Source organism: Blautia sp. St.27G3, assembly GCF_059728505.1.
In genome coordinates, this window is the sequence record NZ_BAAGFO010000001.1 from 403,700 (window position 1) to 461,370 (window position 57,671).

60 protein-coding genes, 1 tRNA gene, 1 pseudogene and 1 riboswitch (2 of these 63 running past the window's edge) are annotated in these 57,671 nt (G+C 51.0%); of the genes and pseudogenes, 38 read left to right on the top strand and 24 right to left on the bottom strand.

Annotated features, from left to right (window positions below; translation table 11 throughout):
* The 7 genes from AC6I2O_RS01735 to AC6I2O_RS01765 form a co-directional block, all read right to left on the bottom strand.
* Positions 1–157, bottom strand: partial view of a vWA domain-containing protein gene (locus tag AC6I2O_RS01735; RefSeq protein ID WP_120393558.1) — the start only. Its footprint begins 1,154 nt before the window's first position; only the first 157 of its 1,311 coding nucleotides appear in the window; the start codon lies at positions 155–157; its stop codon lies off the left edge, out of view.
* A gap of 94 nt (positions 158–251) precedes the next feature.
* Entirely contained in the window at positions 252–1,334 is a 1,083-nt protein-coding gene (locus AC6I2O_RS01740; RefSeq protein WP_497741613.1) for a leucine-rich repeat protein, read from the bottom strand.
* A 117-nt stretch (positions 1,335–1,451) separates the two neighbouring features.
* On the bottom strand, positions 1,452–2,771 hold the full coding sequence (locus AC6I2O_RS01745) for an aspartate kinase (protein WP_120393598.1): 1,320 nt from the start codon (positions 2,769–2,771) through the stop codon (positions 1,452–1,454).
* 31 nt (positions 2,772–2,802) lie between these two features.
* Complete coding sequence (gene dapB, locus AC6I2O_RS01750) at positions 2,803–3,561, bottom strand: 4-hydroxy-tetrahydrodipicolinate reductase (protein WP_120393560.1); 759 nt, start codon at positions 3,559–3,561, stop codon at positions 2,803–2,805.
* Positions 3,562–3,572: 11 nt separating this feature from the next.
* On the bottom strand, positions 3,573–4,457 hold the full coding sequence (gene dapA, locus AC6I2O_RS01755) for a 4-hydroxy-tetrahydrodipicolinate synthase (RefSeq protein ID WP_120393561.1): 885 nt from the start codon (positions 4,455–4,457) through the stop codon (positions 3,573–3,575).
* Positions 4,458–4,601: 144 nt separating this feature from the next.
* Positions 4,602–4,776, bottom strand: a riboswitch (Lysine riboswitch).
* Between the two features lie 118 nt (positions 4,777–4,894).
* Positions 4,895–5,401: a cob(I)yrinic acid a,c-diamide adenosyltransferase gene (locus tag AC6I2O_RS01760; protein ID WP_120393562.1), complete on the bottom strand. Its 507-nt coding sequence runs from the start codon at positions 5,399–5,401 to the stop codon at positions 4,895–4,897.
* Between the two features lie 130 nt (positions 5,402–5,531).
* Positions 5,532–6,158 carry a single-stranded DNA-binding protein gene (locus AC6I2O_RS01765; protein WP_120393599.1) on the bottom strand — a complete coding sequence of 209 codons (627 nt, stop codon included), beginning with the start codon at positions 6,156–6,158 and terminating at the stop codon, positions 5,532–5,534.
* 287 nt (positions 6,159–6,445) lie between these two features.
* On the opposite strand from AC6I2O_RS01765, the gene typA reads away from it, so the two are divergent.
* A complete protein-coding gene (typA, locus tag AC6I2O_RS01770) occupies positions 6,446–8,275 on the top strand; it encodes a translational GTPase TypA (RefSeq protein WP_497741614.1) in 1,830 nt (609 codons plus the stop codon).
* A 60-nt stretch (positions 8,276–8,335) separates the two neighbouring features.
* Here typA and AC6I2O_RS01775 read toward each other — a convergent pair whose 3' ends face one another.
* From AC6I2O_RS01775 to AC6I2O_RS01815, 9 genes are all read right to left on the bottom strand, one after another.
* Entirely contained in the window at positions 8,336–8,860 is a 525-nt protein-coding gene (locus AC6I2O_RS01775) for a nitroreductase family protein (protein WP_497741615.1), read from the bottom strand.
* A 50-nt stretch (positions 8,861–8,910) separates the two neighbouring features.
* Complete coding sequence (locus AC6I2O_RS01780; RefSeq protein WP_497741616.1) at positions 8,911–9,615, bottom strand: stage II sporulation protein R; 705 nt, start codon at positions 9,613–9,615, stop codon at positions 8,911–8,913.
* A 61-nt stretch (positions 9,616–9,676) separates the two neighbouring features.
* A complete protein-coding gene (locus AC6I2O_RS01785) occupies positions 9,677–10,945 on the bottom strand; it encodes a uracil-xanthine permease family protein (protein ID WP_120393565.1) in 1,269 nt (422 codons plus the stop codon).
* A 108-nt stretch (positions 10,946–11,053) separates the two neighbouring features.
* Positions 11,054–11,908, bottom strand: coding sequence for a P-loop NTPase (locus tag AC6I2O_RS01790; RefSeq protein ID WP_497741617.1), 855 nt, complete (start codon positions 11,906–11,908; stop codon positions 11,054–11,056).
* A 93-nt stretch (positions 11,909–12,001) separates the two neighbouring features.
* The gene (locus tag AC6I2O_RS01795) at positions 12,002–13,795 is read right to left on the bottom strand and encodes a vWA domain-containing protein (RefSeq protein ID WP_497741618.1); all 1,794 of its coding nucleotides are present in this window, start codon (positions 13,793–13,795) and stop codon (positions 12,002–12,004) included.
* An 89-nt stretch (positions 13,796–13,884) separates the two neighbouring features.
* Positions 13,885–14,805 carry an AAA family ATPase gene (locus AC6I2O_RS01800; RefSeq protein WP_120393567.1) on the bottom strand — a complete coding sequence of 307 codons (921 nt, stop codon included), beginning with the start codon at positions 14,803–14,805 and terminating at the stop codon, positions 13,885–13,887.
* A 17-nt stretch (positions 14,806–14,822) separates the two neighbouring features.
* Positions 14,823–15,050 carry a hypothetical protein gene (locus tag AC6I2O_RS01805; protein ID WP_120393568.1) on the bottom strand — a complete coding sequence of 76 codons (228 nt, stop codon included), beginning with the start codon at positions 15,048–15,050 and terminating at the stop codon, positions 14,823–14,825.
* 25 nt (positions 15,051–15,075) lie between these two features.
* A complete protein-coding gene (coaBC, locus tag AC6I2O_RS01810) occupies positions 15,076–16,278 on the bottom strand; it encodes a bifunctional phosphopantothenoylcysteine decarboxylase/phosphopantothenate--cysteine ligase CoaBC (RefSeq protein ID WP_120393569.1) in 1,203 nt (400 codons plus the stop codon).
* A 227-nt stretch (positions 16,279–16,505) separates the two neighbouring features.
* Positions 16,506–21,467: a SpaA isopeptide-forming pilin-related protein gene (locus tag AC6I2O_RS01815; protein ID WP_497741619.1), complete on the bottom strand. Its 4,962-nt coding sequence runs from the start codon at positions 21,465–21,467 to the stop codon at positions 16,506–16,508.
* Between the two features lie 647 nt (positions 21,468–22,114).
* Here AC6I2O_RS01815 and AC6I2O_RS01820 point away from each other — a divergent pair.
* Entirely contained in the window at positions 22,115–22,747 is a 633-nt protein-coding gene (locus tag AC6I2O_RS01820) for an ECF transporter S component (protein WP_497741620.1), read from the top strand.
* A gap of 33 nt (positions 22,748–22,780) precedes the next feature.
* On the top strand, positions 22,781–23,551 hold the full coding sequence (locus AC6I2O_RS01825; protein ID WP_120393571.1) for a type III pantothenate kinase: 771 nt from the start codon (positions 22,781–22,783) through the stop codon (positions 23,549–23,551).
* A 108-nt stretch (positions 23,552–23,659) separates the two neighbouring features.
* Here the strand turns inward: AC6I2O_RS01825 and AC6I2O_RS01830 are convergent, their stop codons facing one another.
* From AC6I2O_RS01830 to AC6I2O_RS01855, 6 genes are all read right to left on the bottom strand, one after another.
* On the bottom strand, positions 23,660–25,459 hold the full coding sequence (locus AC6I2O_RS01830; RefSeq protein WP_497741621.1) for an aminopeptidase P family protein: 1,800 nt from the start codon (positions 25,457–25,459) through the stop codon (positions 23,660–23,662).
* Positions 25,460–25,694: 235 nt separating this feature from the next.
* Positions 25,695–27,311: a peptide ABC transporter substrate-binding protein gene (locus AC6I2O_RS01835; protein ID WP_497741622.1), complete on the bottom strand. Its 1,617-nt coding sequence runs from the start codon at positions 27,309–27,311 to the stop codon at positions 25,695–25,697.
* A gap of 95 nt (positions 27,312–27,406) precedes the next feature.
* Complete coding sequence (locus tag AC6I2O_RS01840; RefSeq protein ID WP_120393574.1) at positions 27,407–28,459, bottom strand: ABC transporter ATP-binding protein; 1,053 nt, start codon at positions 28,457–28,459, stop codon at positions 27,407–27,409.
* Positions 28,456–29,454, bottom strand: a complete 999-nt coding sequence (locus AC6I2O_RS01845; protein ID WP_120393575.1) for an ABC transporter ATP-binding protein — start codon at positions 29,452–29,454, stop codon at positions 28,456–28,458. Before AC6I2O_RS01845 ends, AC6I2O_RS01840 begins: the two co-directional genes overlap by 4 nt.
* 14 nt (positions 29,455–29,468) lie before the next feature.
* Positions 29,469–30,521, bottom strand: coding sequence for an ABC transporter permease (locus tag AC6I2O_RS01850; RefSeq protein WP_120393576.1), 1,053 nt, complete (start codon positions 30,519–30,521; stop codon positions 29,469–29,471).
* A gap of 12 nt (positions 30,522–30,533) precedes the next feature.
* Positions 30,534–31,451, bottom strand: a complete 918-nt coding sequence (locus AC6I2O_RS01855) for an ABC transporter permease (RefSeq protein ID WP_120393577.1) — start codon at positions 31,449–31,451, stop codon at positions 30,534–30,536.
* Between the two features lie 365 nt (positions 31,452–31,816).
* Here AC6I2O_RS01855 and AC6I2O_RS01860 point away from each other — a divergent pair, with 365 nt between their 5' ends.
* The gene (locus AC6I2O_RS01860; protein WP_120393578.1) at positions 31,817–32,158 is read left to right on the top strand and encodes a hypothetical protein; all 342 of its coding nucleotides are present in this window, start codon (positions 31,817–31,819) and stop codon (positions 32,156–32,158) included.
* 187 nt (positions 32,159–32,345) lie between these two features.
* Here AC6I2O_RS01860 and AC6I2O_RS01865 read toward each other — a convergent pair.
* Positions 32,346–32,416: transfer RNA gene (locus AC6I2O_RS01865), tRNA-Trp, on the bottom strand.
* Positions 32,417–32,860: 444 nt separating this feature from the next.
* On the opposite strand from AC6I2O_RS01865, the gene AC6I2O_RS01870 reads away from it, so the two are divergent.
* The 34 genes and pseudogenes from AC6I2O_RS01870 to AC6I2O_RS02035 all read left to right on the top strand — a co-directional run bounded on the left by AC6I2O_RS01870 (position 32,861) and on the right by AC6I2O_RS02035 (position 56,790).
* Positions 32,861–33,142, top strand: coding sequence for a helix-turn-helix domain-containing protein (locus AC6I2O_RS01870; RefSeq protein ID WP_497741623.1), 282 nt, complete (start codon positions 32,861–32,863; stop codon positions 33,140–33,142).
* Positions 33,143–33,166: 24 nt separating this feature from the next.
* Positions 33,167–33,442: a hypothetical protein gene (locus AC6I2O_RS01875; protein WP_497741624.1), complete on the top strand. Its 276-nt coding sequence runs from the start codon at positions 33,167–33,169 to the stop codon at positions 33,440–33,442.
* Positions 33,430–34,254 (top strand): hypothetical protein, encoded by an 825-nt coding sequence (locus tag AC6I2O_RS01880; RefSeq protein ID WP_497741625.1) that lies wholly within the window; start codon positions 33,430–33,432, stop codon positions 34,252–34,254. The genes AC6I2O_RS01875 and AC6I2O_RS01880 overlap by 13 nt, the downstream gene beginning before the upstream one ends.
* 11 nt (positions 34,255–34,265) lie before the next feature.
* Positions 34,266–34,436 carry a hypothetical protein gene (locus tag AC6I2O_RS01885; protein ID WP_497741626.1) on the top strand — a complete coding sequence of 57 codons (171 nt, stop codon included), beginning with the start codon at positions 34,266–34,268 and terminating at the stop codon, positions 34,434–34,436.
* Positions 34,437–34,585: 149 nt separating this feature from the next.
* Entirely contained in the window at positions 34,586–35,884 is a 1,299-nt protein-coding gene (locus AC6I2O_RS01890; RefSeq protein WP_497741628.1) for an SUMF1/EgtB/PvdO family nonheme iron enzyme, read from the top strand.
* Positions 35,877–36,611: a 3'-5' exonuclease gene (locus AC6I2O_RS01895; RefSeq protein WP_497741629.1), complete on the top strand. Its 735-nt coding sequence runs from the start codon at positions 35,877–35,879 to the stop codon at positions 36,609–36,611. Before AC6I2O_RS01890 ends, AC6I2O_RS01895 begins: the two co-directional genes overlap by 8 nt.
* An 85-nt stretch (positions 36,612–36,696) precedes the next feature.
* Positions 36,697–37,503, top strand: a complete 807-nt coding sequence (locus AC6I2O_RS01900) for a sigma factor-like helix-turn-helix DNA-binding protein (protein WP_497741630.1) — start codon at positions 36,697–36,699, stop codon at positions 37,501–37,503.
* Positions 37,500–38,231, top strand: a complete 732-nt coding sequence (locus tag AC6I2O_RS01905; RefSeq protein WP_497741631.1) for a spore cortex-lytic protein — start codon at positions 37,500–37,502, stop codon at positions 38,229–38,231. The genes AC6I2O_RS01900 and AC6I2O_RS01905 overlap by 4 nt, the downstream gene beginning before the upstream one ends.
* Entirely contained in the window at positions 38,231–38,491 is a 261-nt protein-coding gene (locus AC6I2O_RS01910; protein WP_497741633.1) for a hypothetical protein, read from the top strand. The genes AC6I2O_RS01905 and AC6I2O_RS01910 overlap by 1 nt, the downstream gene beginning before the upstream one ends.
* Entirely contained in the window at positions 38,484–39,170 is a 687-nt protein-coding gene (locus AC6I2O_RS01915) for a host-nuclease inhibitor Gam family protein (protein WP_497741634.1), read from the top strand. Before AC6I2O_RS01910 ends, AC6I2O_RS01915 begins: the two co-directional genes overlap by 8 nt.
* A 12-nt stretch (positions 39,171–39,182) precedes the next feature.
* Entirely contained in the window at positions 39,183–40,019 is an 837-nt protein-coding gene (locus tag AC6I2O_RS01920) for an ERF family protein (protein ID WP_497741635.1), read from the top strand.
* A complete protein-coding gene (locus AC6I2O_RS01925) occupies positions 40,012–40,365 on the top strand; it encodes a single-stranded DNA-binding protein (RefSeq protein ID WP_497741636.1) in 354 nt (117 codons plus the stop codon). The genes AC6I2O_RS01920 and AC6I2O_RS01925 overlap by 8 nt, the downstream gene beginning before the upstream one ends.
* An 18-nt stretch (positions 40,366–40,383) precedes the next feature.
* Positions 40,384–41,190 (top strand): DUF6291 domain-containing protein, encoded by an 807-nt coding sequence (locus AC6I2O_RS01930; protein ID WP_497741637.1) that lies wholly within the window; start codon positions 40,384–40,386, stop codon positions 41,188–41,190.
* Positions 41,096–42,094 (top strand): ATP-binding protein, encoded by a 999-nt coding sequence (locus AC6I2O_RS01935; RefSeq protein WP_497741638.1) that lies wholly within the window; start codon positions 41,096–41,098, stop codon positions 42,092–42,094. The genes AC6I2O_RS01930 and AC6I2O_RS01935 overlap by 95 nt, the downstream gene beginning before the upstream one ends.
* Positions 42,091–42,882 carry a phosphoadenosine phosphosulfate reductase gene (locus AC6I2O_RS01940; protein ID WP_497741639.1) on the top strand — a complete coding sequence of 264 codons (792 nt, stop codon included), beginning with the start codon at positions 42,091–42,093 and terminating at the stop codon, positions 42,880–42,882. The genes AC6I2O_RS01935 and AC6I2O_RS01940 overlap by 4 nt, the downstream gene beginning before the upstream one ends.
* Entirely contained in the window at positions 42,879–44,495 is a 1,617-nt protein-coding gene (locus tag AC6I2O_RS01945; protein WP_497741640.1) for a DNA cytosine methyltransferase, read from the top strand. The genes AC6I2O_RS01940 and AC6I2O_RS01945 overlap by 4 nt, the downstream gene beginning before the upstream one ends.
* A 13-nt stretch (positions 44,496–44,508) precedes the next feature.
* A complete protein-coding gene (locus AC6I2O_RS01950; RefSeq protein ID WP_497741641.1) occupies positions 44,509–44,976 on the top strand; it encodes an XF1762 family protein in 468 nt (155 codons plus the stop codon).
* On the top strand, positions 44,973–45,494 hold the full coding sequence (locus AC6I2O_RS01955) for a DUF7768 domain-containing protein (protein WP_497741642.1): 522 nt from the start codon (positions 44,973–44,975) through the stop codon (positions 45,492–45,494). Before AC6I2O_RS01950 ends, AC6I2O_RS01955 begins: the two co-directional genes overlap by 4 nt.
* Positions 45,491–46,096 (top strand): Holliday junction resolvase RecU, encoded by a 606-nt coding sequence (locus tag AC6I2O_RS01960; protein WP_497741643.1) that lies wholly within the window; start codon positions 45,491–45,493, stop codon positions 46,094–46,096. The genes AC6I2O_RS01955 and AC6I2O_RS01960 overlap by 4 nt, the downstream gene beginning before the upstream one ends.
* A complete protein-coding gene (locus AC6I2O_RS01965; RefSeq protein WP_497741644.1) occupies positions 46,093–46,302 on the top strand; it encodes a hypothetical protein in 210 nt (69 codons plus the stop codon). Before AC6I2O_RS01960 ends, AC6I2O_RS01965 begins: the two co-directional genes overlap by 4 nt.
* A pseudogene (locus AC6I2O_RS01970) lies at positions 46,299–46,651 on the top strand (DNA N-6-adenine-methyltransferase); the annotation flags it as partial. The gene AC6I2O_RS01965 and the pseudogene AC6I2O_RS01970, both read left to right, overlap by 4 nt.
* Before the next feature lie 132 nt (positions 46,652–46,783).
* Positions 46,784–46,993 (top strand): hypothetical protein, encoded by a 210-nt coding sequence (locus tag AC6I2O_RS01975; RefSeq protein WP_497742506.1) that lies wholly within the window; start codon positions 46,784–46,786, stop codon positions 46,991–46,993.
* Complete coding sequence (locus AC6I2O_RS01980; protein ID WP_497741645.1) at positions 46,994–47,359, top strand: hypothetical protein; 366 nt, start codon at positions 46,994–46,996, stop codon at positions 47,357–47,359.
* Positions 47,359–48,015: an ASCH domain-containing protein gene (locus AC6I2O_RS01985; protein ID WP_497741646.1), complete on the top strand. Its 657-nt coding sequence runs from the start codon at positions 47,359–47,361 to the stop codon at positions 48,013–48,015. The genes AC6I2O_RS01980 and AC6I2O_RS01985 overlap by 1 nt, the downstream gene beginning before the upstream one ends.
* A 12-nt stretch (positions 48,016–48,027) precedes the next feature.
* Complete coding sequence (locus AC6I2O_RS01990; protein WP_497741647.1) at positions 48,028–48,282, top strand: hypothetical protein; 255 nt, start codon at positions 48,028–48,030, stop codon at positions 48,280–48,282.
* A 61-nt stretch (positions 48,283–48,343) separates the two neighbouring features.
* Positions 48,344–49,000, top strand: a complete 657-nt coding sequence (locus AC6I2O_RS01995) for a hypothetical protein (protein WP_497741648.1) — start codon at positions 48,344–48,346, stop codon at positions 48,998–49,000.
* A complete protein-coding gene (locus tag AC6I2O_RS02000; RefSeq protein ID WP_497741649.1) occupies positions 48,984–49,400 on the top strand; it encodes a hypothetical protein in 417 nt (138 codons plus the stop codon). Before AC6I2O_RS01995 ends, AC6I2O_RS02000 begins: the two co-directional genes overlap by 17 nt.
* Entirely contained in the window at positions 49,390–50,727 is a 1,338-nt protein-coding gene (locus tag AC6I2O_RS02005; protein ID WP_497741650.1) for a site-specific DNA-methyltransferase, read from the top strand. The genes AC6I2O_RS02000 and AC6I2O_RS02005 overlap by 11 nt, the downstream gene beginning before the upstream one ends.
* A 22-nt stretch (positions 50,728–50,749) precedes the next feature.
* A complete protein-coding gene (locus AC6I2O_RS02010; RefSeq protein WP_497741651.1) occupies positions 50,750–51,247 on the top strand; it encodes a DUF1492 domain-containing protein in 498 nt (165 codons plus the stop codon).
* 198 nt (positions 51,248–51,445) lie between these two features.
* Positions 51,446–52,138 (top strand): hypothetical protein, encoded by a 693-nt coding sequence (locus AC6I2O_RS02015; RefSeq protein WP_497741652.1) that lies wholly within the window; start codon positions 51,446–51,448, stop codon positions 52,136–52,138.
* A 291-nt stretch (positions 52,139–52,429) separates the two neighbouring features.
* Positions 52,430–53,023, top strand: coding sequence for a protoporphyrinogen oxidase (locus AC6I2O_RS02020; RefSeq protein ID WP_497741653.1), 594 nt, complete (start codon positions 52,430–52,432; stop codon positions 53,021–53,023).
* Positions 53,007–54,944 (top strand): phage terminase large subunit family protein, encoded by a 1,938-nt coding sequence (locus tag AC6I2O_RS02025; RefSeq protein WP_497741654.1) that lies wholly within the window; start codon positions 53,007–53,009, stop codon positions 54,942–54,944. Before AC6I2O_RS02020 ends, AC6I2O_RS02025 begins: the two co-directional genes overlap by 17 nt.
* Before the next feature lie 12 nt (positions 54,945–54,956).
* Positions 54,957–55,226 (top strand): DUF6148 family protein, encoded by a 270-nt coding sequence (locus AC6I2O_RS02030; RefSeq protein ID WP_497741655.1) that lies wholly within the window; start codon positions 54,957–54,959, stop codon positions 55,224–55,226.
* A 130-nt stretch (positions 55,227–55,356) separates the two neighbouring features.
* Positions 55,357–56,790 (top strand): phage portal protein, encoded by a 1,434-nt coding sequence (locus AC6I2O_RS02035; RefSeq protein ID WP_497741657.1) that lies wholly within the window; start codon positions 55,357–55,359, stop codon positions 56,788–56,790.
* 77 nt (positions 56,791–56,867) lie between these two features.
* Here AC6I2O_RS02035 and AC6I2O_RS02040 read toward each other — a convergent pair whose 3' ends face one another.
* Positions 56,868–57,671 carry the 3' portion of an IS4 family transposase gene (locus AC6I2O_RS02040; RefSeq protein WP_172510146.1) on the bottom strand. The gene runs 330 nt beyond the window's last position, so the window shows 804 of its 1,134 coding nt (coding positions 331–1,134); its start codon lies beyond the right edge, outside the window — the gene reads right to left on this strand; the stop codon is at positions 56,868–56,870.

A 57,671-nucleotide genomic window follows, 5' to 3' on the forward strand; every position in this document is an offset into this window, starting at 1 on the left:
CACGTATCTGTCCATCTGGAATCAACGCAAGCGAAGATAACGCAACATCCAGAAAACGCATATTCAAATACAGCTCATTTCTCGCACCAACCAGAATGTCCTTCCCAATCTCAATAAAGTCCAGATTCTTTGTTCGTTCCTCATAGACAGGATTCATGTTCAGGTCGGGCCTCTCTTTCTTCTATAATATAAATCTATATAAATAGTTCCTGCTAACTCTGTAAAATATTACAATTCTATCACAAAGCTTCTCACAACTCCATCCGGCGGCGACCCGCGCGGCCATGGCTGAGCCGCCTGTTCATCAGGTAACTGACTGCTTCCGTATCACACAGCTGTGACGCAACTGTAATGAGTTGATTGGTCAGTCGATCTGCCTCTTTTACATAGTTCAAAAGCCATCGAAGTCCATCCAAATCTTTCTGTTGCAGAAACCATCTGCCAAGGTCTTCCTCATGCTCCGCCACATAGGCCTCATACATTTCCTTTGCTTTCTCTGCCAGTCCGACCGGATACCGTAGCCTGCCAATCACCATACGCGTGACGACATCGCTGCTCTCAAGTGCTCTGGCATGCGGAAACAAGGCGTCATACTGAGTAAAGTCAAAACACCTGCCCTGAAAACAGTTTCGGTAGGAAATTCCGCTTCCGTGTACGTGCGTCTCTAAAATTCTGGCCGGTGTATTCTCAACGCCTTCCTCGTAAAACTCCGGGAAAATAAGTCTTGCCTCCGTATACCCATCCGGCTCCTGCGTTCCTGTTTTCCCCTCTGCCTGCTCCGCTATATCCTGTACCCGCACGTTCCCTCCCGGACTGATATATTTTACCTCCAGGATTTCAGGAAGCTCGTCCAATACATCCTTCAAATAAGACTTCCCCTGCATGTCCGTATGGACACAAAGCGCTCTGATTCGGTGGCATCTGGTAAAAACACCGCTGCCCCAATCTGTCAGCGCTCCATGAAATTCCAGCTTTTCCAGATTCCCGCAGTCATAGAAACAATACCTGCCAATGCGCCGCATCGTCCAAGGCAGATGAATCTCCTCCAGATTGTTTCCGCAAAGCGCCGGGATATCCAACCATGGTGTGCCGGCAGCTGCCTCTGGCACATACAGCAAGACCTTTCCTGACTCTATCATTCTTCCCAGTTCCTGCTCATCCATATGCGCAGAAAATGCGTAAGGCAGAAGCTCTGTCACCGGAAATCCGTTTATTTTCTCCGGAATTTCTGCCTGCGTATCACGAGAAAAACAGCGCCAGATCACTGCGCTGTCTTTCCTGATCTCGTATGCAAACGACTGTGCCGATATGGCGCCTGCATTATTTCTCTCCATTTTCTTCTGCCTCTGACAACAGACCAAAGATTTGACACAGCCGTTTGCCTGCGCGGTCTGCTCTACAATTCCTTCTTCGTTGCACGTTCTATTGTATACACTGATGCGTATCAGTTATCAGACATGTGTCAGTACAAAAATATCATAAATTGCTTTTACCGCACGCTCAAAATCATCATTGCGTACTCCGATAATAATATTCAGCTCACTGGAACCCTGATCGATCATCTTGACGTTGACATTTGCATGAGACAATGCTGCGAAAATCCGTCCGGCAGTTCCACGGTTTGCACGCATCCCGCGTCCCACCACGGCAATCAGCGCCAGGTCTGATTCCAAATCCAACATATCCGGATTTACTGCACGGTGCAGCCCGGAGATTACCTGCTGTTCTTTTTCCATAAATTCTGACTGATGTACGAGTACGGTCAGTGTGTCGATTCCGGACGGCACATGTTCAAATGAAATTCCGTTTTCCTCAAATACCTGAAGTACTCTGCGGCCGAAACCGATCTCGGAATTCATCATATCCTTTTCAATACTGATCGCACAGAATCCCTTCTTTCCGGCAATACCTGTTATGGTAAATTTCGGCTGACGGCATGTATTTTCCACAATCAGCGTACCCGGGTCCTGCGGCCGGTTTGTATTTTTGATATTAATCGGAATCCCTTCCTGGCGAAGCGGGAAAATTGCATCTGCATGAAGCACCGTTGCGCCCATGTAAGAAAGCTCCCGCAGCTCACGGTATGTGATCGTCTCAATCGTCTCAGGATTCTCCACAATATGCGGGTCAGTCACCAGGAAACCGGAAACATCCGTCCAGTTCTCATACAGTTCTGCATGTACCGCACGCGCTACGATAGAACCCGTGATATCAGAGCCGCCTCTCGAAAACGTCTTGATCGTACCATCCTCCAGGGCGCCGTAAAAGCCCGGAACCACAGCATTCGCAAGACCCTCCAGTCTTTTTTGCATGAGCTCGTTTGTCAGCTCTGCATCAAACACGCCGTCCTCATCAAAACGGATTACCTCTGCCGCATCGACAAATTCATATCCCAGATAGGAGGCCATAATAATTCCATTCAGATACTCTCCCCTGGAAGCCGCATAATCGCTGCCAGAATGCGATGCAAATGCCTGTTTGATTTTCTCAAACTCTTCCGCAAGGGACAAATCCAGCGCCAGTCCGTCAATAATTTCCTGATAACGTTCTGCAATCGCTGCAATCTTTTTATCCAACTGCTTTGCGTTTCCTGCTGACTGATAGCAGTCGTAGAGCATATCTGTTACTTTTGTATCCTCTGAAAAACGCTTTCCCGGGGCAGACGGAACCACAAATCTTCTGCCCTGGTCGGAATGGATGATCTCTCCTACCTTTCGGAACTGCTCCGCGCTTGCCAGAGAGCTTCCTCCAAATTTGACAACTTTTTTCATTTTTTCTCCTCCAAAAATACAAACAATCTTTTTATCCGCAGACGACATCTCCCATGTCATAAAATCCTGCTTCTTTTCCGGCCATATATTTGGCTGCCTGCACCGCGCCTTTTGCAAATACACTCTTGGAATAGGCCGTATGCTTAAACTCAATCACCTCATCCAGACCAGCAAAAATAACCTCATGTTCGCCGACAATATTGCCGCCGCGCACAGCGCTGATTCCGATTTCGTATTTATCACGGCGTTTCCGTTCCTTTGAACGGTCATACGTATATTCATACTGCTCATCCAGCGCAGCATTCAGGCTGTCCGCAAGGGCAAGCGCTGTCCCGCTCGGTGCATCCACCTTCAGGTTATGATGCTTTTCTACAATCTCCATATCAAAACCAGCCGGTGCAAGCAGCTTCGCCGCCTCCTGCACAAGCTTCAGCAACATATTAATTCCCAGTGACATATTCGCTGATTTCATGACAGCAGTCAAAGAGGCTGCGTCACGAATCTGAGCAAGCTGCTCTTCGGAATAGCCGGTCGTACAAAAAACTGCCGCCACCTTTTTCCCGGTACAGTAGGAAAGCAAACCGTCAAGCGCTTTGGGCGATGAAAAATCAATCAGCACATCAGCTTCCACTGTACACTCCTCAATATTTGTAAACACCGGGTACGGCTTATCGCCATGATCCGCCAGATCAATCCCGGCAACGATTTCCGCATCCGCATCGGACGCTACGATTTCTGTAATACTGCGCCCCATGAATCCGTTGCAGCCACTTAAAATTATTCTGACCATTTTATCCTCCATCAAAGAATTCCGTAAGCTTCCATTGCAGCCTTCAGCCGTTCTACGTTTGCCTCATCCATCTCACACAGCGGCCCGCGCAGCGGCCCAGCCTCTTTGCCCATCAGATTCAACGCTGTCTTGACCGGAATCGGATTCACCTCGCAGAACAGCGCGTCAATCAGCTCAATCGCTTCAAGCTGAAGCTGACAGCTCCGTTTTACATCTCCGTCCAGATAGGATGCAACAATCTCATGCGTCTGAGTCGGCGCAACATTGGAAAGAACTGAAATGACTCCGATACCGCCCAGAGACAAAATCGGTACGATCTGATCGTCGTTTCCGGAATACAGGTCAATTTCTCCTCCAGTCAGGCTCATAATCTTTGCTACCTGTGAAATATTTCCCGATGCTTCCTTGACACCTACGATATTCTCCACGTTTTTCACAAGCCATGCAACTGTTTCCGGCTGCAGGTTGCAACCTGTACGGCTCGGCACATTGTAGAGAATAATCGGCAGAGACACTGACTCTGCAATCTTGGAATAATGAATCCTCAGGCCCTTCTGCGTCGCCTTGTTGTAATACGGCGTCACAAGCAGCAATCCGTCTGCCCCTGCCTTTTCCGCCTCCTGAGAAAGATAAACAGCTGTCTCTGTACAATTCGAGCCCGTACCTGCAACAACCGGAACTCTTCCTGCCACTTTCTTTATCGCATAGCGAATCACATCCAGATGCTCTTCATGCGTTAACGTCGATGATTCCCCCGTAGTCCCGCAGATGATCACCGCATCCGTTCCTTTCGCAATCTGTTCTTCCAAAAGCTCACCGAGTTTCTCGTAATTTACTTCCCCATTATCATACATTGGCGTGACAATTGCAACACCCGCACCCTTAAAAATTGCCATAATGCTCCTCCTTTTATGAAATATAATATTTAACTGACTACAAAACTCTTTTTAGAACCTTTTCCAAAATACTATGTCAAAATATCGTCCTCACTATAAAAAGGACTGTCGACAGACAGCCCCCAAAGAATTCTTGCTCTAATTTCTTCAGATAGCCCTCCATCGCGATGCGATGACAGTCATGTGATTCTTCACCACATGCCCAAGAAAACAGCCACCGGAACTGCTCCTTTCGGCGTTCTCCCCTTTCGACAGCATTCGCCTGTGCCCGGACACATCCTGCTGTTTACTGTTGAATCACGCAACCTCTATCACTCTCAAAATTTATTTTACTATAGCATTGTTCTGTCTTCTTGTCAATGAATTCTTTGTTTTCACGCTTTCACCTAAAACACCCGACAGAACGAAACATTCTGCCGGGTGCATCTGAAACTTATTTACACTTCCATCTCTTCCTTATAACATGTCTTCAGCTCTGTTACCTCATCCACGCTGGACCACAGCTCCTCACATCTGCTCGTTCCGGTCAGATAGAGCTCTGTCTCTTCTCCCACTGCGTCAATCAGGCCGCGCAGCTCTTCCATCGTGACAATGCCTTTATCCGTAAGACCTAATATTTCATCAAGAATCAATACGTCACATTCTTCTGTCACAAGTACCTTTTTGGCAAAATTCAGACCGTTTTTAATATTCTGAATTTCATCTTCTTTTTCCCGTTCTGTCAGATTCTCGTAATTCTCCGGAAACTTTTCAAAACGGAACAGCCTCATCTCCGGTTCCAGACGTTTGAAAAAATCTATGCTTTCTCCCGACTGACGCTCTTTCAAAAACTGTATCAGAACCACACTTTTTCCGACACTCGCTTTACGGATACCCTTTCCGAGAGCTGCTGCGGTTTTTCCTACGCCAGTACCACAAAAGATGTGTATATATCGTTTGCTCATCCTGCACCTCATCTATGCTTACTTCTTTGTATGTTTCTGTCATTTTACTACAACTTCTTACAGAATGCAATCTTTACTGCCTGATTTGCCATTTTCGCTACAGACATGCCTTATAAAAATAGCCAAATTGTCATTCCAGATATTCTAGCTTGCTGACAGATACTTCATACGCCACTCTTTTTTCTGTAGACTCGTCATCCAGCTTTTTTACATACTCTCTGCTCTGAATTCGTCCCCATACCTGCACATGACCGCCCACCTCAAATCCGGAAGTAAAACGGGCATTTCTCCCCCAGCAGATACACGGAATATAATCAGATTTCCCGTAAGGTCGGTTCACAGCCAGCAGCATATCTGCGATTTCCCTGCCAAGCGGTGTCCGGCGATAAACCGGCATCTTACAGATATATCCATCCAAAAAGATCTGATTGCTCTTAACTTTGTCACATTCTTCCTCAACAAAACAAACTTCACGCGCAAACACGGAAAGTACAAGCCTGTTCTTTTTTTCTTCATGTCTGTTGTATGAGCGGAACTGTCCAAAAATCTGTATGTACTCTCCCTCATAATCCTGTGTAACATCAATCAACCGCTCTGAAATCATCACTGGAATAACATCCGACGATTCGCTCAGCCTCTGAACGGAAATATCCACCATATAAAACCCTTCTCCGAATACCTCATGGCTAAACGTAAACCCGGAAATAATTTTCCCCATGATGGACACCTGATTGTTTTCAATAATCTTATCTGTCATAAATCTCTGTTCTCCCTTCATACGAAGTATCTCTTCTTGTATTCTATACTATTCATACTTATTCACTGATTGCTCCGTTTAGAACCATTCTTTTCTTTTTTTGGTATATTTTTCTTTGTCATACCTGAAAAAATACTTTCATCTACTTGTAATCTGAAAAAATTGTGATAAACTAAATCGGGTGAATACAGTAAAAGGTTCCTTTAGAAAAGCCGTACTCCTGCATAACAGAAACATGCCAAGCAGCAGGAAAACACGGTATTTATAATAAGAAGAGAGAGATTTGTATGGTAAGAGAAGATGTAAGAAACATTGCCATCATCGCACACGTCGATCATGGTAAAACAACACTTGTGGATGAATTACTCAAACAAAGCGGTGTATTTCGTGAAAATCAGGAGGTTGCCGAACGCGTCATGGATTCCAATGATCTGGAACGCGAGCGCGGTATTACGATTCTTTCCAAAAACACTGCTGTTTTTTACAAAAACACAAAAATCAATATCATTGATACCCCTGGCCATGCGGATTTTGGCGGCGAGGTAGAACGAGTTCTCAAAATGGTAAACGGCGTAATACTCGTCGTTGACGCATTCGAAGGCGCTATGCCGCAGACGAAATTCGTTCTGCAAAAGGCATTGGAGCTGAATCTCCCAGTCATTGTCTGCATCAATAAAATTGACCGTCCGGAAGCACGTCCTGCCGAAGTGGTTGACGAGGTTCTGGAGCTGTTTCTTGATCTCGACGCTTCTGACGAACAGCTTGACTGTCCTTTCGTTTATGCTTCTGCAAAAGGTGGATATGCCATGCTTGACCCGGAAGATACGTCAACAAACATGAGCCCGCTGTTTGAAACAATTCTCAACTATATTCCGGCTCCCGAAGGCGATGAGAATGGTCCCACTCAGATGCTGGTCAGCACGATCGACTACAATGAATATGTCGGCCGTATCGGAGTAGGTAAAGTAGACCGCGGTACTATTTCCGTCAATCAGGAAGTTATTCTTGTCAACCATCACGATCCGGATAAAAAACAGAAAGTAAAAATCAGTAAACTTTATGAATTTGATGGCCTCAATAAAGTAGAGGTTCGCTCCGCTACGATCGGTTCTATTGTTGCCCTTTCCGGCATTGCTGATCTCCATATCGGCGATACCATTTGTGCGGCAGATTCTCCGGAAGCCATCCCCTTCCAGAAAATATCCGAACCGACCATTTCCATGAATTTTGTTGTGAACGACAGTCCCCTTGCCGGACAGGAAGGAAAATATGTCACATCCCGCCACATTCGCGACCGACTGCTGCGTGAACTCAACACAGATGTCAGCCTGCGCGTAGAAGATACTGCAGATACTGATACGTTCAAAGTTTCCGGCCGCGGCGAACTGCACCTTTCCATCCTGATTGAAACAATGCGCCGGGAAGGATACGAATTTGCAGTCAGCAAAGCAGAAGTGATTTACAAAACAGATGACCGGGGCAAAAAAATGGAGCCGATGGAGCTTGCCTATATTGATGTTCCTGAAGAATTTTCAGGAAGCGTAATCCAGAAGCTCAGCCTGCGCAAAGGTGAACTGCAGGGCATGAGCATCGGTCAGGGTGGAAGCTCGCGTCTTGAGTTCTCCATTCCTTCCCGTGGTTTGATCGGCTACCGCGGAGAGTTTCTGACCGATACAAAAGGAAACGGTGTTATCAACACAATCTTTGACGGCTACGGTCCTTACAAAGGAGATTTGACTTACCGCAGCCAGGGTTCCCTGATTGCGTTTGAAAGCGGCGAATCCGTTGCTTACGGCCTCTTCAATGCGCAGGAACGCGGAACGCTCTTTATCGGCGCCGGCGAAAAAGTTTATTCCGGCATGATCATTGGACAGAGTGCAAAACCGGAAGACATTGAACTCAATGTCTGCAAGACAAAGCACCTGACCAACACCCGTGCTTCCGGTTCGGATGAAGCACTGAAACTGACCCCGCCCAAAATTCTGAGTCTGGAACAGGCGCTTGAGTTTATTGATACGGATGAGCTTCTTGAGGTCACTCCAAAAAGTCTTCGTATCCGCAAAAAAATTCTTGACCCGACTCTGCGGAAAAGAGCAAGTTTCAAAAATAAACAATAAAACACAAAAAAGAGGTTGTCTCTGAATTTGTTTTCAGGACAGCCTCTTTTGACTTTCCAGTTAAAATACCTCTCTGTGGATTTTTTCCATTGGTAGCTCTTCCAGCGTGCGCATCTTCGGATGCTGCCGTGGCATACCAAGCGATAAAATTGCCTCCAGCCTGAAATTTTCCGGAAAATCTAACAGTTCTCTCAGATATTCTTCTGTACGCTTCCCATCCGACGCCTCTCGATTTCTTCCCTGAATCCAGCAGCTTCCCACACCGAGATAATCTGCCATCAGATGCATATTTGCCATTGCAATGCTACAATCTTCTGTCCAGACATCCGTTTTCTCTTCATCTCCAAGAACAACAATCGCACAGTCTGCTGTCTCAAGCATTTGAGCACCTGCCGCTCTACTTCCTGCCATATTTTTTAATGTTTCCTTTTTTCTGACAACAATAAATTCCCAAGGCCGAACTCCTTTTCCCGATGCTGACAGCAAGCCTGCCTGCAATATCTGATTCAGTTTTTCTTCTGGTACCTCTTCTTTTGTATACAGCCTGACGCTGCGCCGCCTCTGCATTACTTCTAACAACTCCATACGTGTTTCTCCTTTGTTTTTATTATTTATTTTTTTGCACTGATCCAGATTCAAAACCACCGAAACGATATTTTCCATTTTTCCGGCTTATGAAGCAGACTCTCATATTCCTCTGCTGTCAGTACTTCTTTTAGCTCCTCCTTATCTCCCTCCTCTACCACTGCATGAAGGCAGTCTGAAAAGCAAAGATTCGGATAAAGCACACACCACCAGTTATGCCCCTTCGCCTCACCAAGCTGAATGCGTAAGGCCTCATACCAGCCAGCTGGAAACGTACAGTCGCCATACGTCCGATCTGGAAAATAGCATTCCTCAAGAGAAGCTGTTGCCGTATAAAATACGCCCTGCTCCTGTAACACCTGGTTTGCAACCTCCGTCAATTCACCCAGATGCGATACCAGAAAACGTTCTGTTTTCTCCTTTTCTGTAAGCTGCTGTAACGAATCGCTCTGTTTTCCTGAAGCCACTTCTCCTTGTCCGTTTTCCTGAGACTGCTGCATCCACTGAAGGATTGCATCACGAACCATATATTTAATCCTCTGATCTTCCTCACTGTCACTGTTTGCAAGCACATGAAAGCGGATCACTTCTTCTGCAATTCCATGCTGCAAGGCTCCCCGGTATGCAAACGCTGTTCCGGTATTCAGAATAACCGCAAATATGGCAACCATAACCAGCGTCCTTCCCCAGTTTATGCAAAATTCCCTGCACTCCATCCTTACCCTTTTTACTGACTTTTTTACTTTTTCAAACATAATAGGCAACCCTCCCATCCTGTTGAGAGTGTTGCCTGTTTTTCGTTTGATATTCAGTAAATTAATCTTTCAGCACTGAATCTTCTCCCTCTGGAAGCAAGAACGCAAGAACAATTCCCACAACAGCAGCCAGAGCCAGACCGGAAATTGTCACGGTTCCTGTCACCGGAATGCTGTCGCATCCAATACCAAGAACAAGCACAATCGCAGCAATCATAAGATTACGGCTGTTTCCGAAATTTAATCTTTCATTTACCAGGATTCTGACGCCTACAGAAGAAATCATACCATACAGTACAATACTGATGCCACCGATAACCGGACCTGGAATGCTCGTAATCACAGCGCCAACCTTGCCGAAAATCCCAAGTAAAATAGCAAAGAATGCAGCAATACGGATAATCGAAGGATCGTAATTCTTCGTTACAGCAAGTACGCCTGTGTTTTCACCGTATGTCGTATTGGCCGGTCCTCCAAGCAATCCTGCAAGTGCTGTCGCAAGACCATCTCCGAGAAGTGTCCTGTGCACACCCGGATCAACCATAAAGTTCTGTCCTGTAACCGCACTGTTTGTCGTGATATCTCCAACATGCTCTACCATCGTGACAAGTGCAATCGGAGCAATGGCCAGAACTGCATCCGCGCGAAATACCGGCATACAGGTCAGCTGTTCCATAATACTTTGATCCATAAAGGAAAAGAAAGAAGCACTTCCTACCGATGAAAAATCACAAAAGCCCATAAAATAGCTGATCACATAGCCTACAATAATTGCAAACAGAATCGGCATCAGATTGAAGATTCCTTTTGCAAAAATAGAAATCAATACCACCGTCAGAAGCACGCACACTGTAACGAATACTGCTTTCATATCAAACGTGCCGTCTACATAAAATGCATTGTTGATTGCCGACCCACTCAGACGCAGTCCGATGACAATAATTACCGGACCTGTAACAATCGGTGGAAGAACCTTATTGACTTTCTCATATCCCACCAGCTTAATGATAAGAGCAAAAATTACATAGACAAGGCCTGCAACAATCAGACCGCCCTTCACTGCAGCCAGCTTCTCAATATAGTCCGGATCTCCCGCGCGCGAAGTGCCAAGCACTGCCATAATTCCGCCCATAAAAGCAAAACTTGATCCAAGGAATACCGGTACCTTACGCTTTGTGACCAGATGAAACAACAATGTTCCGATTCCTGCGCAAAACAGCGTAATTGATGTGTTCAATCCAGTCAGTGCAGGTACAAGAACCGTTGCGCCAAACATGGCAAGCACATGCTGGATACCAAGGATCAACTTTCTTCCAGTTACCTTTTCCATACTTCTCTCTCCCTTTTCTCTTGCATTTTTATTTCTATTTTCTTTTGCATTTTTATTTCTGTTTTTTTGCGTTGTTTCTTCTTACAGAATCTGATTTTATTTATCCGCTCAGTCTTTTGCTTTCACATTCAGAAGCTGCAACGCTGCAAAAGCGCCGTCCAGATACGGATTGACTGCCTGTGCGAACTCGCCCGCATCTGATAACTCTGTAAGCCTCGGATCAATCGGCATTTTTCCAAGCACTGCCACCTGCAATTCCTTCGACACTTCTTCAATGCGGCTCTTTCCAAATACAGAAATTTCTTTACCACAATCCGGGCATTTCAGGTAACTGTAATTTTCAATCATGCCGAGTACCGGAATGTTCATTGTCGCAGCCATATTAAAAGCTTTTTTGACGATCATCTTAACAAGATCCTGCGGTGATGTAACAATAACAATTCCGTCCACAGGAAGTGACTGGAATACAGTAAGCGGTACATCGCCTGTTCCGGGAGGCATGTCCACAAGTAAATAGTCAAGCTCTCCCCAGATCACATCCTTCCAAAACTGCTTTACCATATTAGCCAGCACCGGACCACGCCAGATAACAGGCGTTTCAGGGTCAGGCATCAGCAGATTAATGGACATTACTTTAATATCATTGTCAGTCAGAACGGGATAAATCCCTTCTTCTCCCGCCTCAGCCGGACCGGTCAAACCGTACATTCTCGGAATCGACGGCCCCGTAATATCAGCATCCATAATTCCCACACGATACCCCTTGGAAGCCAGTAAATTAGCCAGCGAGGCCGTTGCCATGGATTTTCCTACGCCACCCTTCCCGCTGACGATTCCTATTACATGCTTTACTTCTGAATAGCTGTTTAATTCCTCTAAAAAGCTCTGCGGCTGCTTCGCACTCGGACAGCCTTCACAGCTTTCTTTACTGCAACTTGAGTTGCTGCAAGATTTTTCTGCCATATCGGCACCTCCTTATAACTACATACTGTACACATTTCATCCATTCTATACCAAATATACACATCATGCAAGAGGTTTCTTTCCGGACGGTTGTCAGAAATTTGCGCTGTCTTCTTCCAGCACTTTTCTCAGATATTGCCCCACAACCCTGGAAAAATTCTGTATGTTCCGAATATAGGCAAAATCCCTGCCGAAAATCTTTTTTTCAGCCAGCAGATCTTTTTCCTTTCCTGTAAAGACGCCAAGCACACAGACTCCATTGCTGCGCAGCCTGCGTATTTCAAACGCAGTATCTTTCAACGCATACTCTCCAAAGTACGGCTTTGGATTCCTGCAATTCGGCCGTCCCACAATGACATCGTTTGGCTTTCCATCGCTCAAAACAATCAGAATTTTTCCCTCCTCGCTTCGTTGTAACAGGCTGTCTCCGACTGCACGGATCGCAAGACCGTCACGGTTGTTTGAAGAAGTCACGTAATCCATAATCCGCAGGTTTTCCTCACGCGGCGCATCGTATTCCCGAAACCGCTGCAAAATTGTATAATCCCAGAAACTGCAAAAGCTCATAATCCGATGTGGAATCTGATTGTTACTCAGCGATTCGCTGATGATAAAAGCCTGAAGCGCAACCTGAGATTGCCTTTCCCTTTGAGACCCGCTCGCATCCATCAAGATATCCACTACAAATTCTGTACGGTTCCGGCATTCTGTTTTGCGAAACAGCTTTCCTGAATCTTCTTTTCTTCCCACTTTCCACAAAAGCCGCGGAACAATCTCACCCGACCATGCCATACGATCTTCCGGCTCACTCCTGCGAACCAGCGAACGTTTCAACTCATCTGTAAGACGTTCTATATTTCGTGCAAGCATATTCTGGTTGTTGCGAAATGCAACTTTGTTTTTCTCTGCATGGCGTCTGGCATTCACATACTGCGCATTAGAAAGAACCGGATTTTGCAGGATACCATCCGTAAAATATAAACTGCAATCTGCGTGAGCCCCACGGCACAGCCTTTCATTCTGTCTTTTTTGTTCTTCCTTCGCCAAATAAGACCGGCCGTAATTCAGCTCAATATAGGAATACATCTTTGCAGCCGCTTCTTCTGTGATTCTTGTAACCTTCAGCCCTGTTTTCGAGTTTTGCTTCTCTTTCTCGTCACGCTCCTCCTCAAGCGAAACCACCTGCCTGTCCATTCTGCTCAGATATTGTTCCAGCAAATCCTCTGTCAGTTCTTCTTCCAGAAAATCGCCCCAGTCAAACTCCCGCAATTCCTCCAGAGTCACATCCAACACATGCTGTAAATCACCATGTTTGCGCACAAAGCTTCTATCAATCAGAGTATTATACAGCTCATCGACAGCCTGAATAATCTCCATCGTGTTGTCCGCCTGCTCCAGCCCTTTGATCCTTTGCACTGCCATTTTTAACGTCTGTTCGCAGCTCCAATCTCCAGTCACACTGCCGCGCAATAAAACGATCTTTAACCTTCCGGGCAAAGAAGCGCTCATTCTCTGAAACGAATCATCCAGAAGATCGGAAAAAGCCTTTTGCCGAATTTCTGGAACACCCGGCCGTTCTGCCACTACCTTCTGATACGAAGCTGCGTCTACACAAAGCTGCGCAAGATCCGTAAGGGATTGCTCATCCGCTCCATAATATACCTTTTTCACCAGATACATAGAAAGCTCCCCACGGTCAAAAAAACGTGCAAAAGCCCCCTGCTTTACTGCGTCGTACATAGAGATATATTTTGATCGTGAAAAAGACGCCAGATCCAGCTTCACATCAAGCGCATAATCCCCGCTGACCGTCCACATCAAATTTCGTATTCTATTCTCTGCTTCTGCCAGCAATACACCGGCTTCCCGGTCATACAAAAAATCCAAGGTTCTGCTACCGCCTTTCTCTTTTGATAACTACCCTGTATTCGCATACATGTTTTATAACAAATCGAAATCTCGTAGAGATCGTCTTATTATTCAAAAATATCTGCCGGTGTCCACTGCTCAGGAATCCGGGTCATAACAATATCTTCTACCAGTTCCCGCTCAAACAGATCAAAACTTTTATTTACAATTCCCATACGTATAGCAAGTCGCGGCGACAGCCCTGCCTGCACGGTCCGCAGTGCGCCAATCAGTCCCCGCAAATCAAGTGGCTTTGTGGAAATCTCATTGTTATTCGCCTTTGTCTGCAAGTCAAGAAAAAGCCCGCAGACCTGTTTCAATCCTTCCTTCTTTAAAGTCGGAAACAAACTGTTCAGAATCCGAACCAGCGTATCTTCCGTCAAAGCTGGCATCTCGATCACAAGAAAGCGAGACACCAAAGCTTCATTCAGCTCTCTTGTTCCCGCATAGCCATAATTCATGGTACCGATAAAACGTGTTGCTTCATGAAGCTCTATTTTTTCATACCCCGGCACATCAAGAATCCTGCGATAATCCAGAGTAGCATGAAGCACGGATACCGCGTCATTTTTTGCCATATTGATTTCATCAAAAATACCAAAGCCGCCCCCAACTGCACAATCATACACAGGTCCGGTACGAAGCCGCACTTCGTTTTGCTGAAACGTGTCTGTTCCGATCAGGGCGCTGCTGTCCATATTGACATGGAACGAAATGTTCCAGGACGGACGGCCAAACACATAAGCCAGATTTTCAGCAAGCATATTTTTCCCGGTGGCTTTTGTGCCGGTCAGCAGAATATTTTCGCCCTGCAATAATGCTGCTGCCGCCATTTCAAACGTTTCCCGCCCAAAAAATGGTAGCAACGGCACATTAACACGCTCTTTGAGCCTTTCCTCTACCGGGTACCTCTGACGAAACTCCCGGATTGCATTTAAAAGTCCCGGATTTATCTGCTGTTCTTCGAGCGCCTTTACAATCAAATCCATGTGTCTGCTTTCTCCTCTCAGATTTCAGTAAAAGAATACCGTTCTTTAATGCCAGATGCCAGAATGTCGTACACAATCGTACCGTCCGGCTGCACAGTTTTATCAAATGTAACCTCTTTCCCCTTAAATTTTTCCCGTAAGAAAGCGTCAATATCCTCAATTTCCAGTTCTTCAATAAACACGTCCCGCATCTGGTTATTGGCACACTTATTAAAAATCTCCCACACAGTTTCGTAACATTTCATATCTGTTTTCTCCTCTTACACATTCTCATGATTTCTTTTTATATATTTTCAAAAGCTCATCGGTCAGCCGAACCGCAACATCTTCCTTGCTCATTAGCTCCAGCTCACATATGTCCTGCTCTGTAATCAGAGTCACAACATTTGTATCTGTTCCAAAACCGGCACCTGCCACTTTGACATTATTGGCAGCAATCAGATCAAGTCTCTTTTTCAACAGCTTTTCTTTTGCATGCGCAACCATTTGTTCCGTCTCCATCGCAAATCCGCATAACACCTGCTGCTCACTTTTATGCTCGCCCAGCCATGCAAGAATGTCCCTGGTTCTTGTGAGAGCAATGCTTAACTCTCCATCTTTCTTTTTCAATTTCTGATCAGCAATTACTTCCGGACGGTAATCCGCCACAGCCGCCGCCTTGATAATCATATCCTGCTGCCCTGCCCGCGCTGTCACCTCATCAAACATGTCCTGTGCAGAACATACAGAAACAAATGTAACGCCTGCCGGTGCTTTCAGATTTGTCCTTCCACTGACAAGCGTAACCTCCGCTCCCCTTTGACAGCAGATTCTAGCAATGGCATACCCCATCTTTCCGGTCGAGTGATTGGAAATAAAACGCACCGGGTCGATCGCTTCCATCGTCGGCCCCGCAGTAACCAGGACCCGCAGTCCCTCCATATCCTTCTCAAATCGAATCTGATTCAAAATGTGTTCCAGGATCAGATGCTCATCCGGAAACTTCCCGCGCCCCGTATCGCCGCATGCCAGATGCCCTACTTCCGGCTCGACCACCTGCCAGCCATACTGTTCCAGGACCTTTTGATTGTCCTGTGTCACTGGATTTTCATACATACGCGTATTCATAGCCGGTACAATCATCTTCGGACATTTACATGCGAGCAGCGTTGTCGTCAGCATATCATCTGCCAGCCCATGTGCAAGCTTTGCCATTACATTTGCTGTCGCCGGAGCCACAACCGCAAAATCTGCCCGTTTCGCCAACTCCACATGCTCTACCTGAAACTGAAAATTCCGGTCAAATGTATCTACAAGACATTTATTTCCGGTCAGTGATTCGAATGTAATCGGACTGATAAACTGCGTCGCATTTTTTGTCATGATCACATGCACATCTGCATGCTGCTTTTTTATCATACTTGCCAGATTCGCAGCCTTATAAGCTGCGATACTGCCCGTCACACCCAGAATTATGGTTTTCCCTCTCAGCATTCTATCATTCCTTTCTGCTGCTGTTCACTTTTGCATTCTTTCTACTCTGCTTTATATTGGTATACAACCCTGTTGTTCCCGAAGCATATCAAAATACGATTTTACAAACACGCTCCAGTATAGCGGATTTTTCTTTAAAATACAATCATACCGGGAAAGAAAACCTCTTTTCCTTAAAATACCAGCTACGCTTCACTACATTCACAATAGCAAATACCGTATCGTCCTTATACACGCCGGCCTTTTCGTTTTCTTCCCAGCCAGATTGCTGAAATACAAGCGCACGATCCCATCAGAAGCAGTGCCCAAAATAATATATTTGTGGTATCTCCGGTCTTTGGTGCCTCCTCATGATTTCCTTTATCCGAAGTTTCAGATTCTCTTTTCACAGTTTCCCTTTTGTTTGTCAATTCCAATTGTAATTCAACAACTGCGGTCGTATCATTCTGATAGGGAAACACTACTTTATGTCTGGTCTTGTCCAACTCATAGCCATCTGCTGTTTTTGTTTCCACCAGCTCATATATTCTATCTTTCTCATATATACCGTTTTGAAAGGCTGCAATCTCATAAAGAACACTTTCGGCATAGCCGTCTTTGTCTGTTATCAACGTTTCCAGAATATTGCCTTCCTCATCCGATAGCTCAAATTCTACTCCTTTTAAAGGCTTTTTCGTATCCTGATCGAGTTTATGAATGATCACTTTTCCTCTCACCGTCTCATTTTTCATGGAAACTGTCTGTATTTCTTCTGTGTTAAGCACATGAAAAGAGAGTTCCGAACCGATCGCATAGCCTTTTGGAGCCTGTTCCTCTCGAAGGATATACGTTCCGACGGGAAGCTGCTCCACATCGTGCGGGTTCTCTTCAGAAATCCAGCTCTCCACCACCTGATTCTGTTCATCAAAAATCGTCAGCTTTGCTCCCGGAACTTCAAGCTCTCCGGTAAGGTCTGTTTTTCTGACTCTCACCTTTGTGGCATGATTAGTCTTTCTTGCTTTTAATTCAACGCTCTCCGTTTCCTGTCCCTGATAAGTAGCGTCAAACTCAAGTATCTCTTCCGAAGAAACAAAGCCTTCCGGCGCTTTCAGCTCCTTTACATAATATCGTCCCAATGGCAGATCAAGCGTACAAACTGCAAGTCCTTTTTCATCGGATGTGATCTCCTGAAGCAGTGTATCTGCTTTCACAAGGATTCTTTCCCCTGCTTTGATATCCTCCTTGTTATAAATGCCAAACACTGCGCCTGCAATAGCAGCTCCACTTTCTACACTTTGTTTTTCTACCGTCAACTTCACTTTCTGCCTGTCGTTTTTAATCGCTATCTCCTTCTTAACAACAGGCGTATACGGACCATCATACAATAAATCAACCATAACAGGGGCTTTCTGCAACACAAATCCCTCCGGCGCCTTTGTCTCTACAACTTGATATCTTCCAAGCGGCAGATCGGAAACCATTGCTTTGCCGTATGCATTCGTCGAAACAGTCGCTACCAACGTCCCCTCTGCATAAAGCAAAAGCCGATTGCCGTCTTCTCCTTTCTGGAAATCCGGGGTATAGATATTTTCACCCGCATAAATATCAAATTCAGTACCTTCCAAATCTATATCCTCGTAAACAAAATCCCCATTATAATCAGTAAGCACACTGCCTCTTTTACCAAGAACTAGTTCACCTCTTACAGAGTCATTTTCATACTCTGCTTCTATCACCACATCGCCGCTGACGTGATCAATCTGATAGGCAGTATCCGAGTCCACCTCAATCTCCACAAATGCATCACTGAGCGTATACCCTTCCGGAGCCGTCACTTCTTCTATCCGATAGCGACCGATTTTTAACGGTTCCGGCAAAATCAGACATCCCTCGCTGTCTGTAACATAAGATCTGTGTGTCACGAGATTCGGATATGTAGTGCTCTGCTCCACATATTTTTGATGTACTGTATCATATATTTTAAACTCTGTGCCAGCTGCCAGTATTGGCTTCTTTGTCCCACTGTCTTTCTTCACAATTTTCAGCTTCGCTTCAAATTCATCGTCCAGCAAGACTCTCCATGCCTGTGGCTCATCCGGATGATGTTCCCGGATTGATACAACAAAGTCTTTTACTGGCTTATAATTATGCGGAGTCGTCGTTTCCCTTACAACATACGTTCCATAAGGCAGCGCGACAGAACAGGCATACCCGTTTTTATCAGTAAACATCTCGGTCTTCCCGTCCTCAGTCAGTACAACCGGTTTGGCAGATGTAAAATCATAGCTTCCATCCGTTTTTACCGTAAGGCTGCGTTTTAAATATGCGCGGAAACCAACCCCCTCCAACAAATCTGCATCCGTTTTTCCGTTATTGGCAGCTTTAATCACCTGGAATGGTTGCTTGATTACCTGCTCTGGTACTTCTATGGTCCGCTCCACTGTATTGATCTGATCCCCTTCATAATCACAATACACATCATATTCCTGGCTGTCCAGAAGGTACCCTGCCGGAGCGCTGATTTCTTTAACGTAATATTTTCCCAGATACAAACTCCGGATTTCCGCGCTTTGGTTTTCATCAATGGTAAGGGCTGCAATCTGTTCGCCTGCACGGTAAAGAACGCCGCTCCTGCCGTCCGGATGCACGATATCCTCCCGCGCATAAAGTCCGTAGACAGCCCCCGTTAATATGGCTTCTCCCTGTGATTCTGCTCCGGTCTCCCGATCCTTTTTTACCAGTTTAATTGCGGCTTCTGTACGTTTATTTTTAAATGTATGCACAAATTCTACGATTTCCTGATTATCATTGCTATACCGGAAGTCAAAAACATAGTTACGATCGCCATCGCGCAGATACAGATTAGGCGCCTGTATTTCTCTTACATAATAACTGTAATTGATGGGAAGATCTGCCTGAAAAACGGCCCTCCCTTCTGCGTCTGTAACTGCCTTTTCGAGTAGCGTATCCCTTCCGACGATCACCTCACCTTCTGCATTCCGGATATCCTCCGCCGCATAGAGACCGTAACTGCCACCCGAAAGGGGATTTTTTGTTGTTTCATCTTGTTTTACAGCAATAACAACTGCTTTTTGTCTCTCATTCTGAACGGTAAGCGTATGCAGTTCATGTTCTGTCTGCTCCTCTTCGCGGCCGATAATAATTGTCTCAGACACTCTGTTGCAAACCAGATTGTCCGGCGCTTTTGTCTCTGTCACCACATAAGTGCCCGGATAAAGATCACTCAGAATAACACTTCCGTCCTCCCCCGTAACCAAACCTTCCTTTACCAGACTCCCTTTTGAATATTGAACGGTACCATCCCCGCTTTTTATATCTTCTCCTGCATATACGTTATATACGGCGCCTTTTTGCCTCGCGTTTTCATAAAGAAACGTCACCCCTTCTTCCGCTCCTTCAGCTCCCGTTAGATTTTCGCCTTCTTTATAAATTGCCAGACTGTATTTTGGTTCCGGCCATTCGACCAACAGTTCAATATCTGAAGAATCCGTATAATATCCAAAACTAATATCCTGAGATTTTTGCAGTTTTAAAAGCATCGCATGAAAATCCAACGGATAATTAGAAGTAATCGTATATTTCCCATTTAAAGCTCCGATCTCATCTGTGACAGCCACCAAATGAAAACGTTCCCCACCTTTTACGGTCACTTTACCGGAAGCAGTCTCCCCTGTCGTTTCATTGACCAGATTGACGCCCTTTTCCAGGTCCAGTGTAATTGTAAAGGCTTCATCCGCCTTCCAGATAAATGTTTCCGTATCTCTTCCGGATGCTGCCACAGAAAGTCCGGGCAATAGCTGCATTTCCGTTGGATCTGGCATTTTTGCAAGCGCAGCTTTTATCTCCCTAAGCATATGTTTAGCCTTGTCCGAAAGAGCCCCGCCAAAACCTGCTTCTCCATCATACAAATAATCCACGAGATAATGCTGCATCACTTGCATCTCAGAGGTACAGCCTGCTTCTTCCATGATCGTTTTAATATTATTTCCCTTGAATGTATGGCCCCATCCCGGTCCCCCATACCCGTAAAAAAGAGCTTTTCGGAGATATTTGTCATCACCGCCTTCCTTCAGCTCAACCATACTCTTATATGTCGTCCCGCTTGGTGGCGACTGCATTGAATGCTGCATACAGTATGCATTTACCGTATAGGTTTTTCCTGAAACTTTATAACGTACATATTTGTAGGAATCATTCCCTCCTTCTCCCATAACAGAATGAAACGGATGCAACCTGCCATCTGAATAATAATAGTATGTATCTGCTTCAATATCTGTCATTTCATCCCACGGGTCCCCTGCCAAAAGCGGCATCATACCGTTCTCCGCCGCATCAACCGCAACGCCTAACTGTACGTCATCAGCCGGCATCTGAAAGCGAAACTTACTGTTATCCGGGCAATACGTTACTTCTGAATACAGAAGATCAGCCGTATCACCCTTCTGATTGGCTTCTACCATGGTCGTGTTTACCGCTGCCAGTCCAGGTACATTTGCCGTAAATTCTACGATTTCACCGGCATCATATCGGCCATCGCTATGATTTAAACGGATATGAAATTCCTCTCCTTCCACAATCTTTACCTGATAATCGCCATGTTCCACGTTCTCTGTCTCAGCTTCCTGCTCCGTTTTGGGCTCAACCTCTGATTCATTTTCCATTCTATCTCCAAATTCTGTATTTATTTCTGATTCTCCTTCATTTAAAAACAGATCGCCTTGCGTCTCCTTTTGTGTTTCTATCTCTTTTTTTGTTTCCGTCTCTTCCTCCGTTTCATTTGCTTCCAAATCCTCTGTTTCCATCGGTGCCTTCGGTTCTTGTCCTCCCGGCCCTTCCGATATTCCTGGTATCACCGGTACGTTTACTTCTTCTGACGTTTCTGACTCTTTTGGTGTCTCTACTCGTTCAAATGTTTCCGGCTCCTCTGATTCCTCTACTTTTTCAAACGTTTCCGGCTCTTCTAATTCCTCCATGCTTTCTGACATTCCTGCGCTCTCTAAACCTTCACCCCTTTGTGACGTTTCCGCTTTCTCCGAACCTTCCACTCTTTCTAATGGTTCCGCCTCGTCTGCCTCATTCTTTGTTTGCTCTATAGAACTGGCTGCCACTGGCGGCAACACACTTGATATCAGCGCCATTCCTGCAAGAAATGCTGCTATAAATTTTCTGAATCTGTTTTTTTCTCTCAAATTATGACCTCTCTTTCACAAAATAAAAATACAGGTAATTGTAAAACATTCTAAAAGGGAACTTTCAAGCAACACAGGCAAACAGCTACAAAATCGTCCTCTTCTCTTTTGCTTATTTCTTTTTATTTTTCTTTCTCGGTACTCTGGAATTTGTCCATTAAATATGACTGAACGGACAGATTTATCCTCTTAGATTTTTAGAATTATAGAATCGATTCTTTTTCTTATTATATCACTTATTATTTTTATATTCAACCTCTTTTTAATTTTAATAATATCTTTTTATATATAATATTTACAATTTAAAAATAGGAATTGTTTTTCTTACCGTGCACGCCTCTTTTTATTCTTTCCGTATTGTTTTCAAAAAAAAGACATGGTATACTGCCACTGTAATTGTATTGTATCCCAACTGAAGAATGGATTGCTCAGTGTAGTACAGGAATTATTGAAATGTCTGCGCAGGAAAACACGCGGTGAACCGAAGTCAGTGTCTGCTTAGCACACATCCCTGGCGAACGTGCACTGTTTGGGGACTGTACCAAATGGACGGGAACCTGTTGTATTTTCTGCTTTGGCCTTTTGTATTTCTCTGTCTGCATATACCGTCATTCTTCCTGAGGGAATAATAACAAGGAGGAAAATCTATGAAAACAAACACAAAATTCAACACATCGCAACTCGTCATTCTTGGCCTTATGACCGCAATTCTCTTGCTTATGGCCTACACCCCACTTGGTTATCTGAACATTGGGCCTCTGGCTATCACTTTCAATGTCATACCTATCGCAATCGCTGCGATCACACTCGGGCCCGTCGGAGGTGCAATTACCGGAGGTGTATTCGGCCTTACCAGCTTCCTGCAATGCATCGGCGTCGGTGGAACCAGCGCCATGGGTGTGATTTTGTTTGAAATCAATCCTGTTCTCGCCTTTATCCAGCGCTTTGTTCCGCGGTTTCTTGACGGGCTTCTGCTTGGATACATATTCCGGGGAATGAGAAAAATCACTAATATATCGATTGCCAGTTTCGTTACAGGTTTCTGTTCTGCATTTTTAAATACTGCCTTATTTATGAGCGCCCTGGTACTTCTGTTTGGCAATACAGAATATCTTCAGGGTCTGATCGGCGGAAAAAATATCATTCTGTTTATCTGCGGATTTGTCGGAATCAACGCAGTGTGCGAAATGATATCTTCCACGCTTATTACCGGTGCCGTTGCCATGGCCCTGTACAAAGCGCATTTTGTTCCGTCAGTTTCACAGAAAATGCATGTCTGATCGGAAACCGCAGTTATATCAAAGGAGGAACCCATGATTCTCGCAGTTGACATCGGAAATTCAAATATTGTGCTCGGATGTTTTGAAGATGAAAAAATTCTTTTTATAGAACGATTGTCCACAAATCAAAACCAGACCACGCTGGAATACACGATCTTAATCAAAAACATTCTGGAACTGAACGGCCTGAGCCACCACTCGTTCGAGGGCGGCATAATTTCGTCAGTAGTTCCCTCTGTGACTCACACCGTACAGGATGCTATGTCCCGGCTGACCGGCAAACCGGTTATGGTCGTTGGCCCCGGAATCCGGACCGGACTGAAAATCCTGCTGGACAATCCCGCGCAGCTTGGCAGTGACCGCGTAGCCGACGCAGTTGCTGCAATACATGACTATCCCTGTCCACTGATCGTAGTTGATATGGGTACTGCCACCACCATTTCTGTCGTGGACAGAAACAAAAATTTTCTCGGTGGTATGATCATCCCGGGCCTCCGCGTCTCTTTGGATTCCCTGACAATGCGTACGTCGCAGCTTCCAAAAATCAGTCTGGACCCTCCCAAACGCGTAATTGGCTCCAACACGATAGACTGCATGCGAAGCGGAATTATTTACAGCACAGCTTCCAGTATTGACGGCACGATTGAAAGAATTGAAGAAGAACTCGGCGAAACGTGCACCATTATTTCGACGGGTGGACTCGCCAAAACCATCATTCCATACTGTAAGCGAAAAATACTCATTGATGACCGTCTTCTTCTCAAAGGACTTATGATCATCTACAATAAAAATGCTTCAAAATAAAATTCCCATGCAGCAAGCATTCTGCAATATAAAAACAGAGGGCGTACACACAAAAATTATGTGTGTACGCCCTCTGTTTTTATAACACTTGAGTCTGCTGAGCAAACTTTATATCTCTCTTGTGGCTTCTTTCAGCCACGCGCGTTCTTCTTCGTTCAGATATGGAGATAGCTTCTCATATACCTGTGCATGATACGCATTTAAAAGTCCCCGCTCCCGGAAGCTCATTTGTTCCGGAATTACTGCTTCCAGATCAAACGGAACCATCGTCAGATGTTCAAAGCACATAAATTGCCCGAACCTGTTCTGCTCCGCTTTTTTGCAGACAATCATATTCTCATGGCGGATACCGTATTCCCCTTCCACATAGTAGCCCGGCTCATCCGAGGTAATCATCCCCTCTTCTAGCACTGCATTTTCGCTCCGATCGGATAATACCCTCCACCGAAAACCATTCGGTCCTTCATGCACATTCAGATAATAACCAACACCATGGCCAGTTCCATGATTAAAATCCTCTGCCATATCCCAGAGCGGTCCACGTGCCAGAATATCCAGGTTCAGCCCAGTACAGCCATAACGGAACTTTGCCGCCGCCAGATTCAAGGTCCCGCGCAGAACTGCTGTAAACATTTTCTTCTGTTCCTGCGTCACTTCCCCCATCACGATCGTCCTTGTGATATCTGTCGTGCCCTCAAGATACTGCCCGCCTGTATCTGCCAGCAGAAATCCCTGTTTCTCAATCGGCACATCTGTCTCCGGTGTTGCCGAATAGTGGTTCATCGCTGCATGCGGCCCAAATGATACAATTGGTTCAAAGCTGTTTCCCATAAAATGCTCCTGCTGTGCACGCAATTTGTTCAGATAGTCTGCCGCTGACAGCTCCGTAATTGGAATCTTTCCAACGTTCTGTTTTAACCAGTAAATAAATTTTGTAACTGCAACGCCATCTTTGATATGGGCAATTTTCTCATTTTCTACTTCAACCGGAGTTTTCATTGATTTCGGCAACAGCGTCAGATTTTCCTCATCGAGAATCTCCGCTCCATCTGGGATACTACCGGTCAACCGACTGTTTACTTTTTCGCTGCACAGCAGAACACGTTTCCCTTTTTCAATACATGAGGCATAAGCATAAACTTCCTCATAAGGATGCAACGTCACTCCGTCCTTTAAAAGAGCCGCTTTTACTTCTGCTGAAAATGCTTTTTCATTTGCAAACAGAAAAATTTCATCCTGCGTTATAGCGACAAACGAAAGTACTACCGGATTACACAGAATATCTCCGCCACGGATATTCAATAGCCACGCAATGTCATCCAGGGAGGCCAGCAAAAAAACATCTGCATGCTTCTCCTGCATCTTCTGCCGGATCTCGTGACATTTCTCCGCCCTTGTCTTTCCGGTCCATCTGATATCAAGCTCGTGTACCGGTTCACAGGACAGCGCCGGCCGTTCCTTCCAAATCTCGCCTACCAGGTCTTTGTCATCCTGAATCCGGATATTCTTTTCTGCAAGTCCATTGGAAAGTTCAGCTGCCTCCCGGGCACTCACAGTCCGCCCGTCAAAGCCCAGACACTGTCCATTTTTCAGATTTCCCTTTAGAAATTCATGAATACTTGGCACCCCCGGCTCCCGCATTCGGAAAAGTGTCACACCGCTTCCAATAAGCTGCTGTTCTGCCTGAATAAAATAGCGTCCGTCTGTCCACAGCCCAGCCATATCGTGCGTAACCAGAAGTGTTCCGGCTGACCCTGTAAATCCTGTCATATATGCTCTGCATTTAAAATGTTCTCCCACATATTCCGATGCATGAAAATCATCCGTCAGAACCAGATAAGCATCCACGCCATGTTCCTTCATCAAAGCACGAAGTGCTGTCAGACGATCTGGTATTTTATTGCTCATTCTTTTTGCCTCCTATCTGTGCGGCAAAGTGTTTTTTATAAATTCTTCCGCACATTTTAAACTATATACAATCCATTCTTTTATAGCATACTATTCTTTTTCAAATCTGTCTATCTGAGAAAAATAAAAGAGCCTGTTTCATGACCCGTATGTTTCTCATGACACGAAAGAGGCGATACGGAAAAATCCGTATCGCCTCTTGTAGCTCGCCTGTTTTTGTCTGCTGATAGAAAAATTATTCTACAATATCAGCGTACATGAAATGCCAGTATCCGTATGCAGAGTGCCACATTCCTGTGATCTTGCTGCTCTGCAGCCAGAAGTCATTGTAGTATGCCAGCGGACAGCATGCTGCGTCTGCAATCAGAATGTCCTCTGCCTCATGAAGTGCTGCGGAACGCTCTGCCGGATCAATTGTTGTACGGGAAACGTCCATAGCTGCATCAAAGTCTGCGCTTGTATATTTTCCATCGTTGTTTCCATTGCTGGAGTAAAGCAGATCCAGTATGTTGGACGGATCGTCATAGTCTCCTACCCAGCCGTTACGTGCGATCTCAAATTCGCCGTTACGACGCATCGGTGTGAAGCTTGACCACTCAACGATTTCAACCTCAAGTGTAACGCCGATCTCTTTCCATGCCTGCTGCAGGTACTCTGCAACCGGTTTGTGATAGCTGGTATCATTTGTAGTGTAATGAAGAACCGGAAGTCCTTCTCCATTTGGATAACCTGCTTCTGCAAGAGCTGCAAGAGCGCCATCAATATCAGCTGTTGCAGTCATATACGGAGCGCCTCCATTCGCATTTGCTGAGAAGTCGCTGCCGTCTGTATCTTTCCAGCCGCCGCCAACGAAGTTCGTTGCCGGTGAATACGTTCCCTGCATCAGAGTATTGGCAACATACTCTCTGTCGATTGCCAGGTTCAGAGCTTTACGTACAAGTGCATTGTCAAACGGCTCTACCTGTGTATTGTAAGAAATATAATAAGTACCGATGATCGGCTCTACATGGAATTCTTCATTGCCCTCAAGGCTCGGGATTTCCTCAGTCGGAACATCTTTGATCATAAGAACTTCGCCGCTCTGGTATGCGCTATAGGAAGCATTTGCATCCTCAATCAGATTCCATTTGATGCTTCCAAGCTTCACTGCATCTGCGTTCCAGTAGTTCGGGTTTTTGCTCATGATAATATGAGAACCCGGCACCCATTCTGTAATCATGAACGGTCCGTTGCCAATGTAGGTTTCCGGCTCAATTGCCCATGCATCGCCATTTGCCTCTACGGTTGCTTCCTGAACCGGGCTGAGTGTAGCGAATGCTGCCAGGCTGTCAAAGAAGGTACACGGAGCTGTCAGCTTTACCTCAAGTGTCTTATCATCAATGGCTGTCACGCCAAGCGCTTCCAGATCGCCGTCCATTGCCTCTGCATAGCCTACTACCATGCCGAGAACTGTCTCTGCGTACGGAGCTGCAACTTCCGGATCGCATACACGTCTCCAGCTGTAAACAAAATCATTTGCTGTCAGATCGCTGCCATCAGACCATTTCAGTCCGTCACGAAGATGGAAGGTCCAGGTAAGACCATCCTCAGAAGTCTCCCATGTCTCTGCCTGTCCTGGTGCAATCTGTCCGTCCTGATCAATCGTCAGAAGACACTCAAATGCATGCAGGATCATATTTCCACCATCTACAGCACTGTTCAGAGCCGGATCAATCGTTTCCGGGTCAGGACCAATCTGAACGGAAAGCTGTTTTCCTTCTCCTTCTTCTGCCCCTGCTGTCATTACAGTTCCACTTACCATGGATACGGTCATCACTGCTGCAAGCAACATACTGATTACTTTCTTCTTCATCATATCCTCCTTATAAGGTTGAAATTTTTATGTGAACAGCACTTTTGCTGTGACACATCGTAAAATAAAAATAATAAAATCTGTCTGCATATACCTTAATTAACCTTCTCAAGGTTGTGACATGCCGCAAAATGTCCTTTACTGACCTCACGCCACTTTGGTACCTCTGCCGCACACTGCTCCGTCGCATAAGGACATCTTGTACGGAAGCGGCAGCCTGACGGCGGATTCAGAGGACTGGGCACATCTCCCTTCAGAACAATACGTTTATTTGCTCTTGCAATCTTAGGATCTGCAATCGGAATCGCAGAAATCAGGCTCTTCGTATACGGATGCAGGCTGTTGAAAATCAATTCATAGCTGTCCGCCAGTTCTACCAGCTTTCCAAGATACATAACGCCAATGCGATTCGAAATATGCTTCACAACAGAAAGATCATGTGCAATGAAAAGATACGTAAGACCCATCTCTGCCTGCAAATCCTCAAACATATTGACCACCTGCGCCTGAATGGAAACATCCAGAGCTGAGATTGGTTCATCGCAGACAATAAATTTCGGATCAACTGCCAACGCCCGCGCAATGCCGACACGCTGCCTCTGTCCTCCGGAAAACTCATGCGGATACCGGTTTGCATGCTCCGAATTCAGTCCCACGCACTCCAAAAGTCTCTGGATTTTCTCGTATCGCTCCTGTTTTGAGGAAGCCAGATGGTGAATATCAATCGCCTCACCGACGATATCTCCAACCGTCATACGCGGATCAAGACTCGCATACGGATCCTGAAAAACAATCTGCATTTCCCGACGGTATGGTTTCATATCCACTGCTGTCTTTTTACCAAGCTTCGGCTCGCCATTCTCCAAAATGTCATGGCTGTCCTCATCCATCATCGGAACATCACCGCTGTCAAACAGCACTTTGCCGTCATAAACAATACGTCCCTTTGTTGGTTCATACAGTCGGAGCAATGACCGCCCCGTTGTCGTCTTTCCACAGCCAGACTCTCCCACAAGTCCCAGCGTCTCTCCTTTATTTACATAAAAGGAAACATCATCCACTGCCTGTACGTATTTTTTATTTTTGCCAAAGCCTCCTGCCGGAAAATACTGGTAAAGATGTTCTACTTTGAGTAACTTCTCGCTCATTTCTTACTTCCTCCTTCCAGCTCGGCCTTCTGATTCATCCAGCATGAGGTATAATGCACATCGCCAAAAAATGTAACCGGCGCCTTCTCACGCAGGCAGATCTGCATACAGCTGTCACAGCGCGAAGCAAACGGGCACCCCTTCGGCGGATTCAGAAGATCGACCGGCGTTCCCTCAATCGGAATAAGACGCTCATGCTCTCTGCTGTCCATACGCGGAATACTGCGGATCAGTCCCTTCGTATACTCATGCTTCGGAGCATAGAAAATGTCGTCAGTCGTGCCATATTCTACAATATTGCCCGCATACATTACAGCAATGTGGTCACACATACTCGCAACGACTCCCAGATCATGTGTAATCATCAGGATCGCCATGCCAAGCTTATCCTTCAGCTCCATCATCAGCTCCAGGATCTGTGCCTGAATCGTCACATCAAGCGCTGTCGTAGGCTCATCAGCAATCAACAGCTTCGGCTCACACGCCAGCGCAATTGCTATCATGACTCTCTGACGCATACCACCGGAAAGCTCATGTGGATACTGTTTCAGACGTTTTTCCGGCTCATTGATACCGACCAGCTCCAAAAGCTCAACCGCCCTTGCCTGAATCTCACTTTTTGTTTTATCTGTATGAAGCTTCAGAACCTCGCGAATCTGATTACCGATTGTGTACACCGGATTGAGACTCGTCATCGGATCTTGGAAAATAATAGCCACCTCATTGCCGCGCAACTTCTGCATTTCTTTTTCGGACATGTCATTGATTCTGTGTCCGTTAAAATCAAGCGTACCGCCCAAAAGCTTTCCTGGATGTGCGGTCAGCCCCATCAGAGAGTATGCTGTCACCGATTTTCCGGAACCACTCTCCCCTACGATGCCGAGAACCTCACCCTCGGAAACATGCAGCGATACATCATTCAGCGCTTTTACCTCTCCTGCCGGCGTAAAGAAGGAGAGACGCTCATGTTCAATGTTTACCAAATATTCACTCATTGCTCTCTTCTCCCTTAATTTTTCATCTTCGGGTCAAACGCATCGCGCAGACCGTCCCCCAGCAGATTAAAGCTCAGAATAATCAAACTGATCAAAATTGCCGGGATAAACAACAAATATGGAAATGTATTAAATCCGTTAATCGCATCACTGGCAAGGCTGCCAAGTGACGGCATCGGCACTGCAACGCCAATACCCAAAAAGCTCAGAAAACTCTCTGTAAAAATAGAGGACGGAATCTGCAGTGTCGTGGTAACGATCAGCGTACCAATACAGTTTGTCAACAGATGCTTTTTAATGATACGCGCATTCGATGCACCGAGCGCTCTGGCTGCTGTGACATATTCACTTTCTTTCAATGTCAGAATCTGGCTTCGCACCATACGCGCCATACCGCCCCAGTAAAGCAGGGCAAATACGATAAAGATACTGATCAGATTGCGTCCAAGTACCTGAATCCAGCCAAAGCCCGGCATCTGTGACAATTGCTCCAGAGGCGCCTTTAAGGCAAACGATAACAGCACAATCAGCAAAATATCAGGAATCGTATAAATAATATCAACAATACGCATCATAATGATATCGACCCACCCGCCAAAAAAGGCTGCAATCGAACCAAATATAGAACCGACAATCAAAATGATCGCTGCCGCCACAAGTCCGACAATCAGGGAGACACGGCTTCCCATCATTACACGGATTGCATAGTCGCGTCCATGCTTATCCGTACCGAGAATATGCGGGAACACATGCTCGCCATTGTCTATGCGCGTCTGCTCCTCCTCAGAATACTCCATCGGCGCCAGATGCTCACTGCCACGGATCTGCTGCTCATAGCTGTACGGATAAAAAGCCGGTACCACAAAGGAAAACAGCATGATAATAACAACAATGACCAGACTGACCATAGCAATCTTATTTTTGCAGAAACGGCGCACACCATCTTTCCAGAAGCTAACGCTCTCACGCAGAATCACAAGACTCTGTTTTTCCTCATTGGATGCGGGAAGAAAATCGTCCGGATTGATTCTTGCCTGAAAGCTTAATGGATTTGGATTCTCTTTCATTCTTCTTCCCTCCTACTTCAGTTTGATACGCGGGTCAACCAACTTATAAACAATATCGACAACCACGTTCATGAATACCATTAAAGTCGCCAGGAAAATCGTTGTTCCCATAATTACCGTATAATCACGGTTTGTAATGGAACCGATGAATTCGCTTCCCAGACCCGGAATTGTAAAAATTTTCTCTACGATAAAACTGCCCGTTACCGTATAGGCAAGCAACGGTCCCATATAAGTAACAATCGGAAGGATCGCATTTCGAAGCGCATGCTTAAACAGGCTGACAAACTGATTCAGTCCTTTTGCTTTCGCCGTACGCATATAATCCTGTCCAAGTACATCCAGCATAGAAGAACGCATCAGGCGGGTTATGTATGCAGTCGGATAAAAAGCAAGCGCAATCACCGGCATAATATAATGCTTCCAGGTCGACAATCCAAGCGTCGGAAGCCAGCCGAGCCGCACACCGAATACATACATCAGCATTGTACAGATTACAAAACTGGGCACTGCTATTCCGCAGGTCGCTATAACAATGATAATGTTATCCCCGATTTTCCCTCGGTTCAGAGCCGAAATACATCCCAGTGGCACTCCGATACAGAATGCAACCAGAACAGCCATACCGCCAAGCCGTGCAGATACCGGAAATTTTGTGGATATAATCTTGGATACCGTACGTCCACGTTGTTTCAGACTGTCCCCAAAATCACCATGTACTGCATCTCCTATATAAGTGAGATACTGTTCAAACAATGGCTTGTCCAGCCCATACTTTGCTTCCAGGGCCTTCATAGCCTTGGGACTGACAGCTTTTTCTGATAAAAACGGGCCACCCGGCACCAAATTCATCAGGAAAAACGTTAACGTGGCAACCAGCCAGACCGTGACAAACGCCATGCCAAGCCGCTTTAAGATATACTTTACCATACTGTATGTCTCCTTTTCTTATGACACTTGACAGCGGTCACCCCTGCTGTCCGTACCACCTGATTTGTGTACATTAGGAAAAATATACGGTCGTGTAAACTTCATTCCCTTTATTTCCCGTAATAATGCACAACAAAGCAACACTTTTATTCTATTGAATATCCACATATATGTCAAGCAAATCATCCCCGAAAAACACACAAAATTCTTCCTCAAATTCCTCAATAAAACAACACAGGTTATTAGATGGAAAATTTTTTATGAAAAACACCGGTATCCCGTTCTTCTTTTCACAGTTATAAAATAGACTTTATCTTTAAAATGTGGTAGACTATAGAAAAATATTACGAGGAGGAGGTAGATAAATGAACAGTGATGAAAAACTTGATCTCATGTTAACCGAAATGCAAAAAATGAATGAACACCTGCAAAATGTAGACAATTATTTACAGGCCGTCGATGAACGATTACAAAATGTGGATAATCATTTACACACTGTTGATGAACGGTTAGCAACATTGGAGACTGATGTTGCAGATATCAAAGATACTGTTCATAATAATTATGATAAAACGTTAGAGTTTTATGGTACATATAGAGAAGATCGCTATTTACTTGATGAACGTTTGGATGAAATGGCCGCCCATACAGATATGCTTCAGGCCCAAACACTAAATAATACGGCTGAGATACGGCGTTATAAATAAATTCAGTACACTTGTAGGATAAAATCCATTTTGACCACTGTGCATGTATTGCATAGGGGTCTTTTTATGTTCTGGCTCATTTATCTTAATATTGATCATCAGGTTTGGACCAGCCGTTATTTTCCTTGTATCTTCGCACAAAAAAACCTGAAATTCCTTTTTTTGAGAAATTTCAGGTTCTGTTAAACAGGGGTTGAGAGAATCGAACTCCCACTAAGAGTTTTGGAGACTCCTGTCATACCACTTGACCAAACCCCTATATGATAACTCACCAGATATTTATACCACAAAGATCAAAAATTGTCAATTTATTTTTTTAAATTTTGCCAGTATTGCAAATTGTATTATTAAATGCGAAAGGAAGCGAAAGCCTCCCGACGCATTATTTTTTTACCCAGAAACACAGAAAAGCCCAGACGCGGCCATTTTATAAAGTCTGTATTTTGCGGTGTAGGCTAACAAGTTTTTGCCCGGTTTTTAAGGGGAAAACCGGGAGGCGGTGGAGAGCAACAACGCCATAAAAGGCTCCATGTCGTTCAACAAGTTTGCGGCTTTTAAGGTGAAAGCCGATACGGTCAAGGCGGCCCAGACAAAAGACGCCAGCCGGAGCGCGTGAAAGCCGGTGGACAAGAACACGCCCGAAAATACAGATTTTACAAAATGGCCGAGTACGGCAAGCGACCACGAGAAGGAGGTGAGATCGTGAGTGGATACAGATACATGACACTGGCCGATCGGCAAAAGCTGGAGGCTCTCTATCTGAAAGGCGAGCGAGTTCAGGACATAGCCGACCAGATCGGCGTCCATGTGGCGACCGTTTACAAGGAACTAAAGCGAGGCGAAACCGGCGAACTTGACCGCAACATGCGGCGGGAATACAGCGCCATGCTGGCCCAGCGACGCCTCGCCGAGAACTTCAAAAAGCGCGGGCGAAAACCGGAGGACGCCGACCAGCCAGAACCGGCCGGAGTAATAGGCATATAGCAGCCGAAGAAAGGAGGCACCAGCATGGCAGACGCTAACAACTTCAAATATGACGCCACGCTCTTGTGCCGGGCGTCTTTCCCGGCCGTACTGGAAGCGGGCGATCGTCCCTGCATTGTAGAGGTGAGCGTGTATCGGCTCAATGCCGTGGCCGTCACCAGTTACATGCTCGACGGCTTCGAGCCTCTGCTCCAGTTCCTCGGCATGGACGGGACAGACACCTACATAACCCGGCACGAAGTTGAGGATATTTTCACCGTTGTGCATATCGACAAGGAGGTGGAACCATGGCAGCGCTGAACGCAATCGCAAGAGAATGGGCCGACGAGCTGCGCGAGGGGATCGCGTGGGTGATCGTCTGGAAAATCGGCCGGAGCTGGAACGCTCAGGCAGTGTGGCTCAACTGCGACGACGACACCTTCGAGCCGGAGGATCTGGAACTGGCCCGCAAGGTGCTGGAGCAGGATCCGAACGCCGTAATGCTCAACGGTTACTACTGCGGCCACTTCGGTGAGGACATGACAGCGGCAGAACTGGCCGCCGGGATCCGCTGGCACTATGACAACGGCTACAACCAACTGGACGGATCGACCGCTTTTCCGGCAGAACCGGAGCCGCGCCCGGAGGGCGTACCGGCCGACATGCCATGGTACGGAAAGCCGACCACCGAGGGGCCGGATCCCTACGTCTACGACGGCTGCATGAGCCCGAAGGACTACGAGCACATGCACGAGCTCATGGCCGCGGATCGACAGCATGAGGACGCACAGCAGGCAGAACACCCGCCCACCATGGATCTGACGATCACCCTCACGCCGGACACGGCCGCCGCTCTGCTGGACGCAATCACGCCGCAGATCGTGAAGTTCTGGGAGTCCGTGAGAAGCTGGGTGAACGAGGCAGCGAAGGCCCTCGGCAAACTTATGGCAGCCATAGGCAAGGCCGCCGCTGAGGCCGTGAACAACCTCGTGGACGCCATGCTCTACAACGCAAACGACCGCCCGAAGTGGTGGCATTTATACAAGCACGCAAAGAAGCGGCGAACGCGCAAGAAATACCGGCGGCTGCTTATGAAGCAGCTCACCCGGAAACTGGCCGCCGCGTCTGGATAGGAGGTGATCCCGTGAGCAAACCGTACAGAGTATGCCCGCATTGTGGCAGCCATCTGGATCCCGGTGAACGCTGCGACTGTCAAGACAAGCGCGAGCCCGAAACCGCAGTAGCGGCAGGAAAAGCAGTAGCGGCTCCGGCTGTAAAAAACCGGCACGAGCCCGTACTCATGCCCGGCGCATGACCGGCGCACGGTATGAGACATGCCGCGAGTGCGGGCTGGAATGGAATGTAAGCAAACAAGCGGTGATCCCGTGGCATGGCTACCTCTGCCCGCGGTGCAGGGCGAAGTACAAACGGCCACGGAGCTGAAAATCTGAAAGGAGCAAACACATGAGAAACGAGGTTATTTTTGACGACCGGGGGATCCCGGACATTTTGGTGGTATATACACCCGACGAGCTGGGCCTCCCGGCCACGCTGAAAGGCAAGGCCGTGAAGGAGTACGCGATCGGCAAATACCCCAACACCATGATCGGCGGCAGGCCATACTCCCTGCCCTACCAGCAGCCCGCCGTAAACATCAACCACGACGAGGCGATCCGGTTCTGCGAAAGCAAGGGGCCCGGCTGGCACTTAATCACTAATGACGAGTGGGCGGCGCTTGCACACCAGAGCCGCAAAAATGGCACCCTCCCCCGCGGAAACACGGATCGCGGGAAAAGCCACAGCCACCCGGAGGAAACCGGCGTCACGTTCAAAGACGCGAGCGGCAGCTGCAAAACGCTGACCGGCTCCGGCCCGGTAACGTGGAACCACGACGGCACCGCCGAGGGCGTGGCCGACATGTGCGGCAACATCTGGGAGCACGTCGGCGGGATCCGCTTCGTAGACGGGCAGGTGCAGGTGATACCCGACAACGAAGCGGCAGCAGGCGCGGATCAGTCCAAGGACTCGAAAGAGTGGACGCCTCTCTATACACCAGACGGCGACACCATTTACTACAACGTAGAGAACGGAAAGATCAAGCTCCAGCCGATAGCACCGGACGATCAGGACTATGACGGCGTGCGCTTCACAGAACTGGAGGCTTCGGCACTGGACGTGCCGGAGAAGCTGATCGAGCTCGGCCTCTACCCTGCGCCCGGATATGACGGCACGGACTACTTTTGGCTGGACACTAACGGCGAGAGGATCGTGTTCCGCGGGGGCCACTGGACCTACGGTGCGCACGCTGGTGTGTTCTACTTCGACGGCGCCATTCCCCGCTCCTACGTCGCCGCGCGCCTCGGCTTCCGCTCCGCTTTTGTCCGGTACTCTGGCGACTCTGGCGATCTGGATAATCTGGACGACGAGGACAGCAAGCAGACCGACAAACCGAAGGAGAACGCGGCCGCGCCGTCGTCTGATACGCTGCCCGGATCCGTAAAGTTACCCACTCTTGTGCGGCTTGTGCTGGCCCGCCAACTGACCGCCCTTTATGAAACGGCAGGCGGCAAGGATCCCGAAGGCTTCAAGCGCATAGCAGCGCACGCAGCCACCGACAAAGAGCTCCAGCAGGCCGCAGCTCTCGCACTGCCGCTGTCTCAGGTGAACGCGGCCGTGGAACTGTACCGGAATATCAGCCAGCAGCTCAAAATAGCCAACACCCTGACGGTGACGATCGGGAAGGAGGCGGCCGACCATGAGTAACCTCGCGGACGTTTTCACGAAGTACAAAGCCGTGGTATTTTTCGACACCGAGACGAGCGGCCTCGACGCCAACACCTGCCAGATCATTGAGCTGGCAGCGATCAGGATCGAGCAAACCACCCGCGGCACCCTCCGCATGGCAGACACCGCCGACATGTTCGTGAAGCTGCCGGAGGGCGAGAAGCTCCCGGAGCAGATCACCAACCTGACCGGGATCACCGACGAGCTGCTGGAGGCCGAAGGCGTGACCGAGGGAGAAGCTGCAGCACGCTTCACCGACATGCTCCGGGGCGGCCCGGTGCTGCTGGTGGCCCACAATGCACAGTTTGACCTCCTTTTCTGCCGGGCTATGATCTGGCGGCACGTCGCTGACGGTGAGGAACTGTTCGAGGGCGCGGACTATCTGGACAGCCTCACGGTTTACAAAGACCGCCGGGCATATCCTCACAAGCTGGCGAACGCGATCGTCGCCTACAAGCTGGAGGACAAAGTGCAGAACTCCCACCGGGCGATCGACGACGTGGCCGCACTGTTTGAGGTATGCAAGGCCATGGACGACGAGCGGGCCGACCTTCTGGAGTATGTGAACATATTCGGCTACAACCCGAAGTACGGCGTCAGCGGTTTTCGCCTCGACGGCGTAACCTACTGGCCGCAGCGCTTCAACAAATACATGCAGTCGCCGAGCTACACCCTACCGGCGCTGGCGAAAGGAGCGAAAGCATGAGCAACGCCGTGATCATCACCCTGATAATTTGCGCGACGCTGATCGCGCTCAGTCTGATAAACAGAAAGAAATAGGAGGCACACCCATGGAAAACAAGGAAAATCTCGCGGGGGGTAAACGCATGAACCACAACACCCCGCTGACGCCGGAGCAGCGAGAACTCGCCGCCCGGTATCATCAAACCATTTATTCATATCTCCGGGGCAAAAGGCTGGACGCCTCGGAGTGGTATGACGTGGCCGTGTTCGGCTACCTGCGGGCCGTCCGGCTCTACACCACAAGGCCGGAGCTCCGACAATATTCTTTTACCACCATAGCGGGCAACACCATGGACTCGGAGATCGACAAAGAGCGCCGGAAACAAAGACGCCGGATCCAGCCCCTCAGCCTCGACGCGGAAATGACCGAGGACGGCCTGACACTGTACGACGTAATCGGGGATCCGCAGTTTTTGCCGTACCAGCGGGAGGACGAAGTGGTGGCGGCTCAATACATGCCGCTGCTGGAAGTTCTGACCGAGCAACAGCTCGCCGTCCTCACCATGAAGGCGCAGGGGTACAGCTACCGAGAGATCGCCGAAGCGCTGGGGCTCAATACGCCGAGCGCGGCCGCTTCCACAGCAGACCTGGGACGCCGGGCAATTAAACGGGCCGAGGACAAACGCAGCGACGCCCTGAAAGCCAACACCGACAAGACACTGGGCTGGTGTACCCCGATCGACCTTTTCCGGGAGTGCGAGGCATACGCCCGCAGGAAGCTGGCCCTCAATAAGCTGCACACCGGCGAAAGCTACGGCGAGGACTACCTCGCGCTGCTGACCGCCGACACGATCCGGGAGCGGGCATTTTCCCGCTACACCGTAAAACGCTATGAACTGGAGGCCGCATTATGACAGAACCACAAAAAAAGAACGGCCGCTCGACACCACCGGGCAGCCGTTCAAGGAGCAGCTATCAGCGCAGACGCCGAAAGCCTACGCCTATTTTACACCGGCTGGCGGCAAAATGCAAGCGCCTGAACTGGCGCACGCTGCTGGCCGTACTGCTGGCCCTGCTGATCGTCTTTTTCCTCACGCGCTGCACAACCGGCAGCGACAAGGATCCGGGAACTACCGGAGAGCCAAAAGCGACGGCAGAGGCTACGACAGCGCCAGAGCCCGAACCTTCACAGCCTGCCGTTTACATTTTCAGAGACGGCGAAGGCTACCCGGTAAACATGGAGGGCCTGACGAACGCATGGGCGGCAGAGGCAGGATTTGAAAAACGCTACACCATAACAGACGAGGAACGCTACGAGCTGGCGTCGGCAATCACCGCCGAGGCCGTCGGCGAGCCCTACGCGGGCAAGGTGGCCGTGGCCCAGTGCATACTCCAAGCATGTGAGGACGACGGGATCCGGCCGCTGGAAGCTCTGGAGCGGTACACATACAGCACCCGCAGGCCGGAGCCGACAGACGAAGCTCTGGCAGCCGTGGCGGCCGTGTTCGACTTCGGGCACGTCGCCACAACCGAGCCGATCAAGTATTTTTACGCGCCGGATCTGGCGTCAAGCGAGTGGCACGAGTCGCAAGTGTACGTTATGACCATAAACCATCACAAATTTTTCAAGGAGGCGCAGTAATGGACGAGAAAACCAAAACCCCGATCGAGCTCATGGCAGATCTACTGGCAACTATGACGGCCCGCGCAATCGAAGCCGAGCGCCAGCGCGACGAGGCCGAGAAGTCCTCGGACGAGTGGTATCAGAACTGGCAGGCCAAGGACGCAGCACTCAAAGAGGCTGAGGCCAAGCTGCGGGCAGAGATCGGAGAACATCAGGAAACCCGGCGACAGCTCCGGGAGGCGCTGAACAATCAGGAAGGAGATCAGAACAATGGGTAAAGCAATCAGCAAGGCGAAGGAAATCGCCGCAGAAAACGCAGAAAACACGGCGGCCGCTGCTGCCGGTATCACCACAGACGAAGCGGGCGAGGCTCTGGCTCAGCAAGAACCGGAGGCCCCGGCAGTCACCCTCGACGAGCTGGAAAGCATGGACGCCTTCGAGCTGGCGGAAACCGAGGACGCGCCGCGCCCGGCATGGAGGATCACCGACGACGGCTGCGCGGACTGGGCCTGCCGTAAAATCGCCGAGGAAAAGGCCGAGCTCACCCGGATCAGGGAACTGGCAGAGGCCCAGATCGCCCGCATTGAGGAAAAGGTGGCAGCTGCCGAGCGCCGGTTTGAAAATGGCACCCGTTTCTTGACCTCAAAGCTCGCGGAATACTTCGAGATGGTGCCGCACAAGACCACCAAGACCAAAGCAAGCTACCGGCTTCTGTCTGGTACGCTGACGCGCAAGTTCGGCGGGACCTCCATGGAAAAGGACGACGACAAGCTGGTGGAGTTCCTGAAAGCCTCCGGCAATCTGGAGTTCATCAAGACCGAGGAAAAACCCAAGTGGGGCGAATACAAAAAGCGCCTCGAAATCATGGGAGGCAGCGTCGTGGACAAGGAAACCGGCGAGATCGTGGACGGCGTGAAGGCAATCGAGAAGCCGGACACCTTCTCCGTGGACGTGTAAGGAGGGCGAACTATGGCAGCAGCTACAAAGACTGAGACAACCCAGCAAAAAGAGCCGGGAGCGCCGCCGCGTGAGGCTATGAGCCTTCAAGAGAAATTCGTCAAACTCCGGGAGGCCGTGCCCTCTATCACGCAGAAACAGCACAGCGACGGCGTAAAGTATAAATTTGCGAAAATCTTCGACGTTTACGAGCTTCTCACCCCGGCCATGAACAAGTACGGCGTCAACTTCGACATTGTGGGCGAGACGGCCACCAGACACGCCGAGAACGGGGATCTCGTGTATTATTCCAGCTTCGTGCAACACACCCGGAACGGCGATCGCGTCGTGTGGGTGTATGAGGCCGACCTGACGCTCCGCTGGACAAACGCGGACGATCCAGAGGATAAGCTGGAGGTAACGCTGCACGCGATCGGCACCAATGACGGCGGCCCGGATAAGGCCAAGGGCTCCGCGTGGACGTACTGCCTCAAATACTACCTTTTTGAAAAATTCGGCATAGATCAGGGCGACGACGATCCCGACATGCAGGATCACGCCAGCGAGGGACGCCAGCAAGCGCCACAGCCGCCCACACAGCCTCAAAGCGGTGCTCAGGGTAGAAATACCCAACCGGCACCGCACAACGCCCAGAACGGGCACACAGGCGCTTCACGGCCCCTATCTGACGCGCAGCTCTCCCGCATGTATCGCAAAGGCGAGGACGCGGGCCTGAACCAGCAGCAAGTCAACGCGCGGATCCTCCAGAAATACGGGCAGCAGGATCCGCACAACCTGACGCGGCAGCAGTATGACGAAATCTGCACCGCGCTGGACAACGCAAAGCAAGGAGGAACCGCTAATGTTTAACCATGTGGGGCTTCTGGGCCGTCTGGCTCAGGAACCGGAAATCAGATACACGCCGGGCGGCACACCGGTGGCGAGCTTCGACCTCGCCGTGCAGGTGCCAAGCAAAGACAAGAACACACCGCCGGACTATATACCGATCGTGTGCTGGCGGGAGCAGGCCGAGTTCTGCGGTCGCTACCTCACCAAAGGCCGCCAAGTAGTCGTTGAGGGCCGCATTTCCACGCGGAAATATGAAGGCAACGACGGCAAGCGGCACAAAGTCGTGGAAGTCAACGCCTCCCGGATCTACTTCGCCGACGGCAAGGAGTCGGGCGGTGGAGGTTATGGAGACAGCTATTCAGGATAACAGAAAGGAGGCAGAGCTATGGCTCAGGACGCAAAGAAAGGCTTTTTGCTTTACTACGACTACCGAAAGCACCTCGCCCTCCTGAACGACGAGGAACGCGGGAAGCTGCTCATGGCTCTGCTGGACTACGGCGAACATAACACCCAGCCAGAGCTCGAAGGTGCCGCTCTCATGGCCTTTTCCTTCATTCAGGCACAAATGGACAGAGACGCCGAGAAGTACGCCGAAACCGTCAAAAAGCGCAGCGAGGCGGGCAAAATGGGCGGCAGGCCGACAAAAGCAAAGGACGCAGACGGAAAAGCAAAAAAAGCAAATGCTTTTTCTGAAAAGCAAAGCGAAGCAAAAAAAGGAGATACAGTAACAGATACAGAGACAGTAACAGATACAGAGACAGATATAGATCAACACCCCCTACCCCCTAAAGGGGGCCAGCAGCAGCCCGTCCCCTACGCCCGGATCGTTGAGCTTTATCACACGATATGCACCAGCTACCCCACGCTGCGGGCTATTGAGGGCAACCGCGAGAAGCAAATCGCGGCCCGCTGGAAGAAATACAAGACGATCGACGCCTTCCGGGAACTTTTCGAGAGGGCCGAGGCGTCGGACTTCCTGAAAGGCGACAACGACCGCGGCTGGACGGCCGACTTCGACTGGCTGATCCGGCCCACGAACATGAGCAAGGTGCTGGAGGGGAAATACGACAACGACAAGCTGAAAGGAGGACAGAGCCATGGAAACAATAGCGGACATTCTGGCAGGCCAGCGGACGCAGACGGAGCAGGAACCGAGACGGCCCTCTCTGGCTTCACAATGGCAGACAGCTGAGCCGGATCCTGAAAAGCCGGATCCGTGGATCCTCAGCAACTCGCCGGAGGCTGCGGGCTTCAACCCTCCCGATCCGGTGCCGTGTAAATACTGCGGCAAGCCAAGGCTGACGAAGGGCTTCAAGCTCGGCGAGCGGATCATGTGGGCCCCGTATGGGCCGGAGCGCTGCGACTGCCCGGAGGCCGTGGCTGAATACGAGCGAGAAAAGGCAGAACGGGAGGCAAAGGAAAAGGCCGAGCGCGAGGCCAAGGAGGCCGAGGAAATGCGCCGCCGCGTGCGCCGGATCATAGGCGACAGCGGCATGAACGCCCGCTTCCTGCGCCGCACCTTCGACACATTCCAGCCAACACGGGACAACCAGAAAGCCTGCCGGGTATGCAAGACATACGCCGACACCTTCCGGGAGAAGCTGCCAAAGAACAACCCGGAGCCCGGCCGGAACGGCCTATTCATCACCGGCCCGAAAGGAACCGGAAAGACACACCTCGCCGCTGCCATAGCGAACCAGCTCATGCAGCAAGGCACCGCCGCGATCTGCATGACTATGATCGACCTGCTGGATCGCATTAAGCAGACCTACGAGCAAAGCAGGCAATACGGTGGGGAAACCAGCGAGGGCAACGTCCTGAGCACCTACAAGACCGTGCCGCTGCTCGTGATCGACGACATGGGGAAAGAACCCGCGACCGAGTGGGCCGTGTCCAAGGTTTACGCCATAATCAACGCGCGGTATGAGGCATATATGCCGACAATCATCACCACCAACTACTCAGACACCGAGCTCGTCCGCAGGCTGACGCCGAAGGACTTCGGGGATCCCACCACCGCCGACGCTACGATCGACCGGCTCCGGGAAATGTGCGTGGCCATAGTCACCACCGGCGAAAGCTGGAGGGCCCGGTGAGCGCCGAGCAAAAGCCGAAGAAATACGTCGCCTCGTGCTCCTTCGGCAAGGATAGCCTCGCCAGCGTTATTCTGGCGCACGAGCACGGGGAACCACTCGACGAGATCATATACTGCGAGGTTATGTTCAGCAAGGAGATCAGCGGAGAGGTGCCAGAACACCGGGATTTTATCTACAACACCGCGATCCCGAAGCTGGAAGCATGGGGCTACAAGGTGACGGTGATCCGCGGCGAGGTGACATACCTCGACAGCTTCAATCACTTGCTCATAAGAGGGAAAAGCCAAGGAATGAAACGCGGTTTCCCCTCGTTCGTCGGCTGCTCAATCAATCGAGACTGTAAAACAAGGCCGATCGAAAGATATTGGAAAGCCCAGATCGGTGACAACGTGGAGCAGTATGTTGGGATCGCAATCGACGAGCCGGAGCGCCTCAAACGACTGGAGGGCACCAACCGCGTGTCGCTGCTGGCAAAATACAACTACACCGAGGAAATGACCCGGAAACTATGCGAGGATCACGGCCTGCTCTCCCCGATCTATGGCTTCGCCCGCCGGAATGGCTGCTGGTTTTGCCCGAACGCCGGGCCGACAGAGCTCAGGCACCTATACCAAAACCACCGGGAGCTCGTGGAGTGGCTCATAAAGCTGGAACACTCCGAGAACCTGCAACCGAGGGGGGGACAATTTAACCGAGAAGGAACCCCGACACAAGCCTTCGAGCCGTTCTACTGGGAGGCCGCGCAAATGACAATATTTGATTTTTTAGAAATGGAGGCAAAACCGTGAAAAAATTATTGATAGGCGGCTCTCCCTGCACATACTGGAGCGTCGCCCAGAAGAAAAACAGAGAGGTGGAGGCTAAAGGGCTCGGCTGGGAGCTTTTCAAAAATTACCTAATCGCAAAAGAGAAGTTTAAGCCTGACTTTTTCCTCTATGAGAACAACAAAAGTGCAGCTCAGGCAATCAAAGACCAGATCAGCCGGGAGCTCGGCGTGGAGCTTATGCACATAAACAGCGCACTGGTGAGCGCTCAGAACCGCCAGCGCTTCTACGCTTTTAACTGGAGCGTAGAACAGCCGGAGGATCGCGGCATATTACTGAGGGATATTTTAGAAACCTCTGCGGTTTTCACCGAAAAAGGCTATGAGCTTGCAAAAATAAGCGATAGCCCCCTCTGCATCAATCCTCTGGCAAGCGGAAAGTCTCGGACAGTAGACGCCCACATGGGGAAACTGGAGGGAAATCTGATCGCGAGAATAAACCACCCAAACCCAGCAAAACAACAATATGACTGCATAGCTGAGCCGGTGGGCGTAGGATATAGGAACCGCCGGGAGGACGACGGAAAGCTCTACCGACGCTTTGAAACGAGCGGAGAGCCAAAAGCGAACGCAATCACAACAGTGCAAACCGACAGCATGGTGGCAGAGCCTATCAGGATCGGAACCATAGAGAACAGCGCAAAAACACCAGAGCACGACAGCCAGCAATACCGAGTATATTCGCCAGAAGGGAAATCCGTCACACTATGCGGAAATGGCGGCGGCGTAGGTGCAAAAACTGGACTTTACGCCACGCAGATTGAGAAAACAATCGAAGGGAAACCCATTTATGAGGTAATCAATGGTGAAATTGAGATCAAAGGGAAAAAGTACCCCATTAAACTGCCGGACGGACTCTATATAATCCGCAAGCTAACGCCAGTGGAGTGTGAGCGCCTCCAGACGCTCCCGGACGGCTACACCGCCGCCGTGAGCAATACGCAACGCTACAAGGGACTGGGGAACGGCTGGACAGCTGAGGTTATCATCCATATTCTGAACGGAGTACTCAAAGACGTGCCGAGGGACGAGGAAATCGTCGTTTTATCCATGTATGACGGAATAGGGACAGGGCGTTATTGCCTCGAAAAAATGGGCTTCACAAATGTGACCTACTACGCATACGAAATCGACGAGCCGGCCATGAAGGTGGCACTCTCCAACTACCCGGACATAATCGAAATGGGCGACGCCTTCGCACTCAGGGACGACAGCTGGGAGCTGGGGAAAAGGATCCAGCCGGAGCAACCGACCGAAACCGAAGCCGCAGCCGTAACGGAAAGCAACGAACCGGCAGACGAGACGACCGACCTCTCCGACGCACCAGAGGAAATCAAGCAAGAGATCGTGGAAAATGCGGAAAAGCTCGAAGCCAGAGAAACGCAAAAGCTGACAGAGCCAAAAGAAGAACCCGAAAAGGCCAGGCCGGCAACTCGCATAGACGCCACCGCTCAACTCAAAAAACTGGCAGAGGAACGCAGAGCCCTGGCAAGCATACACCCAGACACCGACCGCTTCACAAACGACATTCTCGCCATAGAGTACGCCGTGAGTATTTTGGAAGCTATGGCAATTTAGGAGGTGATCGGCTATGGAACTAACACCGATCACGCTCAGGCAGGCGCAGGCGTTCGTATCTGAGAACCACCGGCACAGCACAGCACCACAGGGCCACAAGTTCAGCATAGGACTGACTGAGGACGGCGAGCTGATCGGCGTCTGCATAGTGGGAAGGCCGACCGCCCGACACATGGACGATGGCCACACGGCCGAGGTGCTTCGGGTGTGTGTGCTGGAAGGCAAACCAAACGCCAACAGCATGTTATACGGCGCAGCCGCGAGAGCCTGCAAGGCTATGGGCTACAAATCAGTAATAACCTACACGCTACCAGAGGAAAGCGGCGCAAGCCTCCGAGCCGCTGGCTTCGTAGCAGAGGGAAAAGCAAAAAAACGAGCAAATGGCTGGGACACTCCAGCAAGGAGGCGCTCGCTACCGGAGAAATACCCGGAGGGCGAGAAAATACGCTGGAGGATCAGCTGGAAAGGAGCAAAAACATGAGAGACAGACTTGTTTATATATGCTCCCCATGCCGGGGAGAAATGGAGAAAAACATCATCAAGGCGCAGGGCTACTGCCGAGAAGCTGCGGAGCTCTGGCCGGACGTGTTGCCAATCGCGCCGCACGTCTACTGCACGCAGTTCCTCGACGACACCAACCCGCAGGATCGGGCCGTCGGCATGGACATGGGGATCTCGCTGCTGAGCATGTGCGACGAGCTCTGGGTGTACGGGATCGACAATCCGAGTGAAGGTATGAAAGCCGAGATCGCCTACGCTGAGGAACACGGGATCCCCGTCCGGGACGCTGCGGACGTTTACCGGGACAAAACCGGCGAAAACCGGGACACCGAGCTGGGCGACGCGCTGATCGTCCTCCCCTCCCACGTCGGCAACCTGAACGGCGTCGCGGCCATGGAGTCCACCACCGTGCGGATCTCCGGCGAGGCCGTCGTGGATCTGGCGATCCAGCTCAGACGCCACCGCGGGCATGACATAACGCTGGAGGCGGATCAATGAGCTGGGACACGATACCGGGGAAAAACCGCGAGGGCTACCCGGATCCGACAGCAGCGACCGCTCTCGCAAATGTGCAACGAAGCCAGCGCGGGCTCCAGAGCAAGCGGGCCGGGGAACACTTCGAGAACCTGATCGCCGCGAGCCTGAACTGGTACAAAGACAAGGGCGTGGCCTACGTCGAAAAGACACCGGAGCCTATGCGCCCTCTCCGACCGCCAAACCGGCAGGGCCAGTTCCTTGCCTGCTACATCAAAGCCGGACAGCCTGATTTTAAGGGCACCCTCACCGGAGGCCGCGCCGTAGTATTCGAGGCGAAGCACACCGACAGCGACCGGATCGAGCAGAGCCGCCTCACCGACGAGCAGGTGGCAAGCCTGACCGAACACCACCGCCTCGGCGCTGCTGCCTTCATTCTGGTGAGCGTGGGCCTGCAAGACTTTTTCCGGGTGCCATGGGAAGTATGGCGCGACATGAAGGACATATACGGCCACAAGCACATGAAGCTGGCCGAGCTGGAGCCCTACCGGGTGCAATATATCGCCGGAGTGCTCAAACTGCTGGAGGGCGTCGAAGCCGCCGAGTATCGGGAGGTGAACGAGTGAGCGACTGGGAATACACAAACAAGCAGGCGCGGCCGGAAACTGTAACCATTAACGGCGAGAACTTCCTGAAAGTGCCGCAAATATCAAGAAAACGATCAGACGGGAGCCGCGAGGTACACCCCACATTTATAAATAACGGGACGGCATGTAGCTATATTTACCAAGGTGGAGACGTGCCGTTTCAACCGAAAGGAGTAAACACATGAATGACGCATTATTAAGCAGTAAAAAGCTGGACTGGTGTACTCCGGCCGACTTTTTCAAGGAGCTGGATCAAGAGTTCCATTTTGACCTCGATCCGGCAGCAACCACAAAGAGCGCCAAGTGCGCGAGATATTTCACACCGACCGACGACGGCCTGAAAGCCGATTGGGGGGGTGCTGCGTGTTCTGCAATCCTCCATACGGGCGGCAGATCGGCGAGTGGGTACGCAAGGGCTACGAGGAAAGCCAGAAGCCCGGTACCGTCGTTGTTATGCTCATACCGGCCAGAACGGACACGGCCTATTTCCACGACTATGTATTCCATGGAAAAGCCGACGAGGTGCGCTTCCTACGCGGGCGGCTCACATTCACGGACGAGGACGGCAACCCGACCACAGACGCCAAGGGGCGGCCCTGCTCCGCTCCCTTCCCCTCTGCCCTCGTTATCTGGCGCAGCCCGGATAAGGGCCAGAGCCTCCGGGACATGGTGCTGGATCTGATAAAGAGCGAGCCCCTGACGGCAAACGAAATCGCGGCCACCCTCTCCGACCGGGGGCAGCAGGTGAGCCGCAGCGACGTGGGCCCGATCCTCACCAAAGCGCAGGCAGCAGGAAAAATCAAGAACGCCGGAAAGCGGGCGTGCAGCGTGACGGGGCGCTCCGCAATCGTCTGGACGGCAGAAAGCGAGGGGTAAATGGAATTTTTTGATTATGGCATTGTGAAGGTAATAAGTGAGGAACGCCTGAGCCGCGTCGTCCGGGTGAGAATGATCCGCGACTTCTACGACGGGAAAAAGGAAGTCACGGTGGGCTTTTTCCTCGCTGAGTGGGAGGCATACAAGAGCCGCGGAAACTACCCGGAACAAAGGGTACTCGACGAACAGGGGATCTCCTATTATGAAAACATGCCGGACTCCGAGTGGTACAAGTCGCGCCATGACGCAAAGCTGAAAGACTTCACAGACGAGGAAATCGTCGCAGAGTTCAACAGACGGCTGAACGACACCTTATTCCACAAGATCGGAGTAGAAAGCCGGGCAATCATCAAGGAGGCGAGATAATGAAAACAATCACGGTATGGCAGCCATGGGCCGGAGCTCTGGCTGCCGGTATCAAAGAAAACGAGACGCGGAGCTGGGCCACAAAATACCGGGGCCCGCTCGCGATCCACTCGGCCATGAAGGCCATACAGCACACATGGAGCGACCTCTATATGAACGACGAAGCGCGGGAAGTAATCTGCAGGCGGCTGGAGCTGCCGGAAATAATCGACGGCCCCGAAGCCTTCCCCATGGGCTATATACTCGCCACCGGCGAGCTCGTGGACTGTATCAGGATCACGCCGGAGTACGTCGCCACACTCTCCCCGGACGAGCTGGCACTCGGCGACTACACGCCGGGCCGGTATGCGTGGAAGCTGGCGAACGTCAAGAAGCTGCCGGAGCCAATACCTGCAAAGGGCAGACAAGGACTCTGGAACTGGGAGGCGCTGCTGCTGAGGCATAAAGGCCGTGACAGCTGGGATCGCCCGGTTTACGAGGACGAAACCGGGAAACTCTGGAAAGACGTTGAGCCGGGGGCCAACTGCGGGCCGAAATTGTGCAGCGCTCTGTATAATGCCTTCGACGGAGAACCGGACACTCCCATGGAATACATGAAGAAATACAAGGACGTGCCGGTGGTATTCCTGCCGGAGCGTGACACATGGACATGGTAAGGAGGAAACGCCATGAATAGAAGCACATGCAAGAGCTGCGGGGCGGCAATCGTCTGGATCCGCACCCGCTCCGGCCGTTCAATGCCGTGCGACGCCAAGCCGGTGAACTACCGCACGAAGCCCGGAGGAAGCACCAAGCTGGTGACGCCCGCCGGGGACGTGATAAGCTGCGAGCCGGTGGACGATCCGGCAGAAGCTACCGGCTGGGGCTATGTTCCCCACTGGAGCACCTGCAACGCGCCGGACAAATTCAGGAAAGCAAAGTAAACCAAAAGAAAGCAAATAAAAGCATAAAAAGCAAATGCTTTTCAAAAAAGGAGGCAAACACATGGACTACAAGCCGAAAATCATCAAAGGAACCGTAAAGGGCACGGGCTGGCCGATCGACGGCCACACGATCCACTTCTCCCTCTGGGACTACGACAACCACGAGAGCTGGCACCTTTTTGGCTGGGACGACGCCGACGACGAGGCCGTCATGCTGACGATCTGGCAGACGGAGAACGAGGCGGGCCTGAGCCTCGACGACACTCTGGAGGACTTCACGAAGCGCTGGAAGGCAAAGGAGTGGGAGCCGCAGGGCGTGTTCTGTCTGGATCTCGACAAGGTGGAAGTCGTCGAAGTCGTGCAGGAAGAAGTCAAGAACGACACCCGCGAAAAGCTCCGGGAAAAAGGCTTCGACCTGACGCCGAGGAAATACACCGACAAGGGCGGGATCCTCTGCCTGCCGCTCGACAAGAACCTGAACGGCGACGTGCAGGCCAAGCACCCGGACTGGGTGCCAATCGCCTGCCCGAACTGCGGCCGCAAGTGTTGGAAAATGCCGGAGGCCGACAAGCTCCAAGCGGCGCAGGGCGTGTCACTTCTCTGTACGGAGTGTGCCGTCAAGGCTGGATTTTTAAGCCCGTACCAGCCAAACAACGCACCGCACCCGGAGGGGAACCGGGCCCAAAGAAGGAGGGCAAAACGTGAAAGAAAGAAGTAACACAAGCCGCATATTTGACAGAGCGTGGGCCGTGATCGCAGCACTGGCGGCCCTGCTGCTGCTTTTCTGTAAAATGAGCGGGCGGCTGGCATGGAGCTGGCCGGGCGTAGCCCTCGGCTATGTGGGTATCATGTGTTCGCTCATGCTCTGCTGCGTACTTCTGGCAAATGCCGTTATACTGGCCTGCAAGCTGCACCGCTGGAACCGCACCCGGCGCGTAATGAACCGGATCCGAAAAGACTTCAACCTTCTGGCCCGTGGTGAAGTGCTGGACAAAATCGCCGTAAAGTACGGGCTGAGCCGGGCACCAGACGAAACAGACAAGGAGCTGCGCGAGCGGATCCTTCAATTTGCCAAAAAGCCGTACAAACCGAAAGGAGGGACAGCCAATGGACTATAAAACAGAAGCAGAGCCGAAAGCATGGGCCGACGGCGTGCCGGTATTCTGCGCCCACGACGCGATCGTGGACGTGGCAAAGCTGGTGCCGAACCCGAAGAACCCGAACCAGCACCCGGACAGCCAGATCCAGCTACTCGGCCGCATAATCAGGCAGACCGGCTGGCGGCAGCCGATCACCGTCTCGAAGCGCTCCGGCTTCATAGTAAAGGGCCACGGCCGCCTCGCTGCTGCCCTGCTGGAAGGCGTGAAGGAGGCACCGGTGGACTACCAGAACTACACCACCGAAGCCGAGGAATACGCCGATCTGGTGGCCGACAACCGGATCGCGGAGCTGGCCGAGACGGACAACAAGCTGCTGGCCGACATTCTGGCCGATATTGACACCGGCGAGATCCCCATGGAGCTGACCGGCTACACCGAGGACGAAGTGGCAAACCTCGTCACCGCACTGTCTGAGGCTCTACATAACGACCTCACAGAGCCGGACGAAATACCGGACACCCCGGAGCCCGATCAGGTAATCACTCAGAAGGGCGACCTCTGGATCCTTGGCCGCCACCGTGTCGTCTGCGGCGACGCCACAAGCGAAAAAGACCGGGAGCTGCTGCTGGACGGCGCACACCCGGAGATCCTGCTGACCGATCCGCCCTACTGCTCCGGCGGCTTCCAAGAGTCCGGGAAGTCCACCGGCTCCATAGGGACGAAGCAATCGGACGGGAAAGGCGGCTACACCACGCCGACGATCAGCAGCGACAACCTCTCAACACGCGGCTATCAGGTGCTAATGAAAACCATACTCGGAGCCATTGACGTGAAGGTGGCGTACATCTTCACCGACTGGCGCATGTGGGTGTATTTATTCGACCTCGTGGAAGGCTCCGGCCTCGGCGTGCGGAATATGATCGTCTGGAATAAGAAAAGCCCCGGCATGGGGAACGGCTGGCGGGCTCAGCACGAGCTCGTCATGTTCGCACACCGGACAAAACCGAAGTGGGATAACCACAAGGGCTACGGCAACGTGCTGGAGGCCACACGCTCCGGGAATGAGCTGCACCCGACGCAGAAACCCGTCGAAATACTGGAGAAGCTGCTGGACAATACCCAGTGGGCTGAGGGAGTGCTCGACACGTTCGGAGGATCAGGCACAACGCTGATCGCGGCCGAGAGTGTCGGGCAAGCGTCGTATATCATGGAAATGGAGCCCGGCTTTGTGGACGTAATCGTGCGCCGGTACATTAAGACCACCGGCAAAACGACCGGGATCCGGCTATTCAGGAAAGGCAAGGAGCTGGCCCGTGAGCAATTCGAGGAAATGTTCGCGGAATAGCAGCAAAAAGGAGGTGGAACCCATGAGCCAGACCAAGAAGCCAAAGGAAACCGACGAGGTAAAGAAAAAGCTGGAGCACTACGCGACCTATCAGCGCCGGATCGACAACCTGATCGAGCGGCTGGAGTATCTGGAGTCCACCATGGGCTCCGCTTCCACTCCGAACCTCTCCGGCCTGCCAAGCGGAGGCGGCGACGGCTCCAGCAAGACCGAGCGGCAAGTCCTCAAAAAGCTGGATCTCGAACAGCAGATCCGGGACATGATCGCGGCCGAGGCTGCGGAGCGCAAAGAGCTGGAGGCCATGATCGCCCTCATGGAGAAGCCCGACGAGCAGACCGTCATAGAAATGCGGTATCTCGACGGCGCGAAGTGGTGGGCGATCAGCGCTGCGCTGTACGGAAATGAGGCAGACTACGACGAACACGAAAAGCGATACCTAAAAAGGACATTCAAAATTCACGGATCGGCCCTACAAAGCCTCGCAAGAATAGACAAGGCACAAACACCCGCCGAAGAATAGAAAGGCCCGCCACGGGGCGCACACGCGCTCAGGCGGGCTCTTTTTCTGCCCTCTCCGACCGTCCGGGGGACAAAAGGGGATAAAAAGGGATAAAAGGGGATAAACCCATGTGGTAGTCTGTACAACAGCGAAAGTCGTCTGGAGAGCTCTCACGCCTCTGGGCGGCTTTTTACATGCACCAGAAAGGAGGCCAGCCGCATGAGCGACCTATTCAACGCAGGCCCGGCAAGGCATACGCGGGGCAGCTTCTCCGTGTCGCTATCAGGTGGCGGCGAGGTGGCGAAAAGGCTCCAGAAGCTCCGGGACGGCGGCGAGGTAGCAATCAAGCGCACCGTGTCCGACTTCACCAGCAGAGGGCCCGGCTGGGTATCAAAGGGGATCCGCGAGCACTACGGCGTAGACACGGCCGCCATAAAAGAGGCAGCCAAAAGGCCGAGCCGCGGGCATACCTCGATCCGAGTCGCTGGCGTTTCCGTGGACGGTGCCACGCTGGAGTATAAGGGCCGGACGCTGACGCCGATCCACTTCAAAATGAGCCCGAAGCAAGCGCCCACGGCCAAGCAGAAAAACCCGATCAGGATCCCCGGCCAGCTGATAGGCAACGGCTCACCCGTCGCCATGGTAAAGCCGCCGAAGCCCTACACCGTAAAGGCGACAATCATCAAGGGCCAGCGGGCAGCCATGAGCTCCGACACCTTCCTGACAGCAGGGAACGGCGGCGTGGTGCTGCCATACCAAAAGAGCGGGGACGAGCGAAAGCCGATCGAGGCCGTGCACACTCTGTCCGTGCCTCAAATGATAGACGGCCGAGCCCGCGAGACAATCGAGCAACTGATTGACACCAAGCTGGGCGAGCGCTTCAACCACCACATAGAGCAGGCCATGAGGTAGCCCACCAAGGGCACCCACCAGAGCCACGCCACGAGGCCATACAAGGACGCCAAGGCACGAGGCCAAGGAAGAACCCACAACCAACAGCAAAGGCCGCCAGCGGGCCACAGAGAGGCCCACGAGGGCACGCAAAGCCCGGCCCGACGACCGAGCCGAGCCGACCGACCGCCGCAAGGTACTGTGACGGCCGCAAAAGCCCTGCGGTGCTTGCGAGCCCAAAAGACTCGCAGACGCGAAAAATTTTTTTCACCCCACTTTGCTTTGCATACCCGACGGAAAGGAGGCGAGGCCATGGCACAAGCGAAGAAAGAAACGGCGCAGGAAGTGACCGGCTATGTCAAGGTGGCCGAGGTGGCGAAAACCCTCGACATGACGCCTCAGTGGGTGCGCGACCTGACAAAAAAGGGAGTATTCAAAACCCACACCGTAGCGCCGGGCGAGCGCTATTTTCTGCCGGAAACCATAAAGGCATACGTCAACTATCTGCGGGAGCTTGCAAACAGCAAGGCCAAACCGGCCGACACCGTGAAGGCCGAGGCTGACAAGCTCCGCGCTGAGGCTGACCTCAAACAGAGCAAGGCCAAGATCGCAGAAATGCAGCTCAAAGAGCTGGAGGGCAAAATGCACCGCAGCGAGGACGTGGAGGCGGCGACGAACGATCTCGTCTACACCACCCGCAGCATGATCATGGCCCTGCCCGGCCGCCTTGCTATGGACGTTGTGCAGGCAAAGACCGCAGCCGAAGCCTCGGCCATTATCCGGGCCGAGTGTTACAAAATCCTGAACGAGCTCGCGGGCTACCAATACGATCCCGAAGTATATAAGCGGCGGGTAAGGGATCGCGAAGGCTGGGGCGACGCACTCGCAGATGAAGCCGACGACTAAAAAGGCCGCGAGGCAGCTCAACGCTGCCATGGCCCCGGCCGTCCAGAACTTCAAGCCACCGGAGGAATTAACGGTGGCAGAGTGGGCCGACAAACACCGCCGCTTGTCGCCTGAAACCTCAGCGGAGGCAGGCCCGTGGCGCACGTCGCGGACGCCATACCTCCGGGAGCCCATGGAGGCGTTCACGGATCCAAAAGTCCACAAGATCGTCATGGTGGCAGCTTCTCAGGTGGGAAAGTCCGAGCTCGAATTGAACATAATCGCGTACATTATCGACCAAGATCCGGGCTCGATCCTTTTCGTGCAACCGACACTGGAGGACGCCAGAAAGTTCTCCCGGATCCGTATCGCTCCCATGATACGCGACAGCAAGACACTGAGGGAAAAAGTCTCGGACGTAAAGGCCAAAGACTCCGGGAACACAATACTCCAGAAGTCCTTCCCCGGCGGTATGCTCACGATCACCGGCTCCAACAGCGCCTCGGCGCTGGCCTCTACCCCCTGCCGCTACATCATAGGCGACGAGCGCGACCGCTGGGCCATAAGCGCCGGTACCGAGGGCGATCCGTGGGCTCTGGCTGAGGCCAGACAGACCACGTTCTACAACGCGAAGGCCGTCGAGGTATCAACGCCGACCATAAAAGGCGCGTCCAATATCGCGGACAGCTACGAAAAAGGGACACAAGAGCGCTGGTGCCACCAGTGCCCGGAGTGCGGCGAGTATGGCGAAATCATATTCGATCGGATCCACTACAAGCACACCGTCAAAAAAGTGCGCGGGAAAAAGGTTTACAGCATAGACGGCCCGATCACATGGGCCTGCCCGCATTGTGGCTGTATCAGCGACGAGGAAACCATGAGGCGGCAGCCTGCGAAGTGGATCGCCGAGAACCCGGACGCATACGCCACCGGCGTGCGCTCCTTCTGGCTGAACGCCTTCTCGTCGCCGTGGACACCATGGGAGAAAATCATACTTGAATTTCTCCAAGCCAAAGACAACCCGCAAAAGCTGAAAGTCGTCTACAACACGAAGCTGGGCGAGCTCTGGGAGGATCGCGGCGGCACAATCGACGAGGACACCATGCTGGCCCGCCGGGAGGACTACGGCACCAATGCCGACGGCTCCCCGGTGGAGCTGCCAGAGGGCGTGCTCGTCCTGACGTGCGGCGTCGATACGCAGGACAACCGGCTGGAGTACGAAGTCGTGGGCCACGGCTACTATGGCGAAACATGGGGCATAAAAAAGGGCTACATCATGGGAAAGCCGGACACCGACGCCGTGTGGCAGCAGCTTGACGACGTGATCGGCCACGTTTACCGCTTCAAAGACAGCAAGCGGGGGCTGCGGATCTCGATCACCTGCGTGGACTCCGGCGGCCACTACACCCAAGAGGTGTACCTGCGCTGCCGGGAAAGGAAAAACAAGCGCGTCTTTGCTATCAAAGGCAAAGGCGGCGACGGGATCCCCTTCGTGACACCGCCTTCAAAAGTCAAGATCGTGGTGGATCAGCAGGTGATCGGCCGGTGCTGGCTTTACACCTTCGGCGTGGACGCTGGCAAAGAGTCGATCATGTCAAGCGTGCGGGTGCAGGAACCCGGCGCGAGGTATTGCCACTTCCCCCGCGGGGAGTCCTACGGCTACGACTCGTATTACTTCAACGGCCTGCTGTCTGAAAAGCTGGAGCTCACCCAAACCAAGCGCGGCAATAGCTGGGCGTGGGTGAAGATCCCCGGCCACGAACGAAACGAGGCGCTCGACTGCCGCAACTATGCGCTGGGCGGTTTTCGTATCATCAACCCGGACATGGAGGCCGTGGAGCGCAGGCTCAAAAACATGCCGGATCCGCAGCAACCGAAGAAAGCTGCAGCACCGAGACAGCGCCGGACGAACACGGCGGCGCAATATTTTGACGAATGGTAAGGAGGCAACGCCATGAGGCGAACACGCGAAGTTATTCAGGCCGAGCTCGAACAGACGCGCAAGCGGCTGGATCGCTATCTGGCCCGCGAGGACGACATGCTGGACAAAAACGGCGTCCAGAGCTACGGGATCGGCTCCAGAAATCTGCAACACTACAACACCGCACTCAAAGACGTGCAGGACATGATCGAAAAGCTCCGCGCCCGGATCCGGGAGCTGGAGGCAGAGCTGGCGGGCAGCAGCCCGCGGCGAGCGGTGGGCGTCGTCCCCCGCGACTGGTAACGGGTAAACGCCGGGATCCCCGGCTTTACTACGGCACGGCCGGAGGGAGTTTTCGCTCCTTTCCCCCTTCGGCTGCTGCCGTTTTTTATTACATGCCAAGGAGGTGAGAAAAATCAGGTACGACAAGAAAATGGGAATGTATCTGCCCGACAGCGTGCGCCCACAAAACAAGGGCTACGGCGAGGCCGGGGCCAGCTGGAGCAAGCGGGCCGTGAAAGGCTTCAACGCGCCGAGCGGATCCGCGCATGAAGATATAGACTTTAACAATTTTACCATGAGGCAGCGGGCCCGCATGTTATACATGGCCGCGCCCGTCGCCACCTCCGCGATCAAGACCAACCGCACAAACGTGGTAGGCGTCGGCCTGCGCTTGAAAAGCAGGATCGATCGCGAAGTGCTGGGCCTCACACCAGAACAGGCAGAGGCGTGGCAGAAAATCACCGAAAGGGAGTTTACACTCTGGGCCGGTGATAAAAGGGCCTGCGACGCCACGGGCATGAACAACTTCTACGGGCTCCAGCAGCTCGCGCTTGTGTCGTGGCTGCTCTCCGGCGACTGTATCGGCATTATTAAGCAATACGACACCACGCCGCTGCTCCCCTACTCCCTGCGGGTACACCTGATAGAGTCCGACCGGATCGCAACACCGGGCGGCTACGGTGCCGGAGGCTCGATAACCTTCACCACCGGAAAGAACACAGACACCGGGAACACCATATACGACGGCGTGGAGGTGGACAAAAACGGCATGGTGGTGGCCTATCATATCCGCAGCACATACCCCTTCGAGATCGGGGCACCGACGACGACGTGGGCCCGCGTGCTGGCGTATCAGGAACACACCGGACTCCCCAACGTGCTGCACGTCATTGACACCGAACGGCCGGATCAGTACAGAGGCGTGAGCTATCTCGCGCAGGTGATCGAGCCGCTGCTCCAGCTCAGGCGCTACACAGAGTCCGAGCTCATGGCTGCGGTGGTGGAGTCGTTTTATACTGCCTTCATCAAGACGCAGGCACCGACGGACGAGAACCCGTTCAACCAGACGGATCCCGACATGCCGGGCGAGCCAAGAGGCCCGAACGAGTACAGCATGGGCCCAGGCCAAGTCAACATCATGGCACCCGGCGAGGACGTGGAGTTTGCAAACCCGACGCACCCGAACGGCAGCTTCGACAAGTTCGTGACTGCTATGTGCGCTCAGGTGGGCGCGGCTCTGGAAGTCCCGGCCGACCTGCTGCTGAAACAGTTCAACAGCTCGTACAGCGCCAGCCGTGCGGCTCTGCTGGAGGCGTGGAAGGCGTTCAAAATGCGCCGGGAATGGCTGGCCGACGACTTCTGCCGCCCGTGCTATGAAATCTGGATGAGCGAGGCCGTGGCCCGTGGGCGTATCTATGCGCCCGGCTTTTTCACGAACCCCGCAATCCGCGCCGCATACCTCGGTAGCGAATGGCTGGGCCCGTCTCAGGGACAGCTCGATCCGGTGAAGGAAATCACCGCGGAGATCCTCGCGTGCAGCGAGGGCTATTCCACCATAGGCACTAACTTAACAATATTTGAATAAGCTGCTGTCGGATTTTTCTTCGTTTTTCAATAAATGACATCTTTATAAGTTCCAGAATGTCAATAGACATTGACACCTTATCTGGAAGTATCATCATGAAAATTATAAATGACACCAGCTTGGTCTCTCTCCATATACTCCGGTTCCCTTCGGATGTTCCAAGAGGGGGAAAAATCAATATCCCCAAGATATTTTTCAGTGAGAAGCGACAGCAGGATTTTCCCATTAATCCAGACCTCCCCAGCTTCTTCTGTCTTCGTCGGGATATTGCCTAATTGAAGCAACGATTTCATTCTTTTAAACACAAGCTCAATCTGCCAGCGCAGACGGTAACAGGCAAGAATCTTCTCCGCAGAAATCTCTGCCGGCAGAGAAGTAATTACAAACATATACCTGTGAGTAAATTTTGTGTCTTCACTATATTTTTTCTGCTTTTTACTTTCCAGACGCTCTAACCGCTTTGCTTCTTCCTCAATTTCTTCCTGTGTTTTCTTTATTGCGCAGATCCTCAATGGAATCCGCTTTTTACCGCTCCCATTTATATATACCACGCATTCAGCAGCTCTTTCACCAACGCTCTCAAGCCAGTTGGAGAGTGTTATCTTCTGCCCGCTGTCATCATACAGGTTAAATGCCTTATTTTTGAGCCGTATAATAAAATCAGCCTCTGCGTTCAGACAATGCTCTATGCTTTTTATTGTGCCATATGCGCGGTCCGCTATGACCAGGCAGCCTTTGTCAAATGAAAAATTTTTCAGGCTTTCCCCTGTGGACTGTTCTGTTATTCTAAACTGGCTGCAGGTCAGAGAAAACAAATCTACAGCATAGTGCAGATGCCACAGCCTTTTTACAGCCCCTTTTTCCACAATATCAGATGCGTC

Coding starts and splice junctions, on each gene's coding strand:
- AC6I2O_RS01740 (WP_497741613.1), bottom strand. CDS start 1,334: ATGGAGAGAAATAATGCAGGCGCCATATCGGCACAGTCGTTTGCATAC.
- AC6I2O_RS01745 (WP_120393598.1), bottom strand. CDS start 2,771: ATGAAAAAAGTTGTCAAATTTGGAGGAAGCTCTCTGGCAAGCGCGGAG.
- dapB (WP_120393560.1), bottom strand. CDS start 3,561: ATGGTCAGAATAATTTTAAGTGGCTGCAACGGATTCATGGGGCGCAGT.
- dapA (WP_120393561.1), bottom strand. CDS start 4,457: ATGGCAATTTTTAAGGGTGCGGGTGTTGCAATTGTCACGCCAATGTAT.
- AC6I2O_RS01760 (WP_120393562.1), bottom strand. CDS start 5,401: ATGAGCAAACGATATATACACATCTTTTGTGGTACTGGCGTAGGAAAA.
- AC6I2O_RS01765 (WP_120393599.1), bottom strand. CDS start 6,158: ATGACAGATAAGATTATTGAAAACAATCAGGTGTCCATCATGGGGAAA.
- typA (WP_497741614.1), top strand. CDS start 6,446: ATGGTAAGAGAAGATGTAAGAAACATTGCCATCATCGCACACGTCGAT.
- AC6I2O_RS01775 (WP_497741615.1), bottom strand. CDS start 8,860: ATGGAGTTGTTAGAAGTAATGCAGAGGCGGCGCAGCGTCAGGCTGTAT.
- AC6I2O_RS01780 (WP_497741616.1), bottom strand. CDS start 9,615: ATGTTTGAAAAAGTAAAAAAGTCAGTAAAAAGGGTAAGGATGGAGTGC.
- AC6I2O_RS01785 (WP_120393565.1), bottom strand. CDS start 10,945: ATGGAAAAGGTAACTGGAAGAAAGTTGATCCTTGGTATCCAGCATGTG.
- AC6I2O_RS01790 (WP_497741617.1), bottom strand. CDS start 11,908: ATGGCAGAAAAATCTTGCAGCAACTCAAGTTGCAGTAAAGAAAGCTGT.
- AC6I2O_RS01800 (WP_120393567.1), bottom strand. CDS start 14,805: ATGGATTTGATTGTAAAGGCGCTCGAAGAACAGCAGATAAATCCGGGA.
- AC6I2O_RS01805 (WP_120393568.1), bottom strand. CDS start 15,050: ATGAAATGTTACGAAACTGTGTGGGAGATTTTTAATAAGTGTGCCAAT.
- coaBC (WP_120393569.1), bottom strand. CDS start 16,278: ATGCTGAGAGGGAAAACCATAATTCTGGGTGTGACGGGCAGTATCGCA.
- AC6I2O_RS01820 (WP_497741620.1), top strand. CDS start 22,115: ATGAAAACAAACACAAAATTCAACACATCGCAACTCGTCATTCTTGGC.
- AC6I2O_RS01825 (WP_120393571.1), top strand. CDS start 22,781: ATGATTCTCGCAGTTGACATCGGAAATTCAAATATTGTGCTCGGATGT.
- AC6I2O_RS01830 (WP_497741621.1), bottom strand. CDS start 25,459: ATGAGCAATAAAATACCAGATCGTCTGACAGCACTTCGTGCTTTGATG.
- AC6I2O_RS01835 (WP_497741622.1), bottom strand. CDS start 27,311: ATGAAGAAGAAAGTAATCAGTATGTTGCTTGCAGCAGTGATGACCGTA.
- AC6I2O_RS01840 (WP_120393574.1), bottom strand. CDS start 28,459: ATGAGCGAGAAGTTACTCAAAGTAGAACATCTTTACCAGTATTTTCCG.
- AC6I2O_RS01845 (WP_120393575.1), bottom strand. CDS start 29,454: ATGAGTGAATATTTGGTAAACATTGAACATGAGCGTCTCTCCTTCTTT.
- AC6I2O_RS01850 (WP_120393576.1), bottom strand. CDS start 30,521: ATGAAAGAGAATCCAAATCCATTAAGCTTTCAGGCAAGAATCAATCCG.
- AC6I2O_RS01855 (WP_120393577.1), bottom strand. CDS start 31,451: ATGGTAAAGTATATCTTAAAGCGGCTTGGCATGGCGTTTGTCACGGTC.
- AC6I2O_RS01860 (WP_120393578.1), top strand. CDS start 31,817: ATGAACAGTGATGAAAAACTTGATCTCATGTTAACCGAAATGCAAAAA.
- AC6I2O_RS01875 (WP_497741624.1), top strand. CDS start 33,167: ATGGCAGACGCTAACAACTTCAAATATGACGCCACGCTCTTGTGCCGG.
- AC6I2O_RS01880 (WP_497741625.1), top strand. CDS start 33,430: ATGGCAGCGCTGAACGCAATCGCAAGAGAATGGGCCGACGAGCTGCGC.
- AC6I2O_RS01890 (WP_497741628.1), top strand. CDS start 34,586: ATGAGAAACGAGGTTATTTTTGACGACCGGGGGATCCCGGACATTTTG.
- AC6I2O_RS01895 (WP_497741629.1), top strand. CDS start 35,877: ATGAGTAACCTCGCGGACGTTTTCACGAAGTACAAAGCCGTGGTATTT.
- AC6I2O_RS01900 (WP_497741630.1), top strand. CDS start 36,697: ATGGAAAACAAGGAAAATCTCGCGGGGGGTAAACGCATGAACCACAAC.
- AC6I2O_RS01905 (WP_497741631.1), top strand. CDS start 37,500: ATGACAGAACCACAAAAAAAGAACGGCCGCTCGACACCACCGGGCAGC.
- AC6I2O_RS01910 (WP_497741633.1), top strand. CDS start 38,231: ATGGACGAGAAAACCAAAACCCCGATCGAGCTCATGGCAGATCTACTG.
- AC6I2O_RS01915 (WP_497741634.1), top strand. CDS start 38,484: ATGGGTAAAGCAATCAGCAAGGCGAAGGAAATCGCCGCAGAAAACGCA.
- AC6I2O_RS01920 (WP_497741635.1), top strand. CDS start 39,183: ATGGCAGCAGCTACAAAGACTGAGACAACCCAGCAAAAAGAGCCGGGA.
- AC6I2O_RS01925 (WP_497741636.1), top strand. CDS start 40,012: ATGTTTAACCATGTGGGGCTTCTGGGCCGTCTGGCTCAGGAACCGGAA.
- AC6I2O_RS01930 (WP_497741637.1), top strand. CDS start 40,384: ATGGCTCAGGACGCAAAGAAAGGCTTTTTGCTTTACTACGACTACCGA.
- AC6I2O_RS01935 (WP_497741638.1), top strand. CDS start 41,096: ATGGAAACAATAGCGGACATTCTGGCAGGCCAGCGGACGCAGACGGAG.
- AC6I2O_RS01950 (WP_497741641.1), top strand. CDS start 44,509: ATGGAACTAACACCGATCACGCTCAGGCAGGCGCAGGCGTTCGTATCT.
- AC6I2O_RS01955 (WP_497741642.1), top strand. CDS start 44,973: ATGAGAGACAGACTTGTTTATATATGCTCCCCATGCCGGGGAGAAATG.
- AC6I2O_RS01960 (WP_497741643.1), top strand. CDS start 45,491: ATGAGCTGGGACACGATACCGGGGAAAAACCGCGAGGGCTACCCGGAT.
- AC6I2O_RS01975 (WP_497742506.1), top strand. CDS start 46,784: ATGGTGCTGGATCTGATAAAGAGCGAGCCCCTGACGGCAAACGAAATC.
- AC6I2O_RS01980 (WP_497741645.1), top strand. CDS start 46,994: ATGGAATTTTTTGATTATGGCATTGTGAAGGTAATAAGTGAGGAACGC.
- AC6I2O_RS01985 (WP_497741646.1), top strand. CDS start 47,359: ATGAAAACAATCACGGTATGGCAGCCATGGGCCGGAGCTCTGGCTGCC.
- AC6I2O_RS01990 (WP_497741647.1), top strand. CDS start 48,028: ATGAATAGAAGCACATGCAAGAGCTGCGGGGCGGCAATCGTCTGGATC.
- AC6I2O_RS01995 (WP_497741648.1), top strand. CDS start 48,344: ATGGACTACAAGCCGAAAATCATCAAAGGAACCGTAAAGGGCACGGGC.
- AC6I2O_RS02005 (WP_497741650.1), top strand. CDS start 49,390: ATGGACTATAAAACAGAAGCAGAGCCGAAAGCATGGGCCGACGGCGTG.
- AC6I2O_RS02010 (WP_497741651.1), top strand. CDS start 50,750: ATGAGCCAGACCAAGAAGCCAAAGGAAACCGACGAGGTAAAGAAAAAG.
- AC6I2O_RS02015 (WP_497741652.1), top strand. CDS start 51,446: ATGAGCGACCTATTCAACGCAGGCCCGGCAAGGCATACGCGGGGCAGC.
- AC6I2O_RS02020 (WP_497741653.1), top strand. CDS start 52,430: ATGGCACAAGCGAAGAAAGAAACGGCGCAGGAAGTGACCGGCTATGTC.
- AC6I2O_RS02025 (WP_497741654.1), top strand. CDS start 53,007: ATGAAGCCGACGACTAAAAAGGCCGCGAGGCAGCTCAACGCTGCCATG.
- AC6I2O_RS02030 (WP_497741655.1), top strand. CDS start 54,957: ATGAGGCGAACACGCGAAGTTATTCAGGCCGAGCTCGAACAGACGCGC.
- AC6I2O_RS02035 (WP_497741657.1), top strand. CDS start 55,357: ATGGGAATGTATCTGCCCGACAGCGTGCGCCCACAAAACAAGGGCTAC.